This is a genomic window from Streptomyces sp. NPDC001222 (assembly GCF_042896945.1).
GTDB lineage: Bacteria > Actinomycetota > Actinomycetes > Streptomycetales > Streptomycetaceae > Streptomyces > Streptomyces gibsoniae.
The window spans coordinates 1-57,671 of sequence record NZ_JBIAXT010000010.1; the positions used below are offsets into that span (position 1 = coordinate 1).

Below are 57,671 nucleotides of genomic sequence, written 5' to 3' on the forward strand. Positions count from 1 at the left end.
CAACGAGCTTCGCTACTCGGAGAGTTGCGCGATGGCCGCCCCATGACCAGGGGCTATGCGGAGATCGCTGCTACACCACTCGGCGGGACACCATCGGATTCCCGGATCCAAGTCGACACCATGAAGGCCCGCTGCAGACTAGACAAGGCCATCGGCTACGACGCCACGGCATGGATTTTTACGAGCCACCGCGCAAGCGCCTTGCTCGTCGCTGAGCCAGGACGCACCGAGGTGAAGGTTCCCCAGGAGATGCTATGGGTGGTTAACCGCACAGGACAGGGTGTGCACATCATCGACCCTGACGCGCGCTCCATCTACCGAGCCGAGTTCAGTTCCGTCTACCGTGAAGGCCGGTCGTACGGTGAGCATGAAGAAGGGCCGGACTACCCCGGTTATAGATCTAAGACGCTTAAGACGGTTCAGCGCCACCAGGGAGGTTTCCGCATCAGGGGCGTCCGAGGTCGTTACGGGAAGGAGTACGCGATCCTCTTCGCCTGACTGATCAGCGCGAGCACTCGCCTCGGTTGGGCGCTCCGATACTGGCGTCGCCGCACGGGACCCGGTTTGGTAGCTTCCTGCTCAACTGAGCGGCGCAGAAGTCCAGCGTTTCTCATCCCCTTCCCACCGATAGGACACGAACTCACCATCGCGGGCCACGAAGCACGTCCATCCCTCAGTTCTCCAACTCATCACGAACCTGATGTCACTTTGCGGAGGGTCCGCCGCGCAAAGGTCCGGCAGTTGGCCCAGCGCCTCGGCAGGCAAGCTGGGCGGAAAAGTGATCCGCCACCCCTGTTCCGTTCTCAGTTCGATATGGCGGATCTCGCCACGAGTTTGCTGCCGAGCTTGGCGCCTCAGGAAACGGCGCACTGCCGTACGTGTTGCGTCATCCAGCCTGCCAGCCAGCCGATTACCAAAGTGTGTGCCAATCGCTGCGAGGAACGGCGCCGCCGCTAGGACAGCACTGGTCTCAAGGCGCGACAGCAGGTTGTATGCCACGGGCCCTTGAACGGGCCTCTTCCTTCTAGTCACTGCTCCCCCTTCGAGACGAGCATGCCAGTCCGAAGCGGCAGAGGTCCCACAAACGTCGTCTTTGCGGCGTCTCACAGGGCGTCGACCAGCTCAGCACACGGCCCCGGACCACAGTCTGGTAAACCAAGTTACGCCGACCGCAGAGGCCGGGTGACGCAGTACACAGGGCCACACCCGCTTGCCTGAGACGAACGTCAGCTTCTACTTCGCCGGATGCTGGCTATGGGACAGCGGCTTCCCGGCGTCAGGCGACTCCGGGCTCAACTTCCCCTGGCCCTGATAACAGAGACCTCAGCAAGGCCTTCTGTCGCGGCCCCAACGGTGGCGACTGATCCACGTCCGCCTTCACCCGGCGCCAGTAGTCAGCCCCTGCAAGGTCACCGGCTTGCTCAGCTCTCCGGATTCGTATGTCCGCATAGGACTGCGGCCGCTGCTGGGCGTTCACAACCTGGCCCGCGTCGGAGTCAACTGCTCCACATTGACCGTGAGTTCATCGACATGCCCAAGCTGGCCAACGGTCCCGGAACACAAAACGGCACCAAGCTCCACCAGAGGCAGGTTAGAGGCGTCAACGCCCACACTGGTAGACCCCTGAATCCGGGGTTTTAGGGCGATACAGAGAGGATTTTCTAGGGTAGATATTAATGCAGGGTCGTCGACGCAATTCTCCATGACCCAATTCTAATTCATCGACGGGTGCAACACCACGACGACATGGAGAGCACGCATTACAGCTTTCCAATGAGGCTCATCCTCAATAAGCGTACGATCGGAGCGCCGTACTGGCGTCGCAAGGAAAGCCACCCTCCCATCCCCGTCTCCCGGTACTGCCGCTAGACGCTGTGGAGGGCTTGCGCAGTGGACACCATTGTTATCGCCATCATGATGCAGGCTTCCACTCAATAGTGATCGAGTCAGCGTCGAAGTACGACTTATCAATCCCCGGCCGGTAACCCGGTGGCCGCCCTCTTCGAGCCCGCCCGATTGTGATGGTCATCAGGGCATCGACCACCTGCCGACGCCGGTCCAGGTGTAGCGTCGGCCACAGCTCCGCGACAGCCTCAGGGTCGCCCAGCGGCAGCGAAGCGAGGACGGAGGTCGATGCCCTGCTGGCCACCTTGGTAGTGACCGTGTTCAGTTGCTCTCGTGTCACCGCGGTGAGAGTGAGCATTTGCTCTCGGGTGATGAGGTCCTGGCTGTAGTCCGCGGCGATGCCGTCCAGCTTGACCCGGAGTCTCTGGGCTTCTGCCGCTAGGTCTTCGGGCGGATCAGTGCCAGGGACCGGTTGCAGGTGCAGTTCTGCGGCGTCAGGTCGGGAAAGCCGCTCGATAGCTCGATCTTCGATGTACTGGTTGAGCGCGTTTGTGTCGCGGATGACGTGACTGGGGATCGCCCGGCACCGGTAGGCGGGACGGTGCGTCTTGCCGCTTTCCAAGGCCTTCTTGCGCCCGCCTACGCCCGTTGTAGAGCAGCGCACCGTGGAACCGCACCAGCACCGTGCCAAGCCGCTGAGGAGCCATACACGGCCGTTGCCGGTCGTCGTGCGGCGGGCAGGATTCTCTAGAACGGTCTTGCACGCACGCCACATCTCCTCGGCCCTGTCCCGGTCTCCGTCCAGGGCTGGCAGCCACACGGCGGGGCCGACTATCTCGGAGCGCTTCTTGCCGTCCTTGTCCTTGACTGTGACCTCCAGGAGCCCAGCGTTGCGGGCCCGCAGCAGCATCTTCCGCAGTTCCTCGGGCCTCCACTCGCGGTCGACAGGCTCGGTGCGTGTTCCGTCCGGCAGGCGCTTGCGGCGCGGCACCGTACGGACGCCCTGATGGGCCAGGGTGCGGCAGATCGATCGCAGGGACTCACCGTCGATGACCGCCTTGGTGGCGTAGCGGATCCAGCGCGCCTCATCCTCGCAGATGGTGACACCGTCAGCCTCGTACCCGAAGGGGCGCGGACCGCCGCGGTAGACGCCCTGGGCGACAGCTTCGGCCTTGGCGTCACGGACCCGCTCGCCAATCTCCTCGGACTCATGCTGGTCGTCCACAGCCTTGCGACGGGCTTCACGGCGCCCGTCGGCGGTCGACAGGTTCACGGTGCCGGACTTCACCAGTTCGACGGCGATGCATTTCTGTTCCACCAGGTCAAGGAAGTCGAAGGCATCGCGCCAGTTGCGCTGGAGCCGGCGGGAGGTGAGAGCGAGAACGGCATCGGCGTGGCCACCACGGAGCATGTCGAGCATCCGCTCGTACTGGGGACGCCTCTTTCCCGAGTACGCCGAGATGTCGTTGTCGATGAGGACTTCAACTACGTCCCAGCCGAGTCGGGCAGCACGCTGGCGGCACGCCTTTTCCTGTCGGTCGACGCCTTCCCGTCGCCCTTCTCTATCGTCGGAGATCCGGCAGTAGATCACAGCATGGTGACGTATGCCGATTTGCCCCTCATTCTGCATATTGGAATTTTACGGTTTAAAAGAGTCCTAGTCCATTACTTGACAGGTCGAATCCGCTGCCGGCCTTCGGTACGGACGCGGGGCTGAGGCCCACGGTGAGTTTCTTGGACGGCCAGGTGGCGCCGGAGTTCACCACGGCCGCCCGGACCCGGTCCCGGCTCTCTGTGAGGCTCTTGTCGGGGAGGCCCACGAGGGTGAAGGCCGCGACGCCGGGTTCGAGGTCGGCCTGGACCTCGACCACGACGCCCTCGACGCCGACCAGCGCCACGGAGCAGGTGCGCGCGAAGCCCATCACCCCACCCCCCGTGCGTGCTCGACCACGGCGGCGCCGCGGTCGGGCAGCATGACACCGACGACGTCGACGCGGACCCCGCCCGGTGGTGCGCCGCCGTGGCCCTGGATCCAGCGTTCGGCGAGCTCGCGCAGGCGGTCCGCCTTCGCGGGGGTGACGGCGGCCATGGGGTGCTCGAAGGAGCCGCCCCGGCGGGTCTTCACCTCGCAGACCACCAGCACGTCGCCGTCCCTGGCGACGATGTCGATCTCACCGGTGCGGCCGCAGCGCCAGTTGCGCTCCAGGACCGTCATGCCGGCCGCGGACAGTCGCCGGGCGGCCAGTTCCTCTCCGTACCTGCCCAGGGCACTGCGTGCCTGTTGTGTGTTCATGTCGGCACCACCTCCGGCGCCAACCGTCACGCATCAGGCTTCCCACTGTGGATCTTGGTGGACAGGGCGGCGGTTGTGGACAACTCTGTCACCCGGGCGGGTGAGGAGGTGCCGTCGCTCATCCGCCGGGCAGTTCCAGATCGGTCTTGTTCAGCTCCTCGATGTTCACGTCCTTGAACGTGAGGACGCGTACCTGCTTCACGAAGCGTGCGGGCCGGTACATGTCCCAGACCCAGGCGTCGGCCATGGACACCTCGAAAAACACCTCGCCCTGAACCGAGTGCACCTGCATCTCGTAGTCGTTGGTGAGGTAGAAGCGCCGCTCGGTCTCGATCACGAATTTGAACAGACCGACGACATCGCGGTACTCCCGGTAGAGCTTCAGCTCCATCTCGGTCTCGTACTTCTCGAGGTCCTCGGCGCTCATGGCATGTTCCCCTTCAGCCGTGCGGTCCCACCATTGTGCGCCAGTCCCGTGAGCCCCTAGACGATTTCGGTGTCAAGGACTTCTGGACCGGCCGGGGGACCTTCGTCGAGCAGCCTGCGGAGCAGCTCGGCGAGTCTCGTCGGATACACCGTCTCATGCGACTCGACCAGTTCCCGGCACGTCCACCACCGCGCTCCGGCGACGCTGCGCCTTTCCAGCTCGGTCAGGGCCTGCGCGGCCGTGACGGTCTGGGTCGTACGAGCCAGGTAGTACCACTCGTCCTGGTTCCAGCGGCGGCCCGCGAACGGGAAGGAGCACCTGCGCTGCCACAGCACCGGGCCGAGCTCGACATCCGTGATGCCGGTCTCCTCGGCCAGCTCGCGCAGCGCCGCCTGCTCACGGCTCTCGTCGCCCTCCACGCCGCCTCCGGGCGTGAACCACCAGTCGTCGGCCGGGTCGTCCGGCTCGTGCCCGTGGAGCAGCAGGATGCGGTCCCTGGGGTCCAGGAGCACCACCCGGGCCACCTTCCGCGACCGGGCCTCGTCCCACTGCCCCGTCCCGCCCTCGTAGCCGTACGGCTCCTTCCGCTCGTCCGGGCCGGGGAGGGAGGACGGCGCCTCAGCGGGCACCGGCCGGCTCCGTCCGTACGGCGTTGCCCCGCCTGCGGGCCGCGCGCTGGGCGATCGGCCCGTAGGCCCCGCCCGCCATCACCAGGACCGCGCCCGCCACGATCGCGCCGAGGATCAGCCGCAACGGCCCCGGCGAGGAGATCGGGCCGAGTTCCTCGAAGCCCGTCGGGCGGGCGAGCATGCCGTTCATGGGCCACGCCACGGCGTCCACCCGGGCGTCCACGGAGCCGCGCGACACCGTGCCGCTGAAGGCCTCCGTCAGGTGGGCCGTGGAGTCCAGCGAGCCCCTGCGTTCGTCGCCGAGGAGGAACAGCCGGTCCTTCGGGACCGTGATCGTGGGGATCTGCTTGAGCTCGGCGACCTGTCCCTTGGCCAGGTATGTCTCGTGAATCTCCTTGCCGTCGACGGTGAGCTTGCCGTCGGTGCAGCAGGCGACGGTGTCGCCGCCGACCGCCACGACCCGCTTGACGATGGGCATGTTGCCCCAGGTCTTCTCCCGGAAGACGACGACGTCACCGCGTTTGATGTCCGCGGCGTCCACGCGCTGGGCGAGGACCCGGTCACCGGCGGCGATGGTGGGCGTCATGGAGTCGGTGGGCACGGTGTAGGGCTTGTAGACGACGGCGCCCCAGGCGAACCCGCCGACGAAGAGCACACAGCCGAGGGCCACGGCCAGCCCCGACAGCGTGCTGCCGAGCCGTCCGCGGCCCTCTCCCGTACGACCAGTCCCGCTCATCCCAGTGCTCCCCAGTTCGGAGATTCGACCCCGCGGCCGTCCGGGGCCCGCGGAAGATCGGCGATCTGGGACGGCACCCTACCCGGCGGTACCGCTGCCGGGAACCCGAGAGTTTCCGGCGGTAAGCCGCGCGGTGATGCGGCGTCGACGCCACAGGACCAGCGGGACCGCGCCCGTCAGGCCCAGGGCGGCGGGAGCCGTCGAGCCGAGCCCCTGGTCGAAGGTGTCCGGGACCGGCAGCGTGTTCCAGCGGGTGGGCGGCCAGGCGACCACGATCGCGCGGCCCACCACGTTCCCCACCGGCACGAAGCCCTGGTACCTGTCCTGCTGGTGGTAGCGGGAGTCCAGCGAGTTCTGGCGGTGGTCGCCCATGACCCAGATTTTGCCCGGGGGAACCGTGACCTTGAACTGGCCGCCCTGGTCGTCCACGCTGCAGGGGGTGTTGCCCGGGTACACATAAGGCTCGTTGAGCGCCTTGCCGTTGACCAGCAGGGGCCCGGTGTTGCGGCATTCGATCGTGTCACCCGCGACACCGATGACCCGCTTGATGAGGTCCTTCTCCTCCGCGGACGGCATCAGACCGATCCAGCTCAGGACCGTCTGGAGGGCGTTCGGGCTGGCCGTGGGCTCGCCCGCCAGCCAGTTGTCCGGGTCGTGGAAGACGACGACCTCGCCGCGCGAGGGCTCGGAGCCGAACCACGGGGTCAGCTTGTCCACGAGGACGCGGTCGCCCTGCTGAAGGGTGTTCTGCATCGAGTCCGAGGGAATCGAGAACGCCTGCACCAGGAACGTCTTGATCAGCAGCGCGAGGACCAGCGCGATACCGATGAGGAGCGGGAGTTCCTTCCAGAAGGAGCGCTGCTTCGGTGCGCGGGGGGTCTGTCCGTCGCTGCCGTGTGCGCCGCCACCACTGCTCGAGGGGTCACTGCCGGAGCCGGGGAGGTCGTCCGCGGCCGGGGCGGCCGAGTCGTCGGGGCGCTGCGGCCTCTCTTCTGGACCCTCGTGTCCGGACCGTGCGCCGACCGCCAAATCCCCCACATCCACTCCTCACTCCGTACCACCGCCGGCGCCTCAGCCGGCGCAGGCCCACCACTCCCATAACGAGCGGGAGTTCCGCAGGGGTCGGGAGGGGGATCAATCCGTATCGATCCGCGGAGGCCACCCTATGCGACGGACCGAGCGCGGTGGTCGACCCGCTCGGCACGGACGCATAAGTGTCTGGCTCTCTCAGGCGGGTCCAGTGCCCGACGGGCCAGGCGATGACCATGGCACGGCCGACGACGGACTTCTCTGAAACGGTACCGCTGTACGCCTCTGTGCGGTGGTAGCGCGAGTCCGCCGAGTTGGCCCGGTGATCTCCCATGACCCACAGCCGGCCCGGGGGCACGGTCACCTGGAAGGAGAAGTCCGAAGGTTTGTTTCCCGGGTGAATGTACGGCTCGTTCAGGGGCATCCCGTTGACCGTGACGCGCCCCTGGGTGTCGCAGCACCTGACGGTGTCCCCGCCGACCGCGACGACCCGTTTGATGAGGTCCTTGTCGTTGTCGGAGGGCAGCAGGCCGATCCAGGTGAGCCCCTCCTTGACCTGCTTGATGACGACCGGGTCGTTCTTCTTGGTCGTCTTCTCGCCCGCGAGCCAGTCGCCGGGGTCCTGGAAGACGACGACGTCGCCGCGCTGCGGCTTGGAGCCGAACCACGGGGTGAACTTGTCCACCAGGACGCGGTCGCCGACCTGGATCGTGTTCTCCATGGAGCCCGACGGGATCACGAAGGCCTGCACCAGGAAGGTCTTCAGGACCAGGGCTATGAGGACGGCGACGCCGACGAGGAGGGGTATCTCCTTGACCGCGGAACGCCTCCGCTTGCGTTTGACCTTGCGCTGCAGCTTGCGTCGCTCGGCGCGGCTGCGGCCGGTGGGGCCGGCGGCGGCGGTGCGCCGTGCGCCGGTGGGCAGGAGGTTCTGCGCGACGGGGTCGGACGGCAGGTCGCGCGGTTTGCCGCGGTTACCCATGGGCGCCGTCCGCCTTCCCCGGCGCGCCCGGCACGCGCCCGTAGGCGCCGGGGCGGGACAGGTGCCGGAGGTCCGCCGAGGGCCGGATCACCCAGTCGGCCCTGCCGATCACCGCGCCGAGCGGGATCATGCCGCCGCCGGGCGAGCCCAGATGATCGCGGGAGTCGCTGGAGTCCCTGCGATGGTCGCCGAGCACGAACAGCGTGCCGGTGGGCACGACGACGTCGAAGGGGACGTCGGACGGGCTGTTCCCCGGGTACAGAAACGACGACTCGTCGACCGACCGGCCGTTCACCTCGAGCCTCCCCTCCCTGTCGCAGCAGACCACACGGTCTCCCCCCACACCAACTACCCGTTTTACGTAGTCGGCGCTCCCGAAGTACCCGGTGCCGTCGAACACGACGACGTCTCCCCGCTCTGGTTTCGATCCGAAACGGTACGCCAACTTATTTACGAGCACGCGGTCCCCAACCCTCAATCCGGGTTCCATGGAACCGCTCGGGATGTCAAAGGGCTGTATGACCCAGGCGCCGAGGCCGAACAGGAAGACCAGACAGACCAGGACGGTCAGGGTGATCCGCCCTCCGGGCAGCCGGTCGGTGATGCGGGACACCAACGCGAAGCGCGACCGTTCCTCCGCACCCGGACCGTCCGAGGTCTCCTCGGAGTCGGCTGGGTGGGAGGAGCGGTCGCGCTCCGTGTGCTGTGCTTCGGTGTCCATCGGGGCCAGATGCTATCCGGCCCCGCTGTGGGCCCCGGGAGGCGCTCAGTTCTCGCGCTTCTCCTTGATCTTGGCGGCCTTGCCGCGCAGCTCGCGCAGGTAGTACAGCTTGGCGCGGCGCACGTCACCCTTGGTGACGAGCTCGATCTTCTCGACGATCGGGGTGTGCACCGGGAAGGTGCGCTCGACGCCGACGGAGAAGGAGACCTTGCGGACCGTGAAGGTCTCGCGCACGCCGGAGCCCTGGCGGCGGATCACAACGCCCTTGAACTGCTGCACACGGGAGCGGTTGCCCTCGATGACGCGGACGTGGACGTTGACGGTGTCACCGGGGCGGAAGGCCGGGAGGTCGCTGCGCAGCGACGCGGAGTCGACGGAGTCGAGCAGGTGAGACATGTCGTCTGCTTTCTTCGCCCATGCCACAGGTCATGAACGGTAATTAGTTTTTCGGTAAGAGAGTCGCCGGCCGGGTCGGAGCGGGCGTCGTGTCCCCCTGTGGCAGGGGCGCGCGCCGGACCTCGGACAACAGCCGCCTATTCTTCCACGGCCTCGGTCCTGCGCCAAAATCGGCCGTGCGGCGCGCCCTCCGGGTCCGGTGCCCAGCCGAGGATGGAGAGCATCTCGCGGTCCTTCTTGTCGAAGGCGGCGGGCTCGCAGTGCTCGATCAGGTCGGGCCGGTGGGCCGTCGTACGCCTGAGGGCCTCGTCCCGGCGCCAGCGGGCGATCCTGCCGTGGTGGCCGCTGAGCAGCACCTCCGGGATCTCGCGTCCCCGCCAGGCCGGCGGCTTGGTGTAGACGGGCCCCTCCAGGAGGTTGGCCATCGCGCCGGGTGCGAAGGAGTCGTCGCGGTGGGACTCGGCGTTCCCGAGGACCCCGGGCAGCAGCCGCGCCACCGCCTCCGTGATGACGAGGACGGCCGCCTCGCCGCCGGCGAGGACGTAGTCGCCGATGGACACCTCGTACACGGGTATCCGGGTGGCGTACTCGTCGATGACGCGCCGGTCGATGCCCTCGTAGCGGGCGGGGGTGAAGATCAGCCAGGGGCGCTCGGAGAGTTCGACGGCGAGCTTCTGGGTGAAGGGGCGGCCGCTGGGGGTCGGGACGATCAGCGCCGGGGCGCCGGAGCCGGACTCGTAGCCGTCGGCGAGGACGTCGTCCAGTGCGTCACCCCAGGGTTCGGTCTTCATGACCATGCCGGGGCCGCCGCCGTAGGGGGTGTCGTCGACGGTGTTGTGCCGGTCGTACGTCCAGGACCGCAGGTCGTGCAGGTGCACGTCGAGCTGTCCACGCGCGCGTGCCTTGCCGACGAGGGAGACGTTCAGCGGCTCCAGGTACTCGGGGAAGATGGTGACGACGTCGAGCCGCATCATGCCTCGTCTCGCGAGGACGCGATCTCGGCCCTGTCGTCGATGAGCCCCGGCGGCGGGTCGATGACCGCCCGCTGCTCCTCGAGGTCGATCTCGGTGACGATCTCCTCGACGAACGGGATCATCACCTCGGTGCCGTCGGCACGCTCCACGACGAACAGGTCCTGCGAGGGCAGGTGCGAGATCTCGGTGATGCGACCCACCTCCACGCCGTCCTTGGTGACGACGTCGAGGTCCATCAGCTGGTGGTCGTAGTACTCGTCCTCGCCCTCGGGGAGCTCGTCGGGGTCGACCTCGGCGATCAGGAGGGTGTTGCGGAGGGCCTCGGCGGCGGTGCGGTCGTTCACACCTTCGAACCGCAGGAGCAGGTTGCCGCTGTGCACCCGGCCGGTGGCGATGGTGAGCGGCCCCGTGGCGGCGGGGTCGGTGGCGAGCACGGCGCCGGGCGCGAGCCGCAGTTCCGGCTCGTCGGTACGTACCTCCACGGTGACATCGCCCTTGATGCCGTGGGCGCGGCCGATCCGTGCGACTACCAGCTGCACTTCTGAAGATCTCCTGTCGTAACGGCCACGGGCCGGGGACGGCCCATGGCCCTCCCCGGCCCGTGCCGGTGCTGCGTTGCGTTCAGCGGACTTGGTCCACGTCGACGAGGTCGACGCGGACACCGCGGCCGCCGATGGCGCCCACGACGGTGCGCAGGGCGCGTGCGGTGCGGCCGTTGCGGCCGATCACCTTGCCGAGGTCGTCGGGGTGGACCCGGACCTCGAGCACTCGCCCGCGGCGCAGGTTGCGCGAGGCAACCTGCACATCGTCAGGGTTGTCGACGATGCCCTTCACGAGGTGCTCGAGAGCCTCCTCGAGCATGCTCAGGCCTCGGTCGACTCGGCCGAAGCGGACTCGGCCGCGGCCTCGTCCTTCTTCTCAGCCTTCTTCTTCTGGGTGATCGCCTCACCCTTGCCCTCGTCCTCGCCGCCGAGCGCCTCGAACGTCGGACGGGCGGCCTTGGGCTGGGCCACGAGCAGCGGCGCCGGGGCGGGCTCGCCCTTGAACTTCTGCCAGTCGCCGGTCTTCTTCAGAATGGCGAGCACGGGCTCGGTCGGCTGGGCGCCGACACCGAGCCAGTACGCCACACGCTCGGCGTCGACCTCGATGACCGACGGGTTGTACGTCGGGTGGTACTTGCCGATCTCCTCGATGGCCCGGCCGTCACGGCGGGTACGGGAGTCGGCGACGACGATGCGGTAGTGAGGCGAACGGATCTTGCCCAGACGCTTCAGCTTGATCTTGACTGCCACGGGAGTGGGTTCTCCTGGATTTGACGTGGTTGGGCACAACGAGATGCCGCGTGGGGTTGCGGTACCCGAGTGGCCCGATGGACGCGTCAGCCGGAGGAGAGAGGGGTCCTGTGCGGCTGTCGAGTACAGCTAGCCATTGTGCCACACCTCGCGGGGCGTCCTGAGCCGGAGGGCCGGGGCGTGTGTGCGGGCATGCCGAAGAGACACCCGGCGCCGGGGTCCCCCGGGCGTGGGTCACGCCGCCCGGCGCTCACTGGGTGCCGTCGTCAACTGCGGACCGAGCCGAGCACGGCTGCCACGAGCAGCCGTCCGGTCAGCTCGCCGCCGCCCCCACCGGTTCGGGGATGCGGAACGGCTTGCCGCAGCCGCCGCACATGATCGGGGCCTGGGCCAGCACCGACGGCACGACGCGGACATTGCGGCCGCAGTCGCAGACCGCCTTGACCCGGACACCGCCTCCGGAGGATCCGTGCCGCGCGGCCGGGCCCCGGAAGCTGCGGGCGGTGTCCGCGGCCGTCGCCGCCGAGTGGGCCTTCAGTGCGCGCTGGAGCCGCTCCATGGTCGGGCGGTAGCGGCGCTTCGCCTCGGGGCTGAGCGTCACCAGTGAGAAGCCGCTGCTCGGGTGCGGCTCCTCGGGGTGGTCCAGGCCCAGCTCCTCGGCGATCGCGAGGAATCTGCGGTTGTGGTAGCGGCCGGCCCGGGAGGTGTCGCGTACTCCACGGGCGGCTGCGATGCCGTGGACTGCTTCATGAAGCAGTCGCTCGAATGAGAGTTCGTGTCCGCAGGCGGACGACGACTCTCCGATCAGGGACTCCGGCGCGGCGAGATCCGGCAGTTCAGGGTGGTGCCGTTGAATGTCGGCCCACGCCTCTGCCAGCTCTGCGGCGAGAACAGGTGGTGTCGTGCTCACGTAATGAGAACGAGCCTGAGGGCTCCCGTGTTCCTATTCCGGGGCATCCCAAATAATTTGCACGTACCCGTCAGTTGCGACTGATGCGTCCTGACGAGGGCGGGTGCGCTGATCTGCCCAGAAGCCTCACAGCTCATACCAAGCCGGTGCGTAGTAACGCGTACGACCCGGCGCGTAGAAGAACTCCGCGCGCCGGGACACCTGGGCCCTGCAGATGCGCAAGAGGCGTTTCGGTCGCTCTCCCCGCCATCTCAATAAGCGCGCGCGACGACCGCGACGTTACCGGGTGCGTCATCGGCCTCGGGCACCGACCCGTCCTCGGCGACCAGACACCGTACGGTCACCGCGTGTTCGGCGAGCTTCGACTCGCCCTCCTCGCCGAGCACCGCCCACGGGATGCGCGCCCAGCCTCCGGCGCTCGCCGCCTCGACGGCCTCGCCGACGGTCGACACCTCCGCCGTCCGGGACTCGCGGCGCTCACGGGACTGCGCCAGCAGCAGGGCCTGGTCCGCGTCGAGGATCCCGGGGAGGACGCTCGCGAGCTGGTCGAGCGCCACCGGCTCCTTGCCCCCGGGGATGCGGCGGACCAGCATCGCGGTGCCGTTCTCCAGGTCACGGGGGCCGATCTCGACCCGCACCGGCACGCCCTTGAGCTCCCAGTCGACGGCCCGGCGGCCGAAGGGGACGTCGGTGTGGTCGTCCACCCGGACGCGCAGACCGGCCGCCCTGAGCCGGTCGCCGACCTCGCGGGCCGTGGCCAGAACCGAGTCGTCGTCCTTGATCGCGAGCACGACGACCTGGATGTGTGCGAGACGCGGCGGGACACGCAGTCCGTCGTCGTCGCCGTGCGCCATCACCAGGGCGCCGATCATGCGGGTCGTCGAGCCCCAGGAGGTCTGCCACACCAGTTCCTGCCGGCCCTCCCGCGACAGATACCGCGTGTGGAAGGCCCGGGCGAAGTTCTGGCCGAGTTCATGGCTGGTGGCCATCTGCAGAGCCTTGCCGTCACCCATCATCCCTTCGAGGGTGAGGGTGTTGACGGCGCCCGCGAAGCGCTCCTTGGCCGTCTTGCGGCCGGGGACGACGTCCATCGCGAGGACGGTGCGCAGAAAGTCCTCGTAGACCCGCCGGTGGACATGGCCGGCGAAGTCGCGCGCCTCCTCGTACGTGGCGTGCGCGGTGTGCCCCTCCTGCCACAGGAACTCGGAGGTGCGCAGGAACAGCCGCGGCCGCAGCTCCCAACGCACCACGTTCGCCCACTGGTTGATGAGCAGCGGCAGATCGCGGTAGCTCTGGATCCATTTGGAGAAGTAGTCGTTGACGATGGTCTCGGAGGTGGGACGGACGACCGCCGGCTCCTCCAGCCGGTGGCCGCCGCCGTGCGTGACCACGGCGAGTTCCGGCGCGAAGCCCTCGACGTGGTCGGCCTCCCGGGTGAGGTACGACTCCGGGATCAGCAGCGGGAAGTACGCGTTCTGGGTGCCCGTCTCCTTGATCCGGGCGTCCATCTCCGCCTGCATCCGCTCCCACAGTCCGTACCCGTACGGTCGGATGACCATGGTGCCGCGCACCGGCCCGTTGTCGGCCAGTTCGGCCTTGCCGATCAGGTCCTGGTACCAGCGCGGGAAGTCGTCCGCCCGGGGTGTGAGAACGGGTGTTTTCGCCATGGCGCGATGGTAGGGGGACACCCTGCGGCCTCGGGAACCATTTGTTACGGGGGTGCCCGGGGGCGCACGGACGGCTCACAAGGAGTGCGCCACACCCCCTGGACGCCACGACGGGCGCGGAGTTACCTGGCATACGGAGGGGAACGGGGGAAGTGCGCAACGTCACGGGGGCCGAGGAACCGAACCGAGTGACAACCGACGGCGATTGGGGCGCTTTCGATGACACCTACGCTCGCGGGGCAGCACCTCCTCCATGCGGGGGCGGCTCCCCGCGTGGACCGGCGTGCACGCGCGCGTGACTGGGCCGAGATACAGGAGCGCATGCTCGTCCCGCTCTACGAGGCCGTCTACGACCGGCTCGAAGTGGGCTGCGGAACACGGCTGATCGCGCTCGGGTGCGGCAGCGGCCTCGCTCTGCTGCTGGCCGCCTCCCGGGGCGCCGAGGTGACCGGGGTCGACTCCGGTGCGGACGAGCGACTGGCGCTCGCGCGTGAACGGCTGCGCACTCCGGGCCGGGGTCCATGCGCGTGTGGAGCAGTCCGGATCGTCGGCGGCTCCCCGCGGGACGCGGCCCCCGTGCCCGGAGCTCCGGCGTACACCCTGCTGACCGCGTTCGGGCCGGCCGGGCACACGGCCTGCGGCGACACGGAGAGCCTCGAGGAGCAGCTCGCGGCGGCGACACCGCTCGCCCGGCGGGGGGCGCCCGTGGTGCTCGCCGGCTGGGGTCCGCCGGAGCGGTGCAGCAGCGCGTCGGTGCTGCGCGTCGCGGTCAAACTCGCCGATGCCGGGGCGGAGGCGGCCCGTCCGTGCCCCGCCGGGCGCGACGACCTGGAGGAGACCGCCCGCCGTGCGGGCCTGCGGCCGGACGGATCCGGGCGGGTCGCCTGTCCGTTCGGGTACGCGGACGTGGACAGCGCCGTACGGGGGATGCTGTCGACGGGCTTCTTCGACGCGGCGGTCGAGGCGACGGACCCGGAGCAGGTCGGCAAGGAGCTGGCGGAGGCGCTCCACCCGTACCGGCGGGCGGACGGAACGGTGTGGATGCCCAATGTGTTCCGCTATCTGATCGCACGCGTCCCCTAGCGCCGCGACCGGCCGGACGTGCTCGGAGGCCGGGGCCCGGGAGCGCGGCGGATGTGCTCGGAGGCCCGAGGCCCGGGATCGCTCAGTCGTCCTTGCGCACCCGCAGCACCCCGGCGATCCGGTACGCCTCCGCCTCCTCCAGCGTCTCGTTGATCAGCAGAGCCTCGGCCAGCGCGTCCAGCTGGGTCCGGTGGTCCTGGAGTTTGCGGCACGCCTCCTCGTAGCACTCGTCCACGATGCGCCGCATCTCGATCTCGATCACGTCCAGCGTCTGCGGGGCGGCCGCCAGGCCGTACGCCTGCTGCGCGTCGCTCGGCAGCGCCGACAGACGGCCCACCCGCTCACTCATGCCCCAGCGGGCGACCATGCCACGGGCGATGTTGGTGACCTGTTCGAGGTCGCTCTCGGAGCCCGTCGTGATCACCTCGTAGACGACCCGCTCCGCCGCCATGCCCCCGAGAGCGCCGATGATGCGGCCGCGCAGGTACTCCTCGGTGTACGCGTACTTGTCGGACTCGGGGGTCGACAGCGTCACCCCGAGTGCCCGGCCGCGCGGCACGATCGTGATCTTGCGAACCGGGTCGGCGCCCGGCTGGAGCATCCCGAGCAGGGCGTGCCCGCTCTCGTGGTACGCGGTTCTGCGGCGCTCCTCCTCCGGCATCACCAGTGACCGTTCGGCGCCCAGCTGCACCTTCTCCAGCGCCTGGGAGAAGTCGGTCTGCGTCACCTGCTGCTGCTTCCGCTTGACCGCCAGCAGGGCCGCCTCGTTGGCGAGGTTGGCCAGCTCGGCACCGGTCATGCCAGGGGTCGTACGGGCCACCTGGGCCAGGTCCACATCCGGGGCGAGCGGGATGTCCCGGGTGTGGATCCTGAGGATCGCCTCGCGTCCGGCGCGGTCCGGCGGGGAGACATGGACCACACGGTCGAAGCGGCCGGGCCGGGTCAGCGCGGGATCCAGGATGTCGGCCCGGTTGGTCGCCGCGATGACGATCACGCCCTCGGAGCCGGTGAAGCCGTCCATCTCCGTGAGAATCTGGTTGAGGGTCTGCTCACGCTCGTCATGACCGCTCACCGAGGCGCCCGCGCCGCGTGCCCGCCCGATCGTGTCGATCTCGTCGATGAAGATGATCGACGGGGCCACCTTGCGGGCCTCGGCGAACAGCTCGCGCACCCGGGAGGCGCCGACGCCGACGATCATCTCGATGAACTCGGAGGCGGAGGCGGAGAAGAACGGCACATCCGCCTCGCCCGCCACCGCCCGCGCCAGCAGCGTCTTGCCGGTGCCCGGCGGGCCGGTGAGCAGCACGCCGCGCGGCGCCTTCGCGCCCATCCTGCGATAGGCGTCGGGGTGCTCCAGGAAGTCGACGACGTCGTCCAGCTCGCCCTTGACCTCGTCGATGCCGGCCACGTCGGCGAAGGTGGTGCGCCGGATGCCGGGCCGCAGCTCCACCGGTCTGGGCGGGGTCTTGCGGCCGAGCATGCCGCCCGGGCCGGTCAGGCCCCCGATGCGCCGGGCGAAGAAGACCCACACGACCACCAGGATCACCAGGGGCGCGAGTGAGAGCAGCAGATTCGACAGGAAGCTGCGCTCCTGGACCACCGGCTGGGCGGTCACCGTCACCTGGTGCTTGTTCAGGTTCTGCCAGAGCTTGTCGTCCGCGAAGGCGGGGCGCTGGGTCTTGAACTTGGTGTACTTGCCGCCGCCGTGGGGCTTGGCCTGGGCGTGCTTGAGCTGCCCCTGGATGGCATCGCCCTTGGAGTAGATCGTCTTGACGTTGCCGACGTCGATCTGCCGGCTGAACTCCGTGTACGAGATCGTCGGCTCGTTGCCCCGGTTGTAGTAGGACACCGCGCCGTAGGCGATGAGGAAGACGATCACCGCGGCGACGACCAGTCCCCACCAGCCGCCGCGCGGCCTCCTGCCCCCGGGCCACTTGGCCGGCTCCTCCGGCGTGCCCTCGGTGCGCCACGGTTTCTCCGGGGTCTTGCGTGGTGGCGCGGCGTTGCTCATACATCGGACGGTACGGCACCCGGGGGACCCCGGCATGCGCTGAGGGCGCCCCCGGGGAGGGGCGCCCTCAGCGTCGTGGCCCACGAACAGCAGTGCGGGCCGGGGAACCGTGCGGGCCGGTCAGCCCAGGTCAGCCCATGAACTTCTTGAACTCGTCCGGCAGCTCGAAGTCCTGATCGGCCTGCTGCGGCAGGCCGAGGGCGCCCTGGCCCTGGGCCGCCGCGGCGCGCCGCGCGGCCTCCTCCAGCTCCTGCTGCTTGCGCTTCATCGGGTTGCCGGAGCGCTGCTTGCCCTTGGCCTTCTTCGGCTGCTTCTTCGTGCGGCCGGGGCCGCCGCCCATCCCCGGGATGCCCGGCATCCCGGGCATGCCGCCGCCCTGGGCCATGCGGGACATCATCTTGCGGGCCTCGAAGAACCGCTCGACCAGGTTCTTGACCGCGCTGACCTCGACGCCGGAACCCTTGGCGATACGGGCGCGGCGCGAGCCGTTGATGATCGTCGGGTCCTGGCGCTCGCCCGGGGTCATCGACTTGATGATCGCGGCCGTGCGGTCCACGTCCCGCTCGTCGAGGTTGTTGATCTGGTCCTTGATCTGACCCATGCCCGGGAGCATGCCGAGCAGCTTGGAGATCGACCCCATCTTCCTGACCTGTTCCATCTGGGACAGGAAGTCGTCCAGGGTGAAGTCCTGGCCCTTCTTGGACGCCAGCTTGGAGGCCATCTTCTCGGCCTCTTCCTGGCTGAACGTCTTCTCCGCCTGCTCGATCAGGGTGAGCAGGTCACCCATGTCGAGAATGCGGGAGGCCATCCGGTCCGGATGGAAGGCGTCGAAGTCGTCGAGCTTCTCGCCGTTCGACGCGAACATGATCGGCTTGCCGGTGATCTGCCGGATCGACAGGGCCGCACCACCACGGGCGTCACCGTCGAGCTTGGAGAGGACCACACCGTCGAAGCCGACGCCGTCGCGGAACGCCTCCGCGGTGTTGACGGCGTCCTGACCGATCATCGCGTCGACGACGAACAGGATCTCGTCGGGCTGTACGACGTCGCGGATGTCCGCCGCCTGCTGCATCATCTCCTGGTCGATGCCGAGGCGGCCGGCGGTGTCCACGATCACGATGTCGTGGACCTTGGACTTCGCGTAGTCGATGGAGTCCTTGGCGACCTTCACCGGGTCGCCGACGCCGTTGCCCGGCTCGGGCGCGTAGACGGCGACGCCCGCGCGCTCGGCGACGACGCTGAGCTGGTTCACCGCGTTGGGGCGCTGGAGGTCGGCGGCGACCAGGAGCGGCGAGTGGCCCTGCTCCTTGAGCCACCGGGCGAGCTTGCCCGCGAGGGTGGTCTTACCGGCACCCTGCAGACCCGCGAGCATGATCACGGTAGGGGGCTGCTTGGCGAAGCGGAGGCGGCGGGTCTCACCACCGAGGATCGTGACCAGCTCATCGTTGACGATCTTGAGGACCTGCTGGGCCGGGTTCAGGGCCCTGGAGACCTCGGCGCCGAGGGCGCGCTCCTTGACGTTCTTGATGAAGGTCCGGACCACCGGCAGAGCCACGTCGGCTTCGAGGAGCGCGATACGGATCTCGCGCGCGGTGGCGTCGATATCCGCCTCGCTCAGCCTGCCTTTTCCGCGGAGGCTCTTGAAAGTCGCGCTAAGGCGGTCGGAGAGGGTATCGAACACGGTGGCGTCGGTCCTCGGGGTCGGGGGCGTTCGGGACTGCCCTCCAGGGTATCCGGCCGCGCGGGCAATGCGTCCCCGCCCGCCGGACACAGCGGTCGGGGACACATTTCACGCCGAGGGTCCCGGTCACCCCTCGGCCACACCTTCGGGCTTGTCCCAGGGCATGCGCTCGCCCATGTCCATGGGCTTGTCCTGGGGCATGTCCTTGGTCACGTCCACGGACCTGCCCCAGGGCCCTCGGTCACGCCCGCAGCGTCTCCTCCAGCATCCGCGCCACCGAGGCCGCCTCCTCGCCCGGCAGCGAGTCGCCCGCCCCACCGGTCACATAGAAGGCGTCCACGGCGTTGGAGCCCAGCGTCGACACATGCGCACTGCGCACCCGCACCCCCGCCTTCTCCAGCGCCTGCCCGATCCGGAACAGCAGCCCCGGCACGTCCTGGGCCCGTACCTCGATCACCGTGGCGTGCCGGGAGGCGGCCGGGGCGACGCTCACGCGCGCCGGGGGCGGCACCACGCCCCGGCGGCGCGGGTAGGCCGCGTCCCGCTCGGCGAGGCGCGCCGCGACGTCCAGGGAGCCGTCCAGGGCCCGTACGAGGTCGGCGCGCAGCCGTGCGGCCTGCGGCAGGGAGCCGTACTGTGCCGCCACCCGCCAGTCGAGCAGCAGGACCGAGCCGTCGTGGACGCCGTCGGGCAGCCTGAGGGCGCGTAGCTCCGCCGTGCGGACGGTGAGACGGTGCACGGCCAGGACACCCGCCACCGCGGGCAGCACTCCGGGCTGGTCGGGTACGGCGACGAGCAACTCCACACCGAGGGGTTCCGGCTCACCGCCCGCGTCCTCGGCGGGCGGTGAGGTCTGCGCGCGCAGCGCGAGCACGGGGCCGCCCGTGCGGTGCGCCTCGATGGCGAGCCGTTCCTGTTCGGCGGTGGGCGCGGCGGCCTCCGGGGCGTCGGGCTCGTCTCCGGCGAGCAGTGCCGAGACGCGTTTGACCAGGTCGGTGACCAGTGCGCCCCGCCAGGTCGACCAGGCGGCGGGTCCGGTGGCGAGCGCGTCCGCCTCGGTGAGCGCGTGCAGCAGTTCCAGGGTGCCCTGTGAGCCGACGGCCTCGGCGACCGAGCGCACGGTGGCCGGATCCTCCAGGTCGCGCCGGGTCGCCGTCTCCACCAGCAGCAGATGGTGGCGTACCAGGGTGGCGAGCACGGCGATGTCGTCGCGGTCGAAGCCGATACGGCCGGCCACGTCCCGGGCGATGATCTCGCCCGCGACGGAGTGGTCGCCGGGCCAGCCCTTGCCGATGTCGTGCAGCAGCGCGGCGACCAGGAGGAGGTCGGGCCGGCCGACCCGGCGGGTCAGTTCGGAGGCGCGCACGGCCGTCTCGATCAGATGCCGGTCGACGGTCCACAGGTGCACGGCGTTGCGCTGCGGGCGGCAGCGCACGCGCTCCCAGTCGGGCAGCAGCCGGGTGATGAGTCCCTCGGCCTCCAGTGCCTCCCAGACCTCGACGGTCGGGCGGCCGGAGCCCAGCAGGGTCACCAGCTGTTCGCGGGCCTCGGCGGGCCAGGGCGTGGGCAGCGGGCGCACGATGGCGGCCATGCGGCGTACGGCGTGCAGGGAGAGCGGGAGGCCGGCCTGCGCGGCGGCCGCGGCCGCGCGCAACGGGAGCACGGGGTCGCGCTCGGGGCGCGCGGTCCGGGCGAGCACCACCTCTCCGTCCTGTTCCACCACGCCCTCGGCCAGCGGGGACCGCTCGGCGACCGGCTTGCCGCCGCCCAGCATGGCGCGCAGCCGGGGCCGGGCGCCGCGCGAGCGCAGGACGCGCCCCACTTCGCGCCAGGTCACATCGCTGGCGTACGAGATCACGCGCGCCGCCTCGTACACCTGGCGCAGCAGGGTGTCGGCGTCCAGCAGGTCCAGCTCGGCGGCGACCTGGTCCTGTTCCTGGAGGGCGAGCCGGTCGGTGGCGCGTCCGGTGGCCAGATGCAGCGCGTCCCGTACGTCCAGGAGTCCGCGCCGGGCGTCGGCGAGCCCCTCGCGCGGGGCGTCGGCGAGCCAGGAGGCGGCCACCGCGCGCAGGGCCGTGGCGTCGCGCAGGCCGCCGCGTGCCTCCTTGAGGTCCGGTTCCAGCAGGTACTGCAGTTCGCCCTGGCGGGTGGCCCGCTCGGCGCACAGTTCCTGGAGTTCGGGGAGCCGTTTGGGCGCCTGGTTGCGCCAGTCGGCGAGGACGGCCGTCCGCAGGCCCGCCGTCAGGGCGGCGTCGCCCGCGAGGTGCCGGGCGTCTAGCAGGCCGAGCTGCACCTTCAGGTCGTCGCCCGCGGTCCTACGGGCCTCCGCGGGGGTGCGGACGGAGTGGTCGAGGGCGAGGCCGAGGTCCCAGACGGGATACCAGATGCGGTCGGCCAGGGCGGCGACCGCCGTGCCGTCGCCGCCGTCGTGCAGCAGGAGCAGATCGAGGTCGCTGCGGGGGGACAGCTCACCGCGGCCGTAACCGCCGACGGCGACCAGGGACACTCCCCGCAGTCCCTCGGCACCGGCGGTGAACAGGTCGGCGAGCCACCCGTCCGTCAGTTCGGCCAGGGCGGTACGGCGCGGCGGCCCGGACCGCGCCTCCTCGGTGAGGAGGCGCAGCCGGGCCGCCGCGTAGCCGCTGGGTCCCACGCTCTCTGCTTCCGTGTGTACGTCCGTACCCGTCACCCGGCGACTCCTTGTTCCGTAGCTGCCTTACAGCGCGTCGGGTCCGCGCTCGCCGGTCCGGACCCGTACGGCCGTCTCGACCGGGACGGACCAGACCTTGCCGTCTCCGATCTTGCCGGTGCGGGCCGCCTTGACGATGACATCGATCAGTTGCTCGGCGTCGTCGTCCTCGGCCAGCACCTCGATACGGATCTTGGGGACGAGGTCGACCGTGTACTCGGCACCGCGGTAGACCTCGGTGTGTCCTCGCTGCCGACCGTAGCCGCTCGCCTCGGTGACCGTCAGTCCGTGCACCCCGAAGGCCTGGAGGGCCTCCTTGATCTCGTCGAGGCGGTGAGGCTTCACGACGGCGGTGATGAGCTTCATGCGTCCACCTTCTTGCTCTGCGGGGCGGCCAGGGCCGTGGCGGAGCCGATGACGCCGCCGCCCGCGCCGCTGAAGTCGTATGCGGTCTCGGCGTGCTCGGCCTGGTCGATGCCGGAGATCTCCTCGTCGTCCGTGACCCTCATGCCGATGCTCTTGTCGAGGAGGAAGGCGAGGATCGCGGAGGCGATCAGGGAGTAGGCGAGGACGGCGAAGACTCCGGCGCACTGCTTCCAGAACTGGTCGAGGCCGCCGCCGTAGAAGAGGCCCTTGACGTCGGACTGGCCCCTGCCGCTGGCGAAGAGGCCGATGAGCAGGGAGCCGGCTATGCCGCCGACCATGTGGACGCCGACGACGTCGAGGGAGTCGTCGTAGTTGAACTTGTACTTCAGGCCGACGGCCATGGCACACAGGACACCGGCGATGGCGCCGACGGCGATCGCGCCGAGCGGGGAGACCGCGCCGCCGGACGGGGTGATCGCGACGAGGCCGGCGACGGCACCGGAGGCTGCGCCCAGCGTGGTGAACGCGCCGTGGCGGATCTTCTCGTAGGCGAGCCAGGCGAGCATGGCCGCGCCGGTGGCGACCTGGGTGTTGACGAACATCAGCGGGCCGACGCCGTCGTCGTTGCCGAGCCAGGAACCGGCGTTGAAGCCGAACCAGCCGAACCACAGCAGGCCCGCGCCGAGCATGACCAGGGGGAGGCTGTGCGGACGCATCGGGTCCTTCTTGAAGCCGACGCGCCTGCCGATGACGAGGATCACTCCGAGTGCCGCCGCACCGGCGTTGATGTGGACCGCCGTACCGCCGGCGAAGTCGATGACCCCCAGCTCGTAGGCCCAGCCGCCGGTGCCCCAGACCCAGTGGGCGACCGGGAAGTACACGATCGTCACCCACAGCACGAGGAACAGGGCCCAGGCGCTGAACTTCACCCGGTCCGCGAGCGCGCCGCTTATCAGGGCGGGCGTGATGATCGCGAACATCAGCTGGAAGACGGCGAAGACGAAGACCGGGATGGTGTAGCCGGGCCAGAGGTCCATCTTGCCGATACCGCTGAAGCCGACGTAGTCGGAGGTCCAGCCGACGATGGAGCCCTTGTCGTCGCCGAAGGCCATGGAGAAGCCGTAGAGCACCCACAGGATGGTGACGATGCCGAGGCTGATGAAGCTCATCATCAACATGTTCAGGGTGCTCTTGACGCGGACCATGCCTCCGTAGAAGAAGGCCAGGCCCGGGGTCATGAGCATCACCAGGGCGGAACAGATCAGCATGAAGCCGGTATTGGCGGACGACAGCTTGGGTGCGTCTGCCGCAAGCATGATGGCTGGTGCCATCGGCGTCTCCTCGTCGGTTGGTACGGCCCCGTGCGGGCGAAGCCTGAGAGCGGTCCGGTCATGAGGGGTGGGCCGGTTATGCGCCATGAGGTTGACGCAGCGCGGTTTCGGTCGTTGCCCCTCGATGTTTCGCCGCAGTGACGAAGGTGCCGAGCGTGTTACGCGTTGATGAACCGCCGGAGGCCGGCGCGGTTGATCGTTATCGTGGCGCAACCTTCGGTGAACGGCATCGCGGCGATGACATCGCGGCCGTCTTCCGCGCAGGCCCGTGGTGGTCGACGGGGTACGCGGGTGTCACGCCCTTCCGGGCGGCGAGGACCATGCGTCCGGCCGCGACAGCCATCCGATGACCTGGCATGGGGGAGCCGAGTCGGGCAGTTCGGGATGGCGGCCGCGGCCGGGGTCGTGGGTGCCCTGGTGGGCCGGTGGGCCGGAGGTCAGCCCGCCTCGGCGGTCTCGGGCAGATGGGTGGCGAGGTGATCGGTCAGTTCGACGACGTCGGCAAGGTCGCCGAAGTCGCGCACGGCCGTGTCGACGGTCTTTCGAATACGAGTGTTGACCCGTTCGGACCGCACTTTTCGGGCGATGTCCATGGCCTGCCGCGCGAGCACCGCGCTCTGTTCCGGCTCGCGCTGGAGGAGGTGCACGGTGGCCATGCCGATCAGATTGAGTGCGTACGACCGCTGGTGCTCACCGTCCTCGGCGAAGCCGTCGACGGCCTTCTGCATCAGCGGCTGGGCGAGGGAGGCGTAGCTGGGGCTGCGGCCCGCGACATAGGCGAGGTCGCGGTAGGAGTGGGAGTTCTCGGCGTGCAGCTCGGCCTCGGAGAAGAAGCGGATCCAGTCGGGCTCGGGCTCGTCGAAGTCGTCGGCGTCGGAGAAGGTGGCCTCGGCCATCCGGACGGCACGCTGGCACTTGCCGGGCTGGCCCATGTTGGCGTAGGCCCGGGCCTCCATCGCATACAGCATCGCCTGGGTGCGCGGGCTCGCGCAGTCCCGGCTGCCGTACTGGGCGAGGTGGATGAGTTCCAGGGCGTCGTCGGGCCGGCCCAGATGGATCATCTGGCGGCTCATGCTGGAGAGGATGTAGGAGCCGAGCGGTTTGTCGCCGGCCTCCTTGGCCGCGTGCAGCGCGAGGACGAAGTACTTCTGCGCGGTGGGCTGCAGTCCCACGTCGTAGCTCATCCAGCCCGCCAGCTCGGCCAGCTCGGCGGCGACCTTGAACAGACGCCGGGCGGTGGCCTCGGACTGGGGTTCCTGGAGGAGGTCGGTCACCTCGTGCAGCTGTCCCACGACGGCCTTGCGGCGCAGTCCGCCGCCGCACTGGGCGTCCCACTTGCGGAACATCACAGTGGTGGCCTCGAGGAGGTCCAGCTCGGGCCGGGACAGCCTGCCGCGGCGCCCGGACGCGGCGGGCTCGGGCTCCTCGCGCGGGGCGGTGGGGCTCGGCACGAGCCAGCGCTGCATGGGTTCGATGAGGGACGGGCCCGCGGACAGGGCCAGCGAGGCACCGAGGAAGCCGCGCCGCGCCAGCATCAGGTCGCTGCGCGAGTACTCGCTGATCAACGCCACCGTCTGCGGGCCCGTCCAGGGCAGGTCGATTCCGGCCACGGAGGGTGACTGATGGGTGGTGCGCAGTCCCAGGTCCTCGATGGAGACCACACAGCCGAAGCGCTCGGAGAACAGCTCCGAGAGGATGCGCGGGATCGGCTCGCGCGGGTTCTCCCCGTCCAGCCAGCGGCGCACCCGGGAGGTGTCCGTGGAGATGTGGTTGGCCCCCAACTGGCGGGCCCTGCGGTTCACTTGACGCGCCAGCTCGCCCTTCGACCAGCCACTGCGCACGAACCATGAGCCGAGCAGCTCATTGGGGCGCTTCTCAGCGTTCGTCCCGCTTCCGCCGTTGCCGCCCACTGGAGCCCCCATCCCTGAATCCACCTGTGCGCTGTGTGCGCCAAGCCTTACCAGAATGCCGGTGACGCGGCCCCGCGTCCGGCGGTTCTCGACCGCCGGCCGGGAACCTGGCTTGCCTCCGGCATACCCACGAGTGCATGCGTCCCCAGGAACCGTGCACTCAAAGTAGTCCTACGATCACCCGCCCAGCCATGGCGAATCCATAAGCGCCACCATTCGCCACCCCTTTGAATGAACTCGCCCTCGCCCGGGCGCGATTCACTTGACACATGACAGCCGGAAGTGGATGGAGCGAGGTATTCACCGGCGCACGCCACTCGACTCACCACCCCGTGCGCCACCGGGTACGCCCCGGCGAGAACGCGGGAGACACAGGACGCAGAGTCACGATCTGATTCCGGGGCGTAACCATCGGTGCGCCGAACCCGTTGGAGGGGGCATGGGCTTCACGATCGGCGGCACGCGGAGCATCCGCGAGATCCGCCCCGGCGCCCGACGCCGGGGCCGCTCTTCGGAGTGCCTCGCCGTGGCCGAGTACGCGGGACTGTGGCGCTGGGACGTGGTACCGGGCGCACGGGCGGCCGCGGGGGCCTGCTCGTGCGGTGACACCGGTTGCGCCGCCCCCGGCGCGCATCCGCTGAGCTTCGCCCCCATGGTGCGGGCCGGCGCGACGCTCGACGAGGCGTCCGAGACCTGGGCCGAGGTGCCCGGCGCGGCGGTGCTGCTGCCGGTGGGCCGCGCCTTCGACGTGATCGAGGTCGCCGAGGCGGCGGGGCACCGCGCCCTGGTCCGGCTGGAGCGCATGGGCATCCCGGTCGGCCCGGTCACGGCGACGCCGGACGGCCGGGCCCAGTTCTTCGTGGCCCCCGGTTCGGCGGCCGAGCTCCCCTCGCTGCTGTACCGGATGGCCTGGGACGACGCGGACCTCGATCTGCACGCCCTGGGTCCTGGGGCGCACATCACGGCCCCGCCCTCGGACCGTGGCGGTCGCGGCCCGGTCCGCTGGCTGCGCACCCCGTCGCTGGACTCGGCGACGAGACCGCCCGCCGCGCGACTGCTGATCGGCACGCTGGCCCATGTGGCCCACCGCTCCCGGGCCTGGGCGGCGTCCGGCACTCCTTAGACGACGGTCCTCGCGAAGGACCAAGGACCAAGGGCCACCGCCGTGCGGCGGGGGCCCTTGTCGCGTGCCCACGCGGACGGGGCCCTTCTCGTGTGCCCACCCGGAAAGGACAGCTCCCCACACGAAGACAGCGCCCGCCCTCCGGTGCATCGTGGGGGGCGGGCGCTGTCTTCGTGTGGGGAGGGACCGGGGGATGAGCGTCGTACTCCGCTAAGTGGTCAGTCTCCGATGAGGGCGTCAACGAACGCCTCCGGCTCGAACGGCGCCAGGTCGTCGGGGCCCTCGCCGAGACCGATCAGCTTCACCGGGACGTCCAGCTCGCGCTGGACCGCGACCACGATGCCGCCCTTGGCCGTGCCGTCCAGCTTGGTGAGCACGATGCCGGTGATGTCCACGACCTCGGCGAAGACGCGCGCCTGGACGAGACCGTTCTGTCCGGTGGTCGCGTCGAGGACCAGGAGCACCTCGTCCAGCGGGGCGTGCTTCTCGACCACGCGCTTGACCTTGCCCAGCTCGTCCATGAGGCCGGTCTTGGTGTGCAGGCGTCCGGCCGTGTCGATGAGGACGACGTCGGCGCCGATCTCCTTGGCCTCCTTGACCGCGTCGAAGGCGACCGAGGCGGGGTCCCCGGCCTCCGGGCCGCGCACGATGTGGGCGCCGACCCGCTCGCCCCACGTCTGCAGCTGGTCGGCCGCGGCGGCGCGGAAGGTGTCGGCGGCACCGAGGACGACGGTGCGGCCGTCGGCCACGAGGACGCGGGCGAGCTTGCCGGTGGTGGTGGTCTTGCCGGTGCCGTTGACACCCACGACCATCACGATGCCGGGCTTGCTGGTCTCGGGCTCGGTGCGGACGACGCGGTCCATGTCGGTGCCGATGAGCTGGAGCAGCTCCTCGCGCAGCAGCCCGCGCAGCTCCGCGGGCGTGCGGGTGCCGAGCACCCGGACCCGCTCGCGCAGCCGCTCGACCAGCTCCTGAGTGGGCTGCACGCCGACGTCGGCGGTGAGCAGCGTGTCCTCGATCTCCTCCCAGGTCTCGTCGTCGAGATGCTCGCGGGACAGGAGCGTGAGCAGCCCCTTGCCCAGTGCGTTCTGCGAGCGGGACAGGCGGGCGCGCAGACGGACGAGACGGCCGGCGGTGGGCTCCGGGATCTCGATGGGGGGCGCCTCGACGGTCGGCGGCTCCTCCACGGTGACGGGAGCGGAGGCCGCCGGGAGGTCCACCTCCTCGATCGTCCGGCGCTCCTCGTCGCGCGGTGTCTCGGCCTCGTCGCCTACGTGCGGCTCGGCCGGAGGGGCGGTGATGTCGGGTGTCGTGGGGGGCGCCGGGGGCAGCGGCTTCTTCCTGCGGCTGCCGACGACGAGCCCGAGCACGCCGAGCACGACCACGGCGATGACTACGGCAAGGATGACGAATTCCATAACGGGTCCAGTATGCGCGACCGGCCTGCGGGCCGTTCGGCGGCGGCTCCGGGTGTGGAGGCCTGGTTCTCTGACGGCCCGTCAGCTACGGTCCTCGTGGCATACCCGCCGGCGAAGGTGAAGGGGGCCCCTCCCATGCCCGTCTCGGTCGTACGTCTCAACCTCGTCGAACCCGGCGCGACCCCCGCCTCGCTGGGGGCGCGCTACCGCGCGGCGCTGGAGATGGCCACGTACGCCGACGACCGCGGGATCACCACCGTGCAGACCGAGGAGCACCACGGGGTGGCGGACAACTGGCTGCCGTCGCCGTTCACCTTCGCCGGCGCGGTGCTCGGCGCGACCCGCCGGCTCATGGTCACGGTGTCGGCGGTCATCGGCCCGCTGTACGACCCGCTGCGGCTGGCCGAGGACATCGCCGTCCTCGATCTGCTGAGCGGCGGCCGGCTGGTCACCGTCGCGGGCATCGGGTACCGGCCCGAGGAGTACGCCCTCTTCGACGTCGAGTGGACGCGGCGCGGACGGCTCCAGGACGAACTGCTCCAGACTCTGCTGAAGGCGTGGACCGGCGAGGAGTTCCGCCACCGCGGCCGTACCGTGCGCGTCACGCCGCGCCCGTACACCCAGCCGCACCCGCTGCTGCTGGTCGGCGGCTCCTCGAAGGCGGCGGCCCGCCGGGCCGCGCGCCTGGGTCTGCCCTTCTTCCCGAGCGCACACCTGCCGGAGCTGGAGGCGTACTACAAGGAGCGGCTCGTCGAGTACGGCACCGAGGGCTGGACGATGATGCCCGCCGCCGAGACCCCCTTGCTGCACGTCGCGGAGGACCCGGACCGGGCGTGGGCCGTATACGGCGGACACTTTCTGCACGAGGCGCGGACCTACGCCGGCTGGCAGTCCGGCGGCATCCGCTCGGCGGTGCGGTCGGCCGCCACGACGGTGGACGAGCTGCGCGCGGAGGGGGTCTACCGCATCCTGACGCCCGAGGCCTGCCTGAGCCTCGGCCTCGACAGCTATGTACTGCACCCGCTGGCGGGCGGCATGCCGCTGGACGAGGGGTGGCGCGGTCTGCAGCTGTTCTGCGAACGGGTGCTGCCGCGGCTCGGCGACTGACCGTCCGGCACCGCGGCGGTCTCCCGGGAGCGCGAGCGGGCCGGAGCACACGCACCGTCGCCCGGCTCGGGCAGTGGCCGAGCCGGGCGACGGAAGGGTGTCGAGGAGAGAGGCAGCGGGGACTTGGCCTTTCTCCTCGAGTTCGGGGTGGGCGTCAGCCCATCTCCTCCAGGGACTTGCCCTTCGTCTCCTTCACGAACTTCAGGACGAACGGGACGGAGAGCGCGGCGAAGACCGTGTAGATCACATAGGTCCCGGAGAGGTTCCAGTCGGCCAGCGACGGGAAGCTCGCGGTGATCGCCCAGTTGGCGATCCACTGCGCGGCGGCGGCCACGCCCAGGGCGGCGGCGCGGAGCTTGTTCGGGAACATCTCACCGAGCATGACCCAGACGACCACACCCCAGGACAGGGCGAAGAAGAGGACGAACACATGGGCGGCGATCAGGGCGACCCAGCCCTGGGTGCTCGGCAGCTTGCCGTCGACCAGGTGGTACGAGAACGCCCAGGCCTCCAGGGCGAGGCCGACGGCCATACCGACCGAGCCGATGAGGGCGAGCGGCCTGCGGCCGACGCGGTCCACGAAGATCATCGCGATCACCGTGCCGACGATGTTGATGATCGACGTGGTGAACGAGTAGAAGAAGGAGTCCGACGGGTCCACACCGACCGACTGCCACAGCGTCGAGGAGTAGTAGAACGCGACGTTGATGCCGACGAACTGCTGGAAGACCGACAGGCCGATGCCGACCCAGACGATCGGCTTGAAGAAGAAGCCACCGCCGAGCAGGTCCTTGAAGGAGGACTTGTGCTCGCTCTTCATGGCGTGCTCGATCTCGGCGACACGGGCGTCCAGACCGGCGTGCTCGCCCTCGACCTCGGCGAGGATCGCCCGGGCGCGGTCACGCTTGCCGACGGAGAGCAGGAAGCGCGGGGACTCGGGGATGGCGAAGGAGAGCAGCCCGTAGAGGACGGCCGGGACGACCATGACGCCGAGCATGACCTGCCAGGCCTCCAGGCCCATCAGCTTGCCGCGCTGGTCGCCGCCGGCGGCGTTCAGCAGACCCCAGTTGACCAGCTGCGAGATGGCGATGCCGACGACGATCGCCGCCTGCTGGAAGGAGCCGAGCCGGCCGCGGTAGGCGGGTGGGGCGACCTCGGCGATGTAGGCGGGGCCGATCACGGAGGCCATACCGATGGCGAAGCCGCCGATGATGCGCCACAGGGCGAGGTCCCACAGCGCGAAGGGCAGTGCGGAGCCGACGGCGCTGACGGTGAAGAGGACCGCGGCGATCTGCATACAGCGGATACGGCCGATGCGGTCGGCTATCCGGCCCGCGGTGGCGGCACCGATGGCACAGCCGATCAGGGCGATGGCGATGACCTGGGCCAGCGCTGCGGAGCCGATGTCGTAGCGGCCCCGGATGGCCTCGACGGCGCCGTTGATCACGGAGCTGTCGTAGCCGAACAGGAAGCCGCCCATCGCGGCCGCCGCCGCGATGAAGATGACATGCCCGAGATGTTCGGGCTGAGCCGTCCCGGCTCCTGACTTGGGTGCCTGCGCTGTGCTGGTCACGAATAACTCCTCGGGCCACCGGCAACGCTGCCGGGGTGGGGGTGAGCCCTTTCAGGGCATGGCGTCGCCATCCAAGTACCCGGGGAGCATTGGATAAGCGCCGCTCACACCTGAAGGTAAAAGCAACGTTGCAGAGACTATGCCTTCAAGTTTCGAAGTCAAGAGGCCGATGTTGGCCGCATGCGACGCAAGGTGTGGGGAGCTTGTGTTCAGAAGTTGAATTTTCGAGGAGCTGCAGGTCAGGACCGGTGTAGGCCCCATCGATCTACCGCAGCCGCTGGGAGATGACCTTCGACACACCGTCGCCCTGCATGGAGACGCCGTACAGCGCGTCGGCGACCTCCATCGTCCGCTTCTGGTGCGTGATCACGATCAGCTGCGAGGCCTCCTGGAGCTCCTGCATGATGCGGATCAGCCGCTGGAGGTTGGTGTCGTCGAGGGCGGCCTCGACCTCGTCCATGACGTAGAACGGGCTGGGCCGGGCCTTGAAGATGGACACGAGCAGCGCGACGGCGGTCAGCGACCGCTCCCCGCCGGAGAGCAGGGACAGCCGCTTGACCTTCTTGCCCGGGGGCCGGGCCTCGACGTCGACGCCCGTGGTGAGCATGTTTGCCGGGTCGGTCAGCACCAGCCGCCCGTCACCGCCGGGGAACAGCCGGCTGAAGACACCCTCGAACTCCCGGGCCGTGTCCCGGTACGCCTCCGTGAAGACCTGTTCGACGCGCTCGTCGACCTCCTTCACCACCTGCAGCAGGTCGGCCCGCGTCTTCTTCAGGTCCTCCAGCTGCTCACTGAGGAACTTGTGCCGCTCCTCGAGCGCCGCGAACTCCTCCAGCGCGAGCGGGTTCACCTTGCCGAGCTGCTGGTAGGCCCGCTCGGCCGCCTTGAGCCGCTTCTCCTGCTCGCCGCGCACGAACGGACGCGGCTGGTTGCGCGGGTGCGCCGGGTCCTCGGGCAGCTCCTCGCCCTCGGCGGGCGGCGAGGGCGGTACGGGCTGGTCGGGGCCGTACTCGGCGACCAGTCCCGCCGGCTCGACGCCGAGCTCCTCCAGCGCCTTGGTCTCCAGTTGTTCGATACGCATCCGCTTCTCGGCGCCGAGCACCTCACCGCGGTGCACGGAGTCGGTGAGCTTGTCCAGCTCGGCCTTGAGGTCGCGGCCCTCGGAGCGGGCGGCGGTCAGCTCCTGCTCTCGGCGGGCCTTGGCGGCCTCGGCGGCGGTGCGTTCGGCCTCCGCCCGGCCCAGGGACACCTCGACATGGGTGAGGAGCTGCCGGGCACCGGAGGCGACCGCCTCGGCGACGGCCGCCTCGTGGCGCAGCCGGGCCCGCCGCTGCTCGGCACGCGCGCGTGCCTCGCGTTCGGCGCGGGCGCCGCGATCGAGGGCGTCGGCCCGTCCGGCCAGCCCCTTGACCCGCTCCTCGTGGGTACGGACCTGGAGCCGGGCCTCCATCTCGGTCTGCCGCGCGTTCGCCCCGTCGGCGGCGAGCCGGTCGCGTACGGAGGTGTCGGGCTCCTCCTCGACCGGCATCTCCTCGGCGACGGCGAGCCGCTCGGCGAGTTCCTCGGCCTCCAGCAGCGCCTTCTCCAGCGCCTCCTGCGCACGGGCCGCGGCGGCGGTGGAGCGCTCGGCCTCCCCGGCGGCGGCCCGGGCCTGCCCGCCGAGCCGTCCCAGCTGCTGGGCGACCGCGGACTTCTCCCGCTCGGCCGCCCGTCGGCGCTCCCCCAGTTCCTCCACGAGGGCCGCGCGCTCCTTGCGGCGCTCCCCCGCCAGCTGCTGTGCCTCGGCCAACCCCTCGCAGCGGACGGCGAGTTCCTCCAGCTCGGCCGCGGCCTCGTCGACCGAGGCCTGCACCTCCAGCAGGCTCGGCGCGCCGGCGGACCCGCCGTGCGCGAAGTGCGCCCCGAGCAGATCGCCCTCGGCGGTGACGGCCGTCAGGTCGGGCCGCGCCTCGACGAGCTCCTCGGCGTCCTCCAGGGTTCCGACCACGACGATGCCGTGCAGCAGCCGCCGTACGGCGGGCATCAGCGTGTCAGGACCGCGGACGAGTTCGGCGGCGAAGGGGAGCCCGGCAGGAGGCGACTGCCACAGGCCGCCCCGTCCCTCCGGATCGGCGGCCCCCTCGGGAGCCGGCTTCTTCGGCGGCCCGGCCAGCACCAGGGCCGCCCGTCCCGCGTCCTGCTTGCGCAGCAGGCGGATCGCGTCGGCCGCCGAGGAGGGGTCCGTCACCGCGATCGCGTCCGCGGCGGCACCGAAGGCCGCCGCCAGCGCCACCTCGTGCCCGGAGGTCACCGTCAGCAGCTCGGCCGCCGGGCCCAGGAGGCCGGAGAGGCGGTCCTTGGCCCCGAGCAGGACACCCGTGCCGTCCTTGCGGCGCAGCCCCAGGGCGAGCGCCTCATGACGGGCCGCGACCGCCGCGCGCTTGCGTTCGGCCGCGCTGGCCGCCTCCCGTGCGGCCGACAGAGCGGCCTCCGCCTCGGCCAGGCTCCGCTTCGCCGTCTCGTGCTGCTCGGTCAGGTCCGCGTCGCCCGCGTCCAGACCGTCCACCTCGGCCTTGAGGGCCTCGTACTCCTCCTGTGCGGCGACCGCGCGCTCCTGTGCCTCGTCGCGTGCCGCGGCGAGCCGATCGATCTCGGCCTGTGCGGAGGCCGCCCGGGAACGGGCCGCGCCCACCTTCCCGTTCAGCCGGGCCAGATTCTCGCGGCGGTCGGCGAGGGCGCGCGCCGCGTCCTTCAGCCGCCTTTCCTCCAGGGCCAGTTCGCGTTCCAGCTCGGCCCGGTGCGCGACGGTGTCCTCCAGCGCCCGCTCGGCCGCCTCCAGCGCGGCCTCCAGCTCGGCCTCCTGCTCGCGGACGCGGGCGGCCTCCCGCTCCATGTCCTCGGGGTCGCGTCCGCGCCGCTCCTCCGGGGGCGCGGAGGTGGCGCTCTTGACCCGGGCGTCGGCCAGCGAGATCGTGCCCCGCACCCGCTCCGCAAGTTGGGAGAGCTCGTACCAGGTCTGTTGGGCGCGCCCCAGACGGGGCGTCAGCCGGCGCACCTCGTCCTCCAGCAGCGCCTCGCGCTGGAGCGCCTTCTTCAGTTCGGCCTCGGCGGCGTCCTTGCGTTCCTTGAGCGCGGCCTCGTCCGCGACCTCGGTCTGCAGTGCCTGCCGCAGCCGTACGAGATCGTCGGCGAGCAGACGCAGCCGGGCGTCCCGCAGGTCGGCCTGGATGACGGCGGCCCGGCGGGCGACCGCGGCCTGCCGTCCCAGCGGCTTGAGTTGGCGGCGCAGCTCGTCGGTCAGGTCCTGGACGCGGGCGAGGTTCGCCTGCATGGCGTCCAGTTTTCTGAGCGCCTTCTCCTTGCGCTTGCGGTGCTTGAGGACGCCGGCGGCCTCCTCGATGAAGGCGCGGCGGCCCATGGGGTCGGCGTGCAGCACCGAGTCGAGCTGGCCCTGGCCGACGATCACATGCATCTCGCGGCCGATGCCGGAGTCGGAGAGAAGCTCCTGGATGTCGAGGAGGCGGCAGGTGTCGCCGTTGATCTGGTACTCGCTGCCGCCGTTGCGGAACATGATCCGCGTGATGGTGACCTCGGAGTACTCGATCGGGAGTGCGCCGTCGGAGTTGTCGATGGTGAGGGACACCTCGGCCCGGCCGAGCGGCGGGCGCCCGGTGGTGCCGGCGAAGATGACGTCCTCCATCTTGCCGCCGCGCAGCGACTTGGCGCCCTGCTCGCCCATGACCCAGCTGAGCGCGTCCACCACATTGGACTTGCCCGAGCCGTTCGGCCCCACCACGCACGTGATGCCCGGCTCGAAGCGGAGCGTGGTCGCGGAGGCGAACGACTTGAACCCGCGGAGGGTCAGGGCCTTGAGGTGCACGCCGCTGGACTCTACCTTCCGCCGGTATCTCACACTATGAACCCCGACACCCCTGCGGTTTCACAGTTGAACGTGCAGGGCACACCATCCGTTAAAGAGGCTGAAAGGGTGCACGGGGCAAGAAAGAAGGGACGCCGAGGCGTCCCTTGCAAACTCTGACAACTGAGCGGTTGATACGGGCAACCCTTGGTAGGGGCAGCCAACCACTGCTTGTGCCTTGTGGAGCGATGCAGTGATCAGGTGAGCGCAGGCTCCGCCTGGTGTGCGTCGATGCTCTCCATGATCCTGTCGTGAGAAGCGGCAGCCGTCAGCGCGTCGTTCTCCGCCTGGATCCGTACGAGCTCGGACTCGAGCTCCTGGACGCGCTGCTGGAGCCGTCGCATCTCGGCGAGGAGTCGCGGGTCGGAGCCGCCGACGTAACCGAGAAGCGCCTTTGCCATGATGGATGGTCCTCCACACTGAGTGACCGACCGATGCGGTGTGGGTCGTGAGGGATTCGCACCCGCGGTGCTTGGCAATCTTCAGTTCTTGCGCCGTTCTCACATGCCAAACAGCTAAGGTGCGCGGGGCTTTCAGCGTCTCACCAAAAAGTTTGACGGTCAACACGATCACACCCCGCAATGGCGGGCGTCCCGGGGGCGCGCGGCCTTCGACGGGCGGCGCTGCGACTCCTACGGGGCTCGATGGGTGTGACGATCATTCTTGGGTCCGGAGCCTGCCACGCAGTGCGCTTCTTGGCAACCACCTGGGCCTTTCTGCTGCGGGCAGGCGCCGGTGGCATACCCCTCCACTGCCGCCCGGGGGCCCTTCGCCCCGCACTCAGCGGATCGCGAAGCCGTCGTAGCCGCCGCGGGGCGTGTCCCAAATCTCAGTGACGCCATCCACCCTCCCGGGTGTGTCGTCGCCCCGGAGCCAGTCCAGCAGCCCCTCGCAGTCCCTCCGCGTCCCCTCGGCGACCACCTGGACCCGTCCGTCGTCGAGGTTGACGGCGAAGCCCCGCAGACCACCGATCTCCAGCGCCTTGGCCCGGGTGAACCAGCGGAAACCCACACCCTGGACACGTCCGCGCACCCACGCGACGAGTCGTGCATCGTCGTTCATGGCTGCACGCTAACCGGCCAATGTCCCTCCGGGCACTTCCTCCACTCGCGTCATGCTGTAGCGTCCCCCCTCATATGAATCTGTCGTGAAACTCACTCGATCGAGCGAGTTTCGATTCACAGCGCTGACCGCAAGACCAGGAAGGCCAGCAGATGGGACGCCACCGACGCTCCGCCGCCGGACGCGCCGCCACCGGCCGCGCGACTCGGGTGACACAGAATCACCAACCCGCTACGGAGCGTTACGGGCCTGAGAATCTCTACGGCTTCGCCGAGGTGCTGGAGGCCGAACGGCAGGCGACCCGCTCACGCCGCAAGAAGAAGGCGCCCACCCCGGTGCGCACCGGCCTGCTGGGGGTCTCGGCCGCCGTCGCGCTGGGCACCGTGGCGGTCACCACAGGCGTGCTGCCCGGCGGCAAGAGCTTCACGGTGAGCGGCGACGCCGGCGAGGTACAGGCCTCGGGCACCAGCCCGACGGGCTACGCCCATGAGCAGGGCGGCACGAGCGGGACGGCCGACGGCCGCGGCTCGACCTCCACGAGCCGCGACCACGAGCGCGGGAGCGCCACCTCGCCGACCGTGACGCCCTCGGCCCCGGCGTCCTCGACCGCTCCGACGCAGGAACCGCCGCAGTCACAGTCGCCGTCCCCGGCCGCGACGCAGACGGCGACGACCGCTCCGCCCGCGAAGAAGCACGAGAAGAAGCCCAAGACCCATGTTCCGCCGCAGAAGTCCGCGGCGACCTCCACCGCGGCAGCGGTGCTCGACCTCGTCAACCAGGAGCGGGCCAAGGCGGGCTGCACCCCGGTGACCGCGAGCAACGAGCTGACGAAGCTGGCGCAGGCGTTCAGCGATGACATGGCCACGCGGAACTTCTTCGACCACACGGACCCGGAGGGCAAGGACCCGTGGGACCGGGCCGCCGTGCTCGGCATAACGGATCTGGGCGGTGAGAACATAGCGCGCGGCCAGACCACCGCCGAGGACGTGATGGACGCCTGGATGAACAGCCCCGGCCACCGGGCGAACATACTGAACTGCGACTTCAGGACGCTGGGCGTCGGGGTCCACCTGGGCACCGGCGGCCCCTGGTGGACGCAGGACTTCGGTTACTGAAACAGTCGCAGGTCAGAGGCCCAGGAGCCATCCTGAGCCGTCTCGGGGCCGTCATTCGCGGGCCCGTCGTCCTCCAAGACGCGATCAACGGCGGCCCGGGTCCGAGTCTCGCCCGACGGCATCACATGCGTGTACGTGCGCAGCGTGCAGCCCGGGTCGTGGTGCCCCAGGTACTCGCTCAGGGCCTTGATGCTCTCCCCCGCGTCCAGGAGGACCGAGGCATAGAAGTGCCTCAGCGCGTGCATGCCGCAGGTCCACAGACTGCCCGACTCGCCGGAAGCCTACGAAGCCGTGATCACTCGCCCCGTGGCAGCTCCCGCCCAAAGTCTCGGAGCCGATCTCCCGCCGTCGTCGGACGAACGGAGGGGCCGTTGATACGGTCCCGCCTGTGAAGGATGGGCACTGGTGGCCGAAGGCGAGACCCCTGCTCGTGGCCTGGCTCATTACGACGGCGGCCCTCTGATTGGTGGGCAGGCTGACGGGAGAGCGCGAGGGCCTCGTCTTTTGCGCCGTCCTCGCCGCCTGGGTAACCGCGTGCGGTGAGCTTGCGCCCGAGTGGCGTCGCTACCGCCGATCAGGAAAGCAGGCCCGGAACACTGAAGGCAGCAGCTAGCGGCTGATCGGCCGTGCCCCCTGCGTGCCCGATCCGAGGGCGTCGAACGGGGAACAGCGGGGAGTCGCCAGTGGTGACAGACGGCGACAGCGGCCGACCGCCGACCCCCGGGTCATGCGGTCGGCCACCGAAGGGCGTGCAGATCAGGAAGGCACCCGATCACTACTTCGCTCACTGAGAACTCACGGCTCGGTCAGCCGCCCGGCAGTGTGCTCACGAACGGGATGACTACGCAGAGCGCCGCACCCAGAAGCAGCGTATGAGGCCGGTACGGCGTCACTTGTGGGCTCCTTCCGTCGGCGCGGCGGAGAGCCCGGCGCCCCCACAGGTCGGGGAAACCGCCGCGCCCTTCGGTCACTGACGCCTCCCCCGCCTGCGCGCGTGCCCCCGCCCGGTCTCTTCCGGGCGGGGGCACGGTCGTGTCCGGGACTACGCGGCCGCGCGGCCCAGTGCGAAGAGCCGGGCGGCCTCCGCCACGCGGCGGCCGAGGTGACGGGCGGTCTCGACGTCGGCCTTGTGCACGGCCTCGGGGCCCTCGTCGACGTTGGTCTGCGCGGCGGCGCCCAGGAAGACGCCGAGGCGGTTGAGGTCGTGCTCGGAGCCGGTGCTGCTGTTCCAGCCCGGGTGCAGTCCGAGGCTGATCCAGTTCATGCCGTGCTGCGCCGCCAGGATCTGGAAGAACTGCAGGGTGTGCAGCTTGTCGCCGCTCTTGGACCCCGAGTTGGTGAAGCCGGCGGCCAGCTTGTCCTTCCACTCCTGCGTGAACCAGCGCTTGGAGGAGGCCTCGGCGAAGCCGTGGAAGGCGGCGGTCGCGGTGCCCATGTAGGTCGGCGAGCCGAAGACGATCGCGTCGGAGCCGTCGAGGGTCGCCCACTGCTCGTCGGTGATCTCGTCGACCTTGATCAGGTGCACCTGGGCTCCGGCCTCGGCGGCACCTTCGCGCACGGCCTCGGCGAGGACGGCGGTGTGGCCGTGGCCCGAGTGGTAGGCGATGGCGACAACAGCGGTGGTCACGTGGGTACTCCTCGTGGGAAGGGAAGGGCGTCCGCAAGGGGGACGGGAACGAGGGGCGAAGGACGCGCGGAGCGGCGTCTCTCGGCCCTGCGATGACCATAGGAAAGCACTAACTTCTGGTTAGCGCAACCTGAAAGTTAGCGCTGCACTGGAGTACGCTTCGGCCATGACCATCACGCAGCAGGAGAACCTCCCGTACGACGTGTTCTCCAAGGCGTGCCCGTCGCGAGGCACGCTGGAGCATGTGACGGGACGCTGGGGGGCGTTGACCCTCGGCGCGCTCTACGAAGGTTCGTTCCGTTTCAACGAGCTGCGCCGCCGGGTCGACGGGGTGAGCGAGAAGATGCTGTCCCAGACTCTGCACGCGCTGGAGCGCGACGGTCTGGTGCATCGTGACGCCCAGCCGACGAACCCCCCGCGCGTGGACTACGAGCTGACCCCGCTGGGACACGAGGTGGCCGAGCGGCTGCTCGGCCTCATCCACTTCGTGGAGGGCCGGATGGACGACGTGCTGGAGGCCCGCCGTCGTTACGACGAGGCCCGCACGGACTGAGACTCCCGGGCACTGCGACGAGGCCCGCGCGAACTGAAGCCGCCGCGGGCGCTTTCCGGTGACTCGGAGCGCTTCCCGAGGGCTTGAACGAGTGCTTCTACGGCATCACGCGCGGCGTCGCGGTGCGTGGCGCCCGCTGGCACTTCGGGCAGAAGTAGCTGGACCGGTTCATCCAGGGACGGCGGCGCACGGGCGTCGCACAGCGCCGGCAGGGCAGGCCCTCGCGGCCGTACGCGTCGAGCGACCGGTCGAAGTAGCCCGACTCCCCGTTGACGTTGACGTACAGGCTGTCGAAGCTGGTGCCGCCGACGGCGAGCGCGGCGTTCATCACGTCCCGTACATGGCCGAGGAGTTCGGCGGTCCGCGGGCGGGTGAAGTGGGCCGTGGGGCGCTCGTAGTGGACGCCGGAGCGCCACAGGGCCTCGTCGGCGTAGATGTTGCCGACGCCGCTGATCAGCGACTGGTCGAGCAGGGCCCGCTTGATGGTGGTGCGCTTGCGGCGCAGGGCGTCATGGAAGGCGGCGTCGTCGAAGAGCGGGTCCAGGGGGTCGCGGGCGATGTGCCCTATTACGTCGGGCAGCCCGTCGGGGGTGGTGTCGTGCAGCGAGAGCCCGCCGAAGGTGCGCTGGTCGACGAAGCGCAGCTCGGTGCCGAGACCGTCGTCGAACCGGAGGCGGATGCGCAGATGCCTCTCGTCGTCGGTGCCGTACGGCTGCACGAGGAGCTGGCCGCTCATGCCGAGGTGGGCGAGGATCGCCGTGCCCGTCGTGTCGACCGGGATCCAGAGGTACTTCCCGCGGCGGCTCGGGGTGCCGAGGAGCTGCCCCTTGAGGCGGTGCGCGAAGTCCTCTCCGCCCGCCGTGTGCCGCCGGACGGCGCGCGGGTGCAGCACCTCCACGTCGGCAACGGTCCGGTGGGCGACCCAGCGCTCCAGTCCGCGCCGCACGACCTCGACCTCGGGCAACTCGGGCACGGAGCTCCTCAGCAGGAGGGAACAGGGGGCGACGTCCGCAGCGTACCTCGCGGGACCGACCGGCGGGCCCGGCCCGGGCCACCGGCCCCGAGAGCCCCCGAGGAGACGGGACCGCCCCGAAGAGACGAACCCCGCCGCGGCGGTGACGCCGGGGCGGGGTTCGGTGAAGGATTCACGCCGTGGCCGTGTCGCTCGACGGGGCCGTGACGGATTCGTCGGACCCGTCCGGTGACCCCGCCTCGGCCGCCGCCTTGGCTCGCTCGTCCGCGGCGGCGCGGATGGAGCGCCAGGCCGACTCCGCGGCCTGCTGCTCCGCCTCCTTCTTGCTGCGGCCGGTGCCGGTGCCGTACGAGACGCCTCCGACGCGGGCGGCAGCAGTAAAGGTCTTCTCGTGGTCCGGGCCGGTCTCCGTGACCAGGTACTCGGGCACACCGAGCCCCTCGGTCGCGGTGAGCTCCTGGAGGCTGGTCTTCCAGTCCAGGCCGGCACCGAGATTCGAGGACTTTTCGATCAGTGGGTCGAACAGGCGGTGCACCAGCTCCGCCGCCGAGTCCAGCCCCTGGTCGAGATAGACAGCGCCGATCACCGCTTCGAGGGTGTCGGCGAGGATGGACGCCTTGTCCCGGCCGCCCGTGCCCTCCTCACCCCGGCCGAGCCGGATGAAGGAGCCGAGATCGAGCCCGCGGCCCACCTCCGCCAGCGCACGCGAGTTGACCACCGCGGCCCGCAGCTTGGCCAACTGGCCTTCGGGCAGGTCGGGGTGGGTGCGGTACAGCGTGTCCGTGACGACGAGGCCGAGCACGGAGTCCCCGAGGAACTCCAGACGCTCGTTCGTCGGCAGACCGCCGTTCTCGTATGCGTACGAGCGGTGGGTCAGCGCGCGCACCAGAAGGGCGGACTCGACCTTGTAGCCGAGCCGCCCTTCCAGAAGCGTGTGGGACGAGGCTGTGTTGTCCGCCGGACCACCCCCGCTGCGGCGGGGACTGCTTTTGGCGTCAGACATCAGACCTCTCACCAGCCGATCAGACCTCGAGGACCTGGCGCTTGTTGTAGGTGCCGCACGAGGGGCACGCGATGTGCTGCTGCTTGGGCTCGTGGCAGCGCTCGCACGCAACCAGGGTGGGGACCGCAGCCTTCCACTGCGACCGGCGGTGGCGCGTGTTGCTGCGCGACATCTTCCGCTTCGGAACAGCCACGGCTACTTCTCCTGCTTCTCGTCGACGCCCGCTTCGGCGCCGCTCATCTCGTCCTTATCGCCGTCTTCGATTGAATCGGCGAGTCCCTGCAGTGCCGCCCAACGGATGTCGACGGCGTCGTGGTGGTGGTCCGGGTCGTCCATGAGCCGTGCTCCGCACTCGGAGCACAGACCCGCACAGTCTTCCTGGCACACCGGCTGCATCGGCAGTGCGAGCACCACCGCATCGCGCAGCAGAGGTTCGAGGTCGAAGAGTCCGTCCTCGAGGAAGAACCTGTCCTCGTCGTCCTCGGCGTCGTCGCCCGGCTCCGCGATCACGCGGCCCCGGTCGTCGGCGTCAGGGTACGAGAACAGCTCCTGGAAGTCCGCTTCGAGCTCCAGCTCCAGCGGCTCCAGACACCTTACGCACTCCCCCTCGGCCGATGCACGGGCGGTGCCTGTGACGAGCACCCCTTCCATGACCGACTCGAGCCGGAGGTCGAGCTCCACCGGGGCGCCTTCCGGTACTCCGATGACCCCCTGGATACCGAAGTCCCTGGGGGCGTCGATCGTGCGGGTCAGGCGCTGCAGCGCACCAGGACGCCGCCCCAGCTCGTGCGTGTCGAACACGAGGGGGTTGCGGTGGTCGAGGCGGGCGTTCAGAGCCATTCCTGCTTTCGGTCTCGAAGCTCGGGGGACGCTGTTCCGTGATGTTCCGGGCAGCGTGGATCGCGAAGGGTACGCGCGACCGAAGAGCCAGGATACTGGACCTTTCCCTCATGGCCCAATCCGGTGCACCCGGACGCCTGGGAACCCGCGCGTCCGGCACGTTCAGTGACCGCCGCGCCCCTGTTCGTAGGCCCGGAGCTGCTCGGCGCTGATCATGCTGGTGTCGAAGAGGCTGGTCTCGTCGAGGGTGTTGCCCTGCGGGTAACCGTGCCCCTGGCCTTGATCGTACGCCGACTGCTGGTCGTACGCCTGTGCCTGGGGGTAGGCGGCGTACGGGTCCGCCTGCTGGTAGCCGTAGGCGTCCTGCTGCGCGTAGGTCTGCTGGTAGCCGTACTGGTCGGGCTGCGCGTACCCGTACGGATCCTGCTGCTGCGCGTAGGCGGGCTGGTTCTGCTGGGCCGGGATCACGGGGGTCTGGGCGGGCGCGACGGGGGCCTGGGCCGGGGTGTCGGTGAGGGCCGCGAGGTCGGCGAGGTAGTCGGCGTCGCTGGAGTGCTGGACCGTCGTTGAGTCCTCGGCGAGGGCGCCGAGGTCGTCGGTGGCGATCCGGCCGTGCAGCTTCTGCCGGCCCTTGCCGACGGCCTCCAGGGTCTTGGCGAGCACGGCCTCGAAGGCGCCGAGCTTGGTGTCCACGTACGCGTCGGCGTCCCGGCGCAGGGTCTCGGGGTCGTGGCTGCGCTCGGGGGCGTCCTCGTCCTCGTAGCCCTGCTCGTCGAGGCCGGGACCGGTGCCGAGGAGCTTCTCGCGGCCGCGGCCGACCGAACCGAGGGTCTTGGTGAGGACGACCTCGAAGTTGGCGAGCTTGGAGTCGACGTAGTCGTCGGCCTCGGCGCGGACCTCCTCGGCCTCCTGGCGGGCCTCGGCGAGGATGCGGTCGGCCTCGTCCTGGGAACGGCGGGCGACCTCCGTGCCGGAGATCAGGGAGCCGCGCTCGGCGTGCGCGCTCTCGATGATCCGCTCGGCCTCCTGGCGGGCCCGCTCGACCATCTGCGCCTGGTCGCCGATCACCTCCTGGGCCTGGGCCAGGGAGTCGGGCAGGGCCGCGCGCACCTCTTCGAGCATCGAGAGCAGCTCGGCGCGGTTGACCACGCACGAGGCCGACATGGGCATGGACCGGGCGCCGGAGACCATCGAGACGATCTCGTCGAGCTTCTTCTGCACGTCCACCGTGTGCTCGCCACTCTCTACAGCTGTATTGGAGACGGACGGGTCGACTGTACGGCCACTTCCGTCCCGGCCGACACCGGCTGACGTGCCGTCAGGAAACGGGAGGTGCGCCGCGGGTCGGCTCAGCCCTTGCCGAGGCGCTCGCCCAGGGCGTCCAGGACGACCGGCGGCACCAGGTGGGAGACGTCTCCGCCCCAGGCCGCGACCTCCTTGACGAGCGAGGAGGACAGGAAGCTGTAGGTGGGGTTGGTGGGGACGAAGAGGGTCTCCACACCGGTGAGGCCGTTGTTCATCTGGGCCATCTGCAGCTCGTAGTCGAAGTCGCTGACCGCTCGCAGGCCCTTGACGATGGCGGGGATGTCGCGCTGCTTGCAGAAGTCGACGAGGAGGCCGTGGAAGGACTCCACCACGACGTTGCCGAACTCGGCGGTGACCTCGCGGATCAGCTCGATCCGCTCGTCGATCTCGAAGAGGCCCTTCTTGGACTGGTTGATCATCACCGCGACGTAGACCTCGTCGTACAGCTTGGAGGCGCGGGCGATGATGTCGAGGTGTCCATTGGTGATCGGGTCGAACGACCCGGGACAGACGGCGCGGCGCACTTGTGTTCCCTCGCTCTCCGGTCCGGTCATCGTGCGTCTTCGCACGTAGAGGCGGCGCGACCGTACCAAAACGTCCCTTCCCCGTAACGACGGGCCCTGATCGCCTCGAAGCCGTCCGGCCACCTGAACTCTCCGCCTCTGGTGCTGCGCTCCACGGTGACGAGAGCCTCGGCCGCGAGCCAGCCCTCCGTGCGGAGTGTGAGGAGAATCTCGCGAAGATCGTCGTCGGAGACCGCGTACGGCGGGTCCAGGAAGACGAGGTCGTACGGCTGCTCAGGTGCCGGGGTGCGGATGATCTGTTCCGCTTTGCCCGCCCGGACCTCGGCGCCGGGCAGGCCGAGGGCCCTGACGTTCTCGCGGACGATGCGGGCGGCGCGGGCGTCGGCCTCCACGAGGAGGGTGTGCCCCGCGCCACGGGACAGGGCCTCCAGTCCGACGGCGCCCGAGCCGGCGTACAGGTCGAGGACCCGCTCACCCTCCAGGGGGCCGCCGAGGAGGGACTGCCAGGTGGAGAAGAGGCCCTCGCGTGCCCGGTCGGAGGTGGGGCGGGTGCCGTTGCCCGGCGGGACGGCCAGTCGGCGTCCGCCGGCCCGGCCGGCGATCACGCGGGTCATCTCTGCGGTCCTTGTCGGTGTGCGGGCGGGAGCCCTGTGTCCAGGGTGGGTGTGCGCCTCCAGTCTCGCAGCCCGGCGGCCGTCGGCGCTCGGTCTCCCCCGGTCACCTCGCCCCCCGGGCACCGCGGTCGCCTCTGCTCCCGCTCGCCGCGTCCTGTCCCCTGCCGTCACCCCTTCTCGAGGTACTGCTCCCGCTCCTCGTCCAGCAGCGCCTGAAGGGCCGTGCGCAGACCGGGCAGCCGTGCCAGCTCCGGGTCGGCTGCGACCACCGCGGTGGCCTCCTGGCGGGCCTCGGCGATGATCTCCTCGTCCTCGATGACCGCGAGCATGCGCAGCGAGGTGCGGGCACCCGACTGGGCCTGGCCGAGGACATCGCCCTCACGGCGCTGTTCCAGATCGATGCGCGAGAGCTCGAAGCCGTCCAGGGTGGAGGCGACCGCGGTCAGCCGCTGCCGTGCCGCGCTCGCCTCCGGCATCTCGCTCACCAGGAGGCACAGACCGGGCGCCGAGCCACGGCCCACCCGGCCGCGCAGCTGGTGGAGCTGCGAGACCCCGAAGCGGTCGGCGTCCATGATCACCATTGCGGTGGCGTTCGGGACGTTCACACCGACCTCGATGACCGTCGTCGCGACCAGGACATCGGCCTCGCCGGCGGCGAACCGGCGCATCACCGCGTCCTTGTCGTCGGGGTGCATCCGGCCGTGCAGCACCTCGACCCGAAGGCCCGCCAGGGGGCCCTTGGCCAGTTGGTCGGCCACGTCGAGCACGGCGAGCGGGGGCCGCTTCTCCGCCTCGTCCTCGGGTGACTTCGCGGCCTTCTTCGGGTCGCCGGGCTCGTCGACGTCGTCGCCGATGCGGGGGCAGACGACATAGGCCTGATGGCCCTTGGCGACCTCCTCGCGCACCCGCTCCCAGGCGCGAGCCAGGAAGTGCGGTTTGTCCGCGGCCGGCACCACATGGCTGGCGATCGGCGAGCGCCCGGCCGGGAGCTGGTCGAGGACGGAGGTCTCCAGGTCGCCGAAGACCGTCATGGCGACGGTCCGGGGGATGGGCGTGGCGGTCATGACCAGCAGATGCGGCGGCTGCTTGCCCTTGCCGCGCAGCGCGTCGCGCTGCTCCACCCCGAACCGGTGCTGCTCGTCGACCACCACCAGGCCCAGGTCGTGGAACTGGACCTTGTCCTCGATCAGGGCATGGGTGCCGATCACGATCCCCGCCTCCCCGGTGACGAGATCGAGCAGCGCCTGCCGTCGCCCGGCCGCGCCCATGGAGCCGGTGAGCAGCACCACCTTGGTGCCCTGCTCGGATCCGCCCAGCATCCCGCCCTCGGCCAGCTCCCCCATCATCTCGACGATCGAGCGGTGGTGCTGCTGGGCGAGCACCTCGGTGGGCGCGAGCAGGGCGGCCTGGCCGCCCGCGTCCACGACGGCGAGCATGGCGCGCAGGGCGACCAGGGTCTTGCCGCTGCCGACCTCGCCCTGGAGCAGGCGGTGCATCGGGTGCTCGGTGGCCAGGTCGGCGAAGATCTCCTGGGAGACCTTCCGCTGGCCGTCGGTGAGCGTGAAGGGCAACTTCTCGTCGAAGGCCGTGAGCAGCCCGTCCGGTGCGGGGACGCGGGGCACCGCCGGAAGCTGGCCGTCCGCGTGCCGGCGGCGGGCCAGGGCGACCTGGAGGACGAAAGCCTCGTCCCACTTGAGGCGGGAGCGGGCCTCGGCGATGTCCGCCTTGGTGTGCGGGCGGTGGACCTTGAGGAGTGCCTCGGGGAGGGAGACCAGGCCCCGGCCCGCGCGCAGCGAGTCCGGCAGGGGGTCGACCGCCTCCTGGGCGCTCGGCAGGACCGTCTGCACCGACTTGGCGATCTTCCAGGACTCCAGCTTGGCCGTGGCCGGGTAGATCGGGATGAGGGCGCCCGCCCAGCTGTCGACCGTCTCGGCCACGTCGTCCTCGCCGCGCAGCAGCTCGTAGGCCGGATGGGCCAGTTGGAGCCTGCGGTTGAAGACGGAGACCTTGCCCGCGAACAGCGCGCGTGTGCCCGGCAGGAGTTCCTTGTGGGGCTTGTGCACGCCGTTGCCGAAGAAGACCAGTTGGAGGCGGCCGCTGCCGTCGGTGATCGTGACCTCCAGGCGCTGGCCCTTGCCGCGGGGCGCCTTGGCCGAGGCGAAGCTGTGCAGCCGGGCGTCGGCGACCTGGGCGACCACCGTCACATGCTCGTCCATGGGCAGGTCGGCGAGGTGGGTGAGCTGACCGCGCTCCTCGTATCTGCGCGGGTAGTGGTGGAGGAGGTCCGAGACGGTGTGCAGGCCGAGGTGCTCGGCCATCACCTTCGCGGTGGCGGGGCCGAGCGCCTTCTTCAGCGGTTCTTGCGGTGCGGGCACGAGATCCATTGCACACCACACCACTGACAACGCCGTATACGTCTTGCAAATCCGCTGGTCAGCGGGGTGGCTCCAAGCCTAGGATGACCCGATCCTTCTCGGCTCGCCCCGCGGTCACCGCCCCACCGGGACCGCCCGACCCCGCGCCGTCGACCGTCCCCCACCCACGGCGCCGTGACGATGGACTCCCAGACCTCACAGGCATCCCAGGCACCTCAGTCGCCCCAGCCACCTCATACGTTTCAGGTCGACCTGCGCGGTCTGGTGGACCTCCTCTCCCATCACCTCTACTCCAGTCCCAAGGTCTATCTGCGCGAGCTGCTGCAGAACGCCGTGGACGCGATCACCGCCCGCCGCGCCGAGCAACCGGACGCGCCCGCCCGGGTCCGGCTGTACGCGGACGGGACCGGTCTGCGCGTCGAGGACACCGGCGTCGGGCTCACCGAGTCCGACGTGCACAGCCTGCTCGCCACCATCGGGCGCAGCTCCAAGCGGGCCGAAGGGCTCCAGGAGGCCCGCTCCGGCTTCCTCGGGCAGTTCGGCATCGGGTTGCTGGCCTGTTTCGTCGTCGCCGAGCGCATCCGGGTCGTCAGCCGCAGCGCCCGTACGCCGGACGCGCTCCCGGTGGAGTGGACGGCCGCCGACGACGGGTCGTACGTCGTACGGACACTGCCGCCGGACGCCCGGCCCGAACCCGGCACCACGGTGCACCTGGTGGCGCGTCCCGGTGCCGGGGACTGGCTCTCGGCGGACCGGGTGCGGTCCCTGGCACGGGACTTCGGGTCGCTGCTGCCGTACGACGTGCGGGTCGGCGACGAGCCGATCACGGACCTGCCGGCGCCCTGGGACCGTGCGTACTCCTCCCCCGCGAGCCGGCGGGTGGCCCTGGCGCGCCACTGTCACGACCTGTTCGGCTTCACCCCGCTGGACTCGATCGACCTGGACGTGCCGCTCGCCGGGGTCCGGGGCGTCGCCTATGTGCTGCCGAGCGCGGTCAGCCCGGCACAGCGGGCCAGCCACCGGGTGCACCTGAAGGGCATGCTGCTGACGGAGCGGGCCGAACAGCTGCTGCCCGACTGGGCGTTCTTCGTGCGCTGTGTGCTCGACACGGACAGTCTGCGGCCCACGGCCTCACGCGAGTCGCTGTACGAGGACGAGACCCTGGCGGCCGTTCGCGACGCGCTCGGGGAGCGCATTCGGTCCTGGCTGACGGGACTCGCGGCCGGTGACCCCGAGCGGCTCGCCGCCTTCCTGTCCGTGCACTATCTGGGCGTCAAGTCGCTCGCCCGGCACGACAAGGAGCTGCTGCGCACGATGCTGCCGTGGCTCCCCTTCGAGACCACGGACGGGCGGCTGTCCCTGGAGGAGTTCGCACAGCGGCACCCCGTCGTGCACTTCACCCGGTCGGTGGAGGAGTACCGCCAGGTCGCGCCGATCGCCTCCGCGCAGGGCATCGGCGTGGTCAACGGCGGCTACACCTATGACAGCGAGCTGGTGGAGGCACTGCCGTCGGCACGCCCGGGGACGGTGGTCGCGGAGCTGGACGCGGACACCGTGACCGCCCATCTGGACGCGGTCGACCCGGCCGAGGAGCTGGCGCTGGCGGGCTTCCTGAGCGCCGCGCGCGCCACGCTCGACCCGCTCGGCTGCGATGTCGTCCTGCGCGCGTTCCATCCCCTGTCCGTGCCCGCCCTGCATCTGGACGACCGGTCGGCCCGCCATGAGCAGGCGCGCGCCGAGGCCGAGGAGCAGGCCGACGACCTGTGGGCGGGAATCCTCGGTTCGCTGCGGGGCAGCGCGCCCCGTGCGCGTCTGGTCCTCAACCACCTCAACCCGCTGATCCGCAGGATCGGCTCCCTGGGCGACGCGGAGCTGATCGGCACGGCCACCGAGTCCCTCTACGGACAGGCCCTGCTGATGGCCCAGCGTCCGCTGCGGCCGGCGGACTCCGCGCTGCTCAACCGCGCGTTCATCGGCCTGCTCGAATGGGCCACCCACCCCAACTTCCCCGAGGGCGGCTCCCGATGAGCCAGGTCATGGACTTCGACGCACTGCGCCGTGCGATGGCGGACAACTACGACGAGACGGAGGGCCCGGCGCGCAACGCACGCGCGGAGCAGTTGCTCGTGGAGGCGGAGAAGCTGAACATCCCGCTCGCCGTGATCGAGGCGCTCGGGCACCAGCTGAAGGTCTACAACTACAGCTCCGAGAAGGACAAGATGTTCGTCCCCTTCGCGCGTCTGCTGCGCATGTGGGACGAGCGCCCCGAGGACTTCGACGAGTACGAGACCCACTCGCTGCACTGGGTCTTCAAGTGGATGTCGGCGGGCATGCTCGGCCAGCCGCACATCCCGCTCGCCGCCATGGAGAAGTGGCTCGGCGAGATGGAGCACCGCTACCGGCTGGCCGGGCACTCCGAACGCGCCGTGCGCAGCGCCGAGTTCAGCGTCGCCGCGCACATCGGGGACCTGGCGCGCGCCGAACGTGCGTACACCGCGTGGCTGGCCGCCGACCGCGACACCATGGCCGACTGCCACGCGTGCGAGCTGCACGACCAGGGGTGGTGGCAGGCGCGCACGGGCGAGGACGAGCGGGCGCTGGAGCTGTGGGCGCCGGTGCTGGAGGGCGAGTACGTGTGCGCGCACGAGCCGCACGCCGTGCTGGCCTCCTCGCTGCTGTCGCTGCTGCGTCTGGGCCGTCTCGACGAGGCACGGGCTCACCATCTGCGCGGGTTCCGGCTCGTGCGGGGCATGGAGAGCATGCGCGGCTCGTACGCGGACCACGTGGAGTTCTGCGCCCTGACCGGCAACGAGGCCCGCGGCCTGGAACTCCTGGCCGAGCGTCCGCAGTACTTCACGGACTCCGGGGAGCCGCGCAGCAAGCTGGACTTCCTGGCCGTGGTGACGCTGCTGATGGACCGGCTGGTCGCGCTGGGGTTCGGCGAGCAGACGGTGCCGGGACCGGCGGGCCGGGAGTGGACGGCCCGGGAACTCGCCGCCCACGCACGCGAGGAGGCGCTGGCGCTCGCCGCCCGCTTCGACGCGCGCAACGGCACGGCCTACGTCGGTGAGCGCACCCGGGAGCGGATGGACCGCTCTCCCCTGGCCGACCGGCTGCCGCTCGGCGTACGGACGGTCCGCCCGGCTCCGCGGCCGGCGCCGGTGCCCCCCGTGCCGGTCGCGCAGCCGGACCTTCCGGCCCTGCTCGCCGAGGCGCGGCGGCTGTCGGAGGTGCTGCACCCGGACGCCGTGGAGGCGTGGGCCGCGGTGGCGCGCGCGGCGGAGGGCCAAGAGCTGGACCCCCGGGACCGTGCGGAACTCGTCGACCACGAGGCGATCGCCCGGGGCCCGGAGGGCGTCGAGGTCTTCGAGCGCGCGGCCGGACTGTACGCGGCGGCGGGCGACCCCGGGGAGGCGCTGGCGGCACGCACGCGTGCCGCGTTCGTGCGCGCCCTGACGGGCGACGCCGACCGGGCGCTGGAGGAGATCACCGGGCTGCGCGCGGAGGCCCTCGCCCTCTTCGAGGAGGGCGGTACGGGCGTGCGGCAGACGGCGTCCGTCCTGGTGGGACGCGCGCGCATCCTGATGCACCGGCTGGAGGAGGACGAGAGCGCCACCGGGGCGGCCGAGGAGGCCGTGCGGGAGCTGCTGGCGTTCGCCGAACCGCACACGGCCGAGGTGCGTCTCGCGTCCCGGGCCGCGGAGGCCAGGGCCATGCTCGCCGAGCTGGCGGGGCGCGCCGGGGACGCGGAGGCGGCGGCGGAGCTGCTGGCACGGGCGGCCGAGGAGTATGTGGCGGCGGGCCTGCCGTGGTTCGCGGTGGAGCACGAGGCACGGCTGGCCCACCTCGCCCGGCAGCTCGGCGACGCGGAGAGCGCCGAGCGGGCGGCCCGCGCGGCCCTGGAGCACGGCCAGGGGCAGTTGGAGCCGTTCGGGCAGGCGCAGCTGCACCTCGGGCTGGCGGAGGCGCTGGGCGCGTCGGGGCGGTTCGCGGAGGCCGCCGAGCACGCCCTTCAGGCCGCGCACTGGGCCGACGAGGCGGGCGAGGGCCCGGCGCTGGGCGCGTGGGCGCGGCACCAGCTGGGCGGCCTGCTGCTGCGGCAGGGCCGGTTCGCGGAGGCGGCCGAGGTGCTGGAGTCGGCACTGCCCGATCTGAGCGCCGAGACACACGGCGACGGGGCTCTGGTGCAGACGCAGTGGTGGCTCGGCGACTGTCACACGGAGCTGGGCGAGCACCGCGCCGCCGCCGAGCGGTGGCTGCAGGCCGCGGAGATCGCCCGGCACTGGCCGGAGCAGCGGGACCACGCCATGCTGGCGCACCTGGCGGCGGAGGCACTGGGCCACGCGGAACTGCCCGCGGAGGCGGACCGGGCCTACGCCCGCGCCGCCGAACTGTGGCAAGACCTCGGCAACGCCCATGGCCTGGTGCGTGCCCTGCGGGCCCGTGCCTGGCTCGCCGCGCGCGAGCGGGCGGATCCGGACTCGGCGCGGGAGCTGATGGCGCAGGCGGCCCAGGTGTGTGCGTCCGGCTCGCCCGAGGACGAAGAGGCGCGGGTCCGGCTGGCCACCGAACTCGGCCACACCCACCGCCAGTTCGGCGAGCTGATCGCCCGCTCTGCCGGCGGGGACGCCGACGAGGAGGCGCGGCGGGCGGCCTTCGTGGAGGCGCTCGGGCACACCACGGAGGCCGTCGCGGTCTTCGCGGCCCTGGGCCCGGACGCCCTCGACGCCCGTACCGGCGCCGAGCTGGCCGCGGGCCGGCTGGAGGCCGACCTGCGCCGTCCCGACGCGGCGGCGGCACACGCGCGTGCGGTGCTGTCGGCGTACGAGGGACCCGAGGCGGTGGACGGCGACGCCGAGACGGCCCGGGCGCGGCGGGCGGAGGCGGAACGACTGCTGGAGTTCCTCGAGGCGCAGCGGGAGCGGTGACGCCCGTGCCGGGTGCCCGTCGTCGCGGACGGGCACCCGGCACGTACCGCCTGCCGCCGCCGGGGGCGCCGCGCGGGGAGATGCACCGCCGCGGCCCCGGACGGTGTCACTCCACGCCGATGAGCAGCAGCGGCCCCTGGCGGCCGCCCCGGTAGACCACGGTGTCGACCGCCAGGTACGACTCGCGCACCCGGGACTCCAGGTGCGTCGCGACCGACTCGGGGGCGTCGTCGCCCAGGACCAGGGTGACCATCTCGCCGCCCGCCGCGAGCATGCGGTCCAGGACCGTGTCGGCGGTCTCCGTGACGTCCGAGCCGATGACCGCGACATCGCCGTCGATCAGGCCGAGGACGTCCCCGGCCTGGCAGATGCCCGCCATCGTCCAGGACTGCCGTTCGGCGACGGTGACCTCGGCGTACCGGGTCGCCCCCGCCGCCGACGTCATCGCCACGACGTCCTCGTCGAAGCGCCGGTCCGGCTCGTGGACCGCGAGCGCCGCTATGCCCTGCACGGCGGACCGGGTCGGGATCAGCGCCACACGGACGCCCTCGGTACGGGCCTGCTCGGCCGCCGCGGCCGCGGTGTGGCGCAGATCCGCGTCGTTGGGCAGCAGCACCACCTCGCGCGCGTGCGCCCGCCGTACCGCCTGCACCAGCTCCCCGCTCGCCGGCGGTTCCCCGGGCCGGGCGAGCACGGTGGTCGCGCCGGCCTCCTCGTACAGCACGGCCAGGCCCTCTCCCGGCACGACCGCCACGACCGCGCGCTGGACCGGCTCACGCGGCGGGCGCCCGGTACGGGTGGTGTGCACATCCCCGGCGGCGAAGTGGGTGATCCGGATCCGGTACGGCCGTCCGGCCTCGACGCCCGCCTCGACGGCGGCGCCCGCGTCGTCGACGTGCACATGGACGTTCCACAGCCCGTCCCCGCCGACCACGACCAGGGAGTCGCCGAGCGCGTCGAGCCGGTGCCGCAGCCGTGTCACGGCCGCGTCGTCGGCCTCCAGGAGGTAGATCACCTCGTAGGCGGGTCCGGCCCCGTCCGCCGGGGCTCCGGCGCACTCCTCGGAGACGCCCCGGGAATCGCCGTGCACACGCGCGTAGGTGTCGTCGCCGTGCACGCGCGCGTGGGACTCGTCGACGGACATGCCGGGGTGGGCGTCCCCGCGCGCGTGGGTGCCGCGCCCCGGCCCCTCGGCCACGCGTGGGCTCTCCCCCGTGAACGTCTCCACCAGTGCCGCGAGCACCGCCACCAGCCCCCGGCCGCCCGCGTCGACCACTCCGGCGCGCTCCAGGACGGCCAGCTGGCCGGGGGTCGCCGCGAGGGCGGCCCGGGCCCCCTCGTACGCGGCCCGGGCGACGCCGGCGCAGTTCTCCTCCGCACCGGCCTCCGGGCCGGTGGCCGCGTCGGCGGCGGCCGAGGCGACGGTCAGCACGGTGCCCTCGACCGGGTGGGCGACGGCCTCCCGGGCGGAGTCGGCCGCCCGCCGGAGCGCGAGCCGCAGCCCCTGGGCGTCGGTGTGAGCGGTCTCACCGTCGGCGGCGAGCACCTGGGCCATGCCGCGCAGCAGCTGCGCGAGGATCGTCCCCGAGTTGCCCCGGGCCCCGATGAGGGCACCGTGCGCCATGGCCCGCACCGCGTCGGCGAGCGTCGGCCGCTGGGTGCCGCCCGCCTCGTAGCCGGCGAAGACCGCCTCGACGGCCGCGGCGGCCGACTCCACAGTGAGATAGAGGTTGGTGCCGGTGTCCCCGTCGGCCACGGGATAGACGTTGATCGCGTCGATCTCCTCGCGCGCCTGTCCCAGCGCCTTGAGCGCGAGACCGCACCAGGTGCGCACCGCGAGAGCATCCAATGGCTGCGGCACCTGCGCCACCTGCGCCTCCTTGAGCTGCTGGACGTGGGACGCAGCGTAGACCCAGCGCCCGTGCGGCCCGGAAGAGGGCCGGCACACGCCTGGCACCGGGAAGCCCGGCACGGCCGTGTCCCGGAGCCGACGGCCGCCGGGGCCCGAGCCGGGGGCGCGGCGGGGGGCGGGAGGGCCGTGGTAGTTTCGTTCTACGGGAGCAGGCGTTGTATGCTGCTCCGGTTGCCCGATCCAGGTCGGGCTATCCCCTGGCAGAGCCACTCAGATCCTACGATCTCGATCCCGGCATGCCGGGATCAACCGTAAGTGCATCTGAAGTCTTTGGAGTGACCCGTGGCTGCCAACTGCGACGTCTGCGGCAAGGGGCCGGGCTTCGGCAACAACATCTCGCACTCGCACCGCCGTACGTCCCGCCGCTGGAACCCGAACATCCAGCGTGTGCGTACCGTGGTGGGCGGGACGCCGAAGCGCGTGAACGCTTGCACCTCGTGCATCAAGGCCGGCAAGGTCTCGCGCTGACGTCCTGTTAAGCGCGCGGCCACAGCCGGTTCGCCGCACAAAGCCGGTCCACTGACGTGGGCCGGCTTTCTGCTGTGCCCACGCGGGCACGCCCTGTCAGAATCCCGGGCATGCACTTCGGCATCCTCGGCCCTCTCGACGTCCGCACCGAGGACGGCGCTCCCCTCGACCCGGGCGGCCCCCGCCCCCGCGCGCTGCTGACGCTGCTGCTCCTCGACGCCGGCCGGACCGTGTCCGCGGAGCGTCTCGCCGACGGCCTCTACGGCGACGAGCCGCCCGCAGGCCGGGCCAACGCGCTCCAGTCGCAGATCTCCCGCCTGCGCAGGCGGCTGGCCCCGCACGCGCGCATCGAGGCGACCGGCACCGGATACCGGCTCTGCGTCTCCCCCGAGGCCGTGGACGCCCACCGCTTCGAGCGGCTCGCCCGCCAGGGCTCCGCGGCTCTGGCGGGCGGCGACCACCACGGGGCTGCGGCCGTGCTGCGGGAGGCGCTCGCCCTGTGGCGCGGCCCCGCCCTCGCCGATCTGCCCGGCATACCCGGTGGGCGGGTCCGCCTCGAGGAGCTTCGGCTGTCCGCCGAGCAGGACCGCGCCGAGGCCGACCTCGCCCTCGGCGCCGGCCCGCGCCTCGTCCCCGAGCTGCGTGAGCTGCTCGCCGCCCATCCGCTGAGCGAGCGGCTGTACGCGCTGCTGATGCGGGCCCTGCACGCGAGCGGACGGTCCGCCGAGGCGCTCACGGTCTACGAGGAGGCCCGGCGCACGCTCGCCGAGGAACTCGGCGCCGATCCCTCGCCCGAGCTGTCCGGTCTGCACCAGGAACTGCTGCGGGGCGGGGGATCCGCCCCGGGCGCGCGGCTGCCCGCCCAGCTGACCCGCTTCGTCGGCCGGGCCCCGGAACTCGCCCGCATCCACGCCCTGCTCGCCTCGTCCGACACCCGCCTGGTCACGCTCACCGGTCCGGGCGGCGCGGGCAAGACCCGCCTGGCGACCGAGGCGGCCCGCGCCTACGCGGAGGGCCGGGGCGGCGCTCCGGCACCCTCCGGGGCCAGGAAGCACGCCAACGCCCCGGAGGTCCGGTTCGTCGAACTCGCGCCCCTGACCGACGGCTCCCGGATCCCGTACGCGGTGCTGGCCGCGCTCGGGGCGCGCGAGGGGTTCCGCGGTCCCGCCGCCGACCCCGCCGAACGGCTGCTGGCGGTCCTGGACGACCGGGAACTGCTGCTGGTGCTCGACAACTGCGAGCACCTCGTCCAGGACGCGGCACGGTGGGCCGCCCTCGTCCTCGCCTCCTGCCCCGGCGTACGGATCCTGGCGACCGGACGCGAGGCCCTGGGCATCACCGGTGAGGTGCTGTGCCCGGTGCCGCCGCTGCCCCCGGAGCACGCGCTGCGGCTGTTCCTGGACCGGGCCCGCGCCGTACGCCCCGGCTTCGACGGGCACACGCGCGTGGCGGACGTGTGCGCCGCGCTCGACGGGCTGCCGCTGGCCATCGAGCTGGCCGCCGCCCGGCTGCGCACGCTGACCCCCGAGGAACTGGCGGACCGCCTGGGCGACCGGTTCCGGCTGCTGTCCCGGGGCGACCGCACCAAGGCGCCCCGGCACCGCACCCTGCGCGCGGTCGTGGAGTGGAGCTGGGAGCTGCTGGACGACGAGGAGCGGGAGCTCGCCCGGCGGCTGTCCGTGTTCCCGGCCGGTGCCACGCTCCCCGCGATCGAGGAGGTGTGCGGGGTGCCGTACCCGGAGGACCTCCTGGCGTCGCTGGCGGAGAAGTCCCTCCTGGAGGTGGCCGACGGGCGCTACCGGATGCTGGAGACCATCCGGGCGTTCGCCGCCGAGCATCTCGTCGCGGCCGGGGAGCGGGACGGGCTGCGGGACGCGCACGCGGCGCACTTCCTGCGGCTGGCCGAGCGAGCGGAGCCGTGTCTGCGCGGCGGGGAGCAGCTCACCTGGCTGGAGCGGCTGACCGCCGAGCGCGGCAACCTGGACGCGGCCCTGCGCCACCTCGTGACCACGGCTCCCGGGAACGGCCTGCGCCTGATGGCCGCACTGTCCTGGTTCTGGCGGCTGCGTGGTCCGCACGGCGAACAGGTGGAGGTCGCCCGTGCGCTGCTGGCGGCGGCGGGCGACGAGCCGCCCGAGGGGCTCGCCGAGGAGTACGCCCTGTGTGCGATGAACACGGTCACCGGACGCGGCGACGACCCGGCCGAACCCGGCCTCGTCGCGCGTGCGTCGGAGATCATGCGCGCCCTGGACCGGCCGCTGCGGCTGCCGTTCACGCTGGTCCTGTGGACGCTGTGGAGAGGCCCGTTGGACGCCTCGGACACGGAACTGCCGGTCGTCCGGCTCACACACGACCCATGGGGCCGCGCGCTGCTGGATCTGGGCCTCGCCTACCAGGCGCAGTTCGAGGGCCGCCCCGCCGACTCCGAGGCCGCCTTCGCCCGTGCCCTGGCCGGGTTCCGCACGACCGGCGACCGCTGGGGGATGGCCAACTGCCTCGACCCGCTGGGCGGCTTCGCCGACGGGCGCGGCGACCACGGGCGGGCGCTGGAGCTGTTGGACGAGGGCCTCGCGCACGTCCGGGAGCTTCAGGCGCCCGAGGAGACCGCGGATCTGCTGCGCTCCCGGGCGACCGCGCTGCTGCACCGGGGCGACGTCGAGGAGGCGGCCGCGCAGTTCGAGCAGTCGGTGACCCTCGCCCGCGCCGTCGGTGTCCCGGACAAGGAGGCGAGCGCCCGCCGCGGCCTCGGCGATCTGGCCCGGCTGACCGGGAACACCGCCCACGCGCGCGTGGAGTACGAAAAGGCCCTCCAGTCTTGCGCCGCCAGCTGGTTCAGCGTCGGCGAGAGCGTCCGGATCCTGATCGGTCTCGGCCGCAACGCGGCCGCCGAGGAGCGCGCGGAGGAGGCCCGCGAGTGGTTCGGGCAGGCCGCCGGTCTGGCCGCGGAGAGTCCGGGGGTGCTGGAACTGGCCGCGACCGCCGAGGCGTTGGCGTCGGTCGCCGAGTCCCCCGAGCGCGCGGCCGAGCTGCTCGGCGCCGCCACGGCACTGCGGGGCGCGCCCCTCCCGGGCGACCCCGATGTCGTACGCACCGAGCGGGCCGCGCGCGCACGGCTGTCCCCCGAAGCGTACGAAGGGGCCTTCGACCAGGGACGACGTCTGCGGTCAGCCGCGGTCAGCGCACGGTAGGAGCACGGTCAGCGCCGCCGCCGAGGCTCTTGCCCATGACGAACACACCCGACCTCGGCCACCTCACCGTCCTCGTCTCCGGCGCCAGCGTCGCCGGACCCGCCGCCGCCCTGAACCTCGCCCGCTACGGAGCCCGCGTCACCGTCGTGGAGAAGGCGCCCGCCCTGCGCGAGGGCGGCTTCGCGGTCGACTTCCGCGGTCATGTGCACCGCAGGGTGCTGACCGCGATGGGCATCTGGGACGCCGTCCACGCCCACCAGACCCATATGGGCCGGCAGACCGTGGTGGGCGCCGACGGCACCCCGCGGGTGGACCTGCCGGCCGAGATGATGAGCGGCGACGTGGAGATCTTCCGCGGCGACCTCGCGCGGATCATGTACGAGCGCACCAAGGACCGGGTGGAGTATGTGTTCGGCGACTCGATCGCCACGCTCACCGACACCCCCGACGGCGTCGACGTGACCTTCGAGCGGGGCGCGCCCCGCCGCTTCGACCTGGTCGTCGCCGCGGACGGGCTGCACTCGCACACCCGCCGCCTGGTCTTCGGGGACGAGTCCCGCCATCTGCGGTTCCTGGACCACTACGTCGCCGGGTTCGGCATCCCCAACCACCTGGGGCTCGACCGCACCGGGCGGCTGTACAGCGAGCCCGGCCGCGCGCTGGTCATCGGCAACTACGACGGCGACCCGGACCGCGCGGCCGCGCTGCTGGTCTTCCGGTCGGAGCCGCTCGCCCACGACCGCCGGGACGTCGCCGCCCAGAAGAGGATCCTGGCCGAGCGGTTCGCGGGGATGGGCTGGGAGGCGCCCACGGTGCTGAAGGCCCTGGAGGAGGCGGACGACCTGTACTTCGACGCGATCGCCCAGATCCATGTCGACCGTCTGGTCAAGGGGCGTGTGGTGCTCCTTGGGGACGCCGGGTACGGCGCCACGATGGGCGGGATGGGCACGGGGGTGGCGGTCGTCGCCGCGTACGTCCTGGCCGGCGAACTCGCCCTCGCCCACGGCGACCACCGCACCGCCCTGGCCGCGTACGAGGCGCGGATCCGGGACTTCGCCAAGGGCTGCCAGAAGATCTCCGGCAACGCGGGCCC

Annotated in this window: 47 protein-coding genes and 2 pseudogenes (1 of these 49 running past the window's edge); 11 read left to right on the top strand and 38 right to left on the bottom strand. The window is 71.1% G+C overall.

Translation table 11 applies throughout. From position 1 onward, the window contains the following. A partial coding sequence (locus ACFY2Z_RS15870) for a hypothetical protein (RefSeq protein ID WP_390744756.1) occupies positions 1-498 on the top strand: 498 nt, incomplete at its 5' end. Positions 499-1,912: 1,414 nt separating this feature from the next. On the opposite strand, the gene ACFY2Z_RS15875 is transcribed toward ACFY2Z_RS15870, so the two are convergent. The 16 genes and pseudogenes from ACFY2Z_RS15875 to proS form a co-directional block, all read right to left on the bottom strand. Beyond that, positions 1,913-3,475 carry a recombinase family protein gene (locus ACFY2Z_RS15875; protein WP_390744757.1) on the bottom strand — a complete coding sequence of 521 codons (1,563 nt, stop codon included), beginning with the start codon at positions 3,473-3,475 and terminating at the stop codon, positions 1,913-1,915. 40 nt (positions 3,476-3,515) lie between these two features. Then, positions 3,516-3,767: pseudogene (locus tag ACFY2Z_RS15880) on the bottom strand (magnesium chelatase domain-containing protein); the annotation flags it as partial. Next, entirely contained in the window at positions 3,767-4,168 is a 402-nt protein-coding gene (locus tag ACFY2Z_RS15885; RefSeq protein ID WP_390744758.1) for a YraN family protein, read from the bottom strand. The pseudogene ACFY2Z_RS15880 and the gene ACFY2Z_RS15885, both read right to left, overlap by 1 nt. Positions 4,169-4,256: 88 nt before the next feature. Further along, a complete protein-coding gene (locus tag ACFY2Z_RS15890; RefSeq protein WP_390744759.1) occupies positions 4,257-4,565 on the bottom strand; it encodes a DUF2469 domain-containing protein in 309 nt (102 codons plus the stop codon). A gap of 56 nt (positions 4,566-4,621) precedes the next feature. After that, positions 4,622-5,089, bottom strand: coding sequence for an NUDIX hydrolase (locus tag ACFY2Z_RS15895; protein WP_390744907.1), 468 nt, complete (start codon positions 5,087-5,089; stop codon positions 4,622-4,624). A 94-nt stretch (positions 5,090-5,183) separates the two neighbouring features. Then, on the bottom strand, positions 5,184-5,930 hold the full coding sequence (gene lepB / locus ACFY2Z_RS15900) for a signal peptidase I (RefSeq protein ID WP_390744760.1): 747 nt from the start codon (positions 5,928-5,930) through the stop codon (positions 5,184-5,186). A 78-nt stretch (positions 5,931-6,008) separates the two neighbouring features. Next, positions 6,009-6,968, bottom strand: a complete 960-nt coding sequence (gene lepB / locus ACFY2Z_RS15905) for a signal peptidase I (protein WP_390744761.1) — start codon at positions 6,966-6,968, stop codon at positions 6,009-6,011. Further along, positions 6,853-7,941 (bottom strand): signal peptidase I, encoded by a 1,089-nt coding sequence (lepB, locus tag ACFY2Z_RS15910; RefSeq protein ID WP_390744762.1) that lies wholly within the window; start codon positions 7,939-7,941, stop codon positions 6,853-6,855. The genes lepB (ACFY2Z_RS15905) and lepB (ACFY2Z_RS15910) overlap by 116 nt, the downstream gene beginning before the upstream one ends. Beyond that, positions 7,934-8,662, bottom strand: a complete 729-nt coding sequence (gene lepB / locus ACFY2Z_RS15915) for a signal peptidase I (RefSeq protein ID WP_390744763.1) — start codon at positions 8,660-8,662, stop codon at positions 7,934-7,936. The genes lepB (ACFY2Z_RS15910) and lepB (ACFY2Z_RS15915) overlap by 8 nt, the downstream gene beginning before the upstream one ends. Before the next feature lie 45 nt (positions 8,663-8,707). Beyond that, positions 8,708-9,058 (bottom strand): 50S ribosomal protein L19, encoded by a 351-nt coding sequence (rplS, locus tag ACFY2Z_RS15920; RefSeq protein WP_311694945.1) that lies wholly within the window; start codon positions 9,056-9,058, stop codon positions 8,708-8,710. Positions 9,059-9,195: 137 nt separating this feature from the next. Continuing rightward, positions 9,196-10,029 carry a tRNA (guanosine(37)-N1)-methyltransferase TrmD gene (gene trmD, locus ACFY2Z_RS15925; RefSeq protein WP_390744908.1) on the bottom strand — a complete coding sequence of 278 codons (834 nt, stop codon included), beginning with the start codon at positions 10,027-10,029 and terminating at the stop codon, positions 9,196-9,198. Beyond that, positions 10,029-10,571, bottom strand: a complete 543-nt coding sequence (gene rimM, locus ACFY2Z_RS15930) for a ribosome maturation factor RimM (protein ID WP_390744764.1) — start codon at positions 10,569-10,571, stop codon at positions 10,029-10,031. Before rimM ends, trmD begins: the two co-directional genes overlap by 1 nt. Positions 10,572-10,653: 82 nt before the next feature. After that, positions 10,654-10,893: an RNA-binding protein gene (locus ACFY2Z_RS15935; protein ID WP_014176063.1), complete on the bottom strand. Its 240-nt coding sequence runs from the start codon at positions 10,891-10,893 to the stop codon at positions 10,654-10,656. Between the two features lie 2 nt (positions 10,894-10,895). Further along, on the bottom strand, positions 10,896-11,324 hold the full coding sequence (rpsP, locus tag ACFY2Z_RS15940) for a 30S ribosomal protein S16 (RefSeq protein WP_390744765.1): 429 nt from the start codon (positions 11,322-11,324) through the stop codon (positions 10,896-10,898). A gap of 313 nt (positions 11,325-11,637) precedes the next feature. After that, positions 11,638-12,234, bottom strand: coding sequence for a hypothetical protein (locus ACFY2Z_RS15945; protein WP_390744766.1), 597 nt, complete (start codon positions 12,232-12,234; stop codon positions 11,638-11,640). Positions 12,235-12,485: 251 nt separating this feature from the next. Next, positions 12,486-13,901 (bottom strand): proline--tRNA ligase, encoded by a 1,416-nt coding sequence (gene proS, locus ACFY2Z_RS15950; protein ID WP_390744767.1) that lies wholly within the window; start codon positions 13,899-13,901, stop codon positions 12,486-12,488. Positions 13,902-14,120: 219 nt separating this feature from the next. Between proS and ACFY2Z_RS15955 the strand changes: the two genes are divergently transcribed. After that, complete coding sequence (locus ACFY2Z_RS15955; RefSeq protein WP_390744768.1) at positions 14,121-14,984, top strand: SAM-dependent methyltransferase; 864 nt, start codon at positions 14,121-14,123, stop codon at positions 14,982-14,984. Between the two features lie 82 nt (positions 14,985-15,066). Here the strand turns inward: ACFY2Z_RS15955 and ftsH are convergent, their stop codons facing one another. The 6 genes from ftsH to ACFY2Z_RS15985 all read right to left on the bottom strand — a co-directional run bounded on the left by ftsH (position 15,067) and on the right by ACFY2Z_RS15985 (position 24,972). Next, the gene (gene ftsH, locus ACFY2Z_RS15960) at positions 15,067-16,995 is read right to left on the bottom strand and encodes an ATP-dependent zinc metalloprotease FtsH (RefSeq protein WP_390744769.1); all 1,929 of its coding nucleotides are present in this window, start codon (positions 16,993-16,995) and stop codon (positions 15,067-15,069) included. Positions 16,996-17,125: 130 nt separating this feature from the next. Further along, positions 17,126-18,676 (bottom strand): signal recognition particle protein, encoded by a 1,551-nt coding sequence (gene ffh / locus ACFY2Z_RS15965; RefSeq protein WP_390744770.1) that lies wholly within the window; start codon positions 18,674-18,676, stop codon positions 17,126-17,128. A gap of 241 nt (positions 18,677-18,917) precedes the next feature. Further along, positions 18,918-21,365 carry a [protein-PII] uridylyltransferase gene (locus ACFY2Z_RS15970; RefSeq protein ID WP_390744771.1) on the bottom strand — a complete coding sequence of 816 codons (2,448 nt, stop codon included), beginning with the start codon at positions 21,363-21,365 and terminating at the stop codon, positions 18,918-18,920. A gap of 27 nt (positions 21,366-21,392) precedes the next feature. Continuing rightward, positions 21,393-21,731, bottom strand: coding sequence for a P-II family nitrogen regulator (locus ACFY2Z_RS15975; protein WP_018544752.1), 339 nt, complete (start codon positions 21,729-21,731; stop codon positions 21,393-21,395). Beyond that, positions 21,728-23,062, bottom strand: coding sequence for an ammonium transporter (locus ACFY2Z_RS15980; protein WP_390744772.1), 1,335 nt, complete (start codon positions 23,060-23,062; stop codon positions 21,728-21,730). The genes ACFY2Z_RS15975 and ACFY2Z_RS15980 overlap by 4 nt, the downstream gene beginning before the upstream one ends. Before the next feature lie 437 nt (positions 23,063-23,499). Beyond that, positions 23,500-24,972, bottom strand: a complete 1,473-nt coding sequence (locus tag ACFY2Z_RS15985) for a hypothetical protein (protein ID WP_390744909.1) — start codon at positions 24,970-24,972, stop codon at positions 23,500-23,502. Between the two features lie 439 nt (positions 24,973-25,411). Here ACFY2Z_RS15985 and ACFY2Z_RS15990 point away from each other — a divergent pair, with 439 nt between their 5' ends. Continuing rightward, the gene (locus ACFY2Z_RS15990; protein ID WP_390744773.1) at positions 25,412-26,095 is read left to right on the top strand and encodes a bifunctional DNA primase/polymerase; all 684 of its coding nucleotides are present in this window, start codon (positions 25,412-25,414) and stop codon (positions 26,093-26,095) included. 218 nt (positions 26,096-26,313) lie between these two features. Here the strand turns inward: ACFY2Z_RS15990 and ftsY are convergent, their stop codons facing one another. Further along, positions 26,314-27,513, bottom strand: a complete 1,200-nt coding sequence (gene ftsY / locus ACFY2Z_RS15995; protein WP_390744774.1) for a signal recognition particle-docking protein FtsY — start codon at positions 27,511-27,513, stop codon at positions 26,314-26,316. A 135-nt stretch (positions 27,514-27,648) separates the two neighbouring features. On the opposite strand from ftsY, the gene ACFY2Z_RS16000 reads away from it, so the two are divergent. Beyond that, complete coding sequence (locus tag ACFY2Z_RS16000; protein WP_390744775.1) at positions 27,649-28,620, top strand: LLM class flavin-dependent oxidoreductase; 972 nt, start codon at positions 27,649-27,651, stop codon at positions 28,618-28,620. Positions 28,621-28,774: 154 nt separating this feature from the next. Here ACFY2Z_RS16000 and ACFY2Z_RS16005 read toward each other — a convergent pair whose 3' ends face one another. The 4 genes from ACFY2Z_RS16005 to ACFY2Z_RS16020 form a co-directional block, all read right to left on the bottom strand. Next, positions 28,775-30,193 carry a sugar porter family MFS transporter gene (locus ACFY2Z_RS16005; RefSeq protein ID WP_390744776.1) on the bottom strand — a complete coding sequence of 473 codons (1,419 nt, stop codon included), beginning with the start codon at positions 30,191-30,193 and terminating at the stop codon, positions 28,775-28,777. A gap of 265 nt (positions 30,194-30,458) precedes the next feature. After that, positions 30,459-34,052, bottom strand: coding sequence for a chromosome segregation protein SMC (gene smc / locus ACFY2Z_RS16010; protein ID WP_390744777.1), 3,594 nt, complete (start codon positions 34,050-34,052; stop codon positions 30,459-30,461). Between the two features lie 236 nt (positions 34,053-34,288). Continuing rightward, the gene (locus ACFY2Z_RS16015; protein ID WP_043444185.1) at positions 34,289-34,492 is read right to left on the bottom strand and encodes a hypothetical protein; all 204 of its coding nucleotides are present in this window, start codon (positions 34,490-34,492) and stop codon (positions 34,289-34,291) included. 379 nt (positions 34,493-34,871) lie between these two features. Then, positions 34,872-35,153 carry an acylphosphatase gene (locus ACFY2Z_RS16020; protein ID WP_390744778.1) on the bottom strand — a complete coding sequence of 94 codons (282 nt, stop codon included), beginning with the start codon at positions 35,151-35,153 and terminating at the stop codon, positions 34,872-34,874. Between the two features lie 152 nt (positions 35,154-35,305). Here ACFY2Z_RS16020 and ACFY2Z_RS16025 point away from each other — a divergent pair, with 152 nt between their 5' ends. Beyond that, positions 35,306-36,268 (top strand): CAP domain-containing protein, encoded by a 963-nt coding sequence (locus tag ACFY2Z_RS16025; protein WP_390744779.1) that lies wholly within the window; start codon positions 35,306-35,308, stop codon positions 36,266-36,268. Here ACFY2Z_RS16025 and ACFY2Z_RS16030 read toward each other — a convergent pair. Together ACFY2Z_RS16030 and ACFY2Z_RS16035 are read right to left on the bottom strand one after the other, a co-directional pair. After that, positions 36,262-36,516: pseudogene (locus ACFY2Z_RS16030) on the bottom strand (tyrosine-type recombinase/integrase); the annotation flags it as partial. The gene ACFY2Z_RS16025 and the pseudogene ACFY2Z_RS16030 sit on opposite strands and share 7 nt — an antisense overlap. A gap of 794 nt (positions 36,517-37,310) precedes the next feature. Further along, a complete protein-coding gene (locus tag ACFY2Z_RS16035; protein ID WP_390744780.1) occupies positions 37,311-37,895 on the bottom strand; it encodes a flavodoxin family protein in 585 nt (194 codons plus the stop codon). A gap of 166 nt (positions 37,896-38,061) precedes the next feature. Here ACFY2Z_RS16035 and ACFY2Z_RS16040 point away from each other — a divergent pair, with 166 nt between their 5' ends. Continuing rightward, the gene (locus ACFY2Z_RS16040) at positions 38,062-38,448 is read left to right on the top strand and encodes a winged helix-turn-helix transcriptional regulator (RefSeq protein ID WP_390744781.1); all 387 of its coding nucleotides are present in this window, start codon (positions 38,062-38,064) and stop codon (positions 38,446-38,448) included. Between the two features lie 97 nt (positions 38,449-38,545). Here ACFY2Z_RS16040 and mutM read toward each other — a convergent pair whose 3' ends face one another. The 8 genes from mutM to recG all read right to left on the bottom strand — a co-directional run bounded on the left by mutM (position 38,546) and on the right by recG (position 46,091). Continuing rightward, positions 38,546-39,421 carry a bifunctional DNA-formamidopyrimidine glycosylase/DNA-(apurinic or apyrimidinic site) lyase gene (gene mutM, locus ACFY2Z_RS16045; protein ID WP_390744782.1) on the bottom strand — a complete coding sequence of 292 codons (876 nt, stop codon included), beginning with the start codon at positions 39,419-39,421 and terminating at the stop codon, positions 38,546-38,548. Positions 39,422-39,593: 172 nt separating this feature from the next. After that, positions 39,594-40,424 (bottom strand): ribonuclease III, encoded by an 831-nt coding sequence (gene rnc / locus ACFY2Z_RS16050; RefSeq protein WP_311694975.1) that lies wholly within the window; start codon positions 40,422-40,424, stop codon positions 39,594-39,596. 19 nt (positions 40,425-40,443) lie between these two features. Continuing rightward, complete coding sequence (rpmF, locus tag ACFY2Z_RS16055) at positions 40,444-40,617, bottom strand: 50S ribosomal protein L32 (RefSeq protein ID WP_003951102.1); 174 nt, start codon at positions 40,615-40,617, stop codon at positions 40,444-40,446. A 2-nt stretch (positions 40,618-40,619) separates the two neighbouring features. Further along, positions 40,620-41,264: a YceD family protein gene (locus tag ACFY2Z_RS16060; protein ID WP_390744783.1), complete on the bottom strand. Its 645-nt coding sequence runs from the start codon at positions 41,262-41,264 to the stop codon at positions 40,620-40,622. Positions 41,265-41,426: 162 nt separating this feature from the next. Then, a complete protein-coding gene (locus tag ACFY2Z_RS16065; protein WP_390744784.1) occupies positions 41,427-42,491 on the bottom strand; it encodes a cell division initiation protein in 1,065 nt (354 codons plus the stop codon). 122 nt (positions 42,492-42,613) lie between these two features. After that, complete coding sequence (gene coaD / locus ACFY2Z_RS16070) at positions 42,614-43,093, bottom strand: pantetheine-phosphate adenylyltransferase (protein WP_311695122.1); 480 nt, start codon at positions 43,091-43,093, stop codon at positions 42,614-42,616. A 26-nt stretch (positions 43,094-43,119) separates the two neighbouring features. Next, positions 43,120-43,707, bottom strand: coding sequence for a 16S rRNA (guanine(966)-N(2))-methyltransferase RsmD (rsmD, locus tag ACFY2Z_RS16075; protein ID WP_390744785.1), 588 nt, complete (start codon positions 43,705-43,707; stop codon positions 43,120-43,122). Positions 43,708-43,874: 167 nt separating this feature from the next. Continuing rightward, positions 43,875-46,091 carry an ATP-dependent DNA helicase RecG gene (gene recG / locus ACFY2Z_RS16080; RefSeq protein ID WP_390744786.1) on the bottom strand — a complete coding sequence of 739 codons (2,217 nt, stop codon included), beginning with the start codon at positions 46,089-46,091 and terminating at the stop codon, positions 43,875-43,877. 171 nt (positions 46,092-46,262) lie between these two features. Between recG and ACFY2Z_RS16085 the strand changes: the two genes are divergently transcribed. Continuing rightward, positions 46,263-48,110, top strand: coding sequence for an HSP90 family protein (locus ACFY2Z_RS16085; RefSeq protein ID WP_390744910.1), 1,848 nt, complete (start codon positions 46,263-46,265; stop codon positions 48,108-48,110). An 8-nt stretch (positions 48,111-48,118) separates the two neighbouring features. Further along, positions 48,119-51,010 (top strand): tetratricopeptide repeat protein, encoded by a 2,892-nt coding sequence (locus tag ACFY2Z_RS16090; RefSeq protein ID WP_390744787.1) that lies wholly within the window; start codon positions 48,119-48,121, stop codon positions 51,008-51,010. A gap of 106 nt (positions 51,011-51,116) precedes the next feature. Here the strand turns inward: ACFY2Z_RS16090 and ACFY2Z_RS16095 are convergent, their stop codons facing one another. Further along, complete coding sequence (locus ACFY2Z_RS16095; RefSeq protein ID WP_390744788.1) at positions 51,117-52,880, bottom strand: DAK2 domain-containing protein; 1,764 nt, start codon at positions 52,878-52,880, stop codon at positions 51,117-51,119. A 324-nt stretch (positions 52,881-53,204) separates the two neighbouring features. Between ACFY2Z_RS16095 and rpmB the strand changes: the two genes are divergently transcribed. The 3 genes from rpmB to ACFY2Z_RS16110 form a co-directional block, all read left to right on the top strand. Further along, positions 53,205-53,390, top strand: coding sequence for a 50S ribosomal protein L28 (gene rpmB / locus ACFY2Z_RS16100; RefSeq protein WP_003993230.1), 186 nt, complete (start codon positions 53,205-53,207; stop codon positions 53,388-53,390). Between the two features lie 110 nt (positions 53,391-53,500). Beyond that, complete coding sequence (locus ACFY2Z_RS16105; RefSeq protein ID WP_390744789.1) at positions 53,501-56,578, top strand: BTAD domain-containing putative transcriptional regulator; 3,078 nt, start codon at positions 53,501-53,503, stop codon at positions 56,576-56,578. 35 nt (positions 56,579-56,613) lie between these two features. Further along, a protein-coding gene (locus ACFY2Z_RS16110; protein ID WP_390744790.1) for an FAD-dependent monooxygenase crosses the window boundary here: on the top strand, positions 56,614-57,671 show its 5' portion. The gene runs 145 nt beyond the window's last position; 1,058 of the gene's 1,203 nt are visible here — the first part of the coding sequence; its start codon is at positions 56,614-56,616; its stop codon lies off the right edge, out of view.

Bases quoted from the DNA above. Each gene is read 5' to 3' on its own strand.
- ACFY2Z_RS15875 (WP_390744757.1), bottom strand. From the start codon at position 3,475: ATGCAGAATGAGGGGCAAATCGGCATACGTCACCATGCTGTGATCTAC.
- ACFY2Z_RS15890 (WP_390744759.1), bottom strand. From the start codon at position 4,565: ATGAGCGCCGAGGACCTCGAGAAGTACGAGACCGAGATGGAGCTGAAG.
- lepB (WP_390744760.1), bottom strand. From the start codon at position 5,930: ATGAGCGGGACTGGTCGTACGGGAGAGGGCCGCGGACGGCTCGGCAGC.
- lepB (WP_390744762.1), bottom strand. From the start codon at position 7,941: ATGGGTAACCGCGGCAAACCGCGCGACCTGCCGTCCGACCCCGTCGCG.
- lepB (WP_390744763.1), bottom strand. From the start codon at position 8,662: ATGGACACCGAAGCACAGCACACGGAGCGCGACCGCTCCTCCCACCCA.
- rplS (WP_311694945.1), bottom strand. From the start codon at position 9,058: ATGTCTCACCTGCTCGACTCCGTCGACTCCGCGTCGCTGCGCAGCGAC.
- trmD (WP_390744908.1), bottom strand. From the start codon at position 10,029: ATGCGGCTCGACGTCGTCACCATCTTCCCCGAGTACCTGGAGCCGCTG.
- ACFY2Z_RS15935 (WP_014176063.1), bottom strand. From the start codon at position 10,893: ATGCTCGAGGAGGCTCTCGAGCACCTCGTGAAGGGCATCGTCGACAAC.
- proS (WP_390744767.1), bottom strand. From the start codon at position 13,901: ATGGCGAAAACACCCGTTCTCACACCCCGGGCGGACGACTTCCCGCGC.
- ACFY2Z_RS15955 (WP_390744768.1), top strand. From the start codon at position 14,121: ATGACACCTACGCTCGCGGGGCAGCACCTCCTCCATGCGGGGGCGGCT.
- ftsH (WP_390744769.1), bottom strand. From the start codon at position 16,995: ATGAGCAACGCCGCGCCACCACGCAAGACCCCGGAGAAACCGTGGCGC.
- ACFY2Z_RS15975 (WP_018544752.1), bottom strand. From the start codon at position 21,731: ATGAAGCTCATCACCGCCGTCGTGAAGCCTCACCGCCTCGACGAGATC.
- ACFY2Z_RS15980 (WP_390744772.1), bottom strand. From the start codon at position 23,062: ATGGCACCAGCCATCATGCTTGCGGCAGACGCACCCAAGCTGTCGTCC.
- ACFY2Z_RS15990 (WP_390744773.1), top strand. From the start codon at position 25,412: ATGGGCTTCACGATCGGCGGCACGCGGAGCATCCGCGAGATCCGCCCC.
- ftsY (WP_390744774.1), bottom strand. From the start codon at position 27,513: ATGGAATTCGTCATCCTTGCCGTAGTCATCGCCGTGGTCGTGCTCGGC.
- ACFY2Z_RS16000 (WP_390744775.1), top strand. From the start codon at position 27,649: ATGCCCGTCTCGGTCGTACGTCTCAACCTCGTCGAACCCGGCGCGACC.
- ACFY2Z_RS16015 (WP_043444185.1), bottom strand. From the start codon at position 34,492: ATGGCAAAGGCGCTTCTCGGTTACGTCGGCGGCTCCGACCCGCGACTC.
- ACFY2Z_RS16020 (WP_390744778.1), bottom strand. From the start codon at position 35,153: ATGAACGACGATGCACGACTCGTCGCGTGGGTGCGCGGACGTGTCCAG.
- ACFY2Z_RS16025 (WP_390744779.1), top strand. From the start codon at position 35,306: ATGGGACGCCACCGACGCTCCGCCGCCGGACGCGCCGCCACCGGCCGC.
- ACFY2Z_RS16040 (WP_390744781.1), top strand. From the start codon at position 38,062: ATGACCATCACGCAGCAGGAGAACCTCCCGTACGACGTGTTCTCCAAG.
- rnc (WP_311694975.1), bottom strand. From the start codon at position 40,424: ATGTCTGACGCCAAAAGCAGTCCCCGCCGCAGCGGGGGTGGTCCGGCG.
- ACFY2Z_RS16060 (WP_390744783.1), bottom strand. From the start codon at position 41,264: ATGGCTCTGAACGCCCGCCTCGACCACCGCAACCCCCTCGTGTTCGAC.
- rsmD (WP_390744785.1), bottom strand. From the start codon at position 43,707: ATGACCCGCGTGATCGCCGGCCGGGCCGGCGGACGCCGACTGGCCGTC.
- recG (WP_390744786.1), bottom strand. From the start codon at position 46,091: ATGGATCTCGTGCCCGCACCGCAAGAACCGCTGAAGAAGGCGCTCGGC.
- ACFY2Z_RS16085 (WP_390744910.1), top strand. From the start codon at position 46,263: ATGGACTCCCAGACCTCACAGGCATCCCAGGCACCTCAGTCGCCCCAG.
- ACFY2Z_RS16090 (WP_390744787.1), top strand. From the start codon at position 48,119: ATGGACTTCGACGCACTGCGCCGTGCGATGGCGGACAACTACGACGAG.
- ACFY2Z_RS16105 (WP_390744789.1), top strand. From the start codon at position 53,501: ATGCACTTCGGCATCCTCGGCCCTCTCGACGTCCGCACCGAGGACGGC.